Source organism: [Scytonema hofmanni] UTEX 2349, from assembly GCF_000582685.1.
Taxonomy (GTDB): Bacteria; Cyanobacteriota; Cyanobacteriia; order Cyanobacteriales; family Nostocaceae; genus Hassallia; species Hassallia hofmanni.
Window position 1 is genome coordinate 146,230 of the sequence record NZ_KK073765.1, and the last position, 57,671, is coordinate 203,900.

A 57,671-nucleotide genomic window follows, 5' to 3' on the forward strand; every position below is an offset into this window, starting at 1 on the left:
TCCGGAATCAATTAACTTCCACGCATGGTAAATATGTTCAATTAATTGAGAGAAGGGAGGGTTCATAATGATATGAGAGTATAAACCTTCGGCTGTACAACCTAGAAAATCTCTACCTACTAAGTTGAACCCTTTCAATTCGAGGATTCTACGTAGAGTTGGGTTAATCTCTACTACTTCTAAATTGGCTTGAGGATATTTCTTGAGTATGGATTCGGCAATGCAGCCAGAGCCAGCGCTGGGTTCAAGTATGCGAGAGTTTTCATTAATTTCTGCTAACTGAATTAAGCGATCGCAAACAGGAGGTGGGCTGGAGAAAAAGTCTCCTGATTTCATTCCAATGATTTTTAACTCCAGCCGATTTAGCTCTTGTTGAGTAGTATTAACCTTATCAGGTTTAACAACTTTCTGAATTTCAGCTATCGCAGACATAATCTCGCCTGCGGTGCAAATACTTGCGCGGTTGAGAGACTTTATCCTATCTTGATAATACTCATTGGAGAGAATTTCTTCTACCTCTTCGAGAGTTCTTGCTCTTTGAGAGATTTTGTACAGGGCTTCTGCTTGGGACTTTTGGGAGATGCCCCGCAGCACTTCGGGGGTATTTCCCACAAACCACATTTGGGCTATAGCAAGTAACCAAGATTGGATTGTCTGTAGTTCTACTCCTTCGGCGATAATTGATTGAGCAATTGTTTTGCGGCGTTTGGTTGCCCGCTGTTTGTTTATGGCAGGATTGAGCTTATTGTCAATTGATTGTTGCATCGAGGTGGCAAGTTCTTGCAGTTTTGCGGCTTGCTTCGGGTTGGGAGTGTTGAGATTGAAGGTGTATATTTCGCCGGGGGTTGTATGTTCTGGGATTATTTTAAAGAGCGATAGTTGCATTTTCTTGTAGATCCTTGAGCGCGCATTTGACAATGAGTGATTCTTCTGTACCCCAGACTTTTATTTCCCAAGGAGTATTTAGGCGTTCACTTGGGCGAATTACAGCTTTAGTGCATTTGTCCTTACGGGTTATCCATATAAGGAAGCTTTCGGCTTTTTCCTTAGAGTTAAACCCAAAGTAGGTAGTTTTTCTTACTCCCGTAGGGCTGGTAATGGTGGCGACTCGCGGAGATAAAATGTTAAGTGTCCAACCATCGGGGGTAAGTTCAACTTTTTTGACTTTAATTTCTGGGGAGTTCATAATTCAACTTCAGGAATGGCATCTAGATATTCTTTAGTTGTAATTTCCCTATTCATCCACTTGTGATGGGTAATTTCTAAACTTTCTTGCTCAACTTCTTGTTGAATTTCCTCTACCGCAAACTGTGTAATAATAGACAAAAGTCTTTCCTTGAAAGCTATGTGTTTTTCTTCTGAATAGGTGAATTGGTAAACATTGGCTGTGTTGACGAACAAGTAGATTAGATTAACTTTATCCGCTGTAAATTGGTTTTTTTCATAGAGTAAGAATAATCTTAGTTGAGTATGAAATGAATTCTCTAACGACTGAAAATTTGATGGTTTCTGGATAGTCCAGTCTAGTCCAATTACCTGTTGATCCTGATAGATGATTAAGTCATAATTAGCGTGGACTAACTGTGAATTGTAGAGATACTGCGCTTCGGCATTCCATTGTTTGTTACCAGGAATTTCTATAAATGGTAGCAGCACTTCTACCCACTTGCCTAATTGAGGATATGCCTTTAAAAATGGTTCTACAGGTAGTCCTAGCCCAATTTGCTGCATGATGATGTGAAACTCGCCACCAAGTTTTTCACCTTGGCTAATTGGTGATGTACGTATGGTGTTTTTGCCTGAACTTTTACTTTCACATTCAAGCTTTTCTAACAGACTTGGATTAAATCTGTCCATAATAAAAATCTGTCCTAAGAAATACTCAGGACAGATATGTGTTAACTGTTGTGGTTGTTTTCCTTTAGACAATGTGATATTTATCTAAGTTTTTAACTGTGGTTTGGATGCTGCGACAAGACATAGGAATTAGGTTGAAGTAGCTAACAAACTTGGTTATTTTTCCTATTAGGGTTAACTCTAAAAGGTATTGGGATGCAATGGCTGATGTCATGCGGTTTATGAATAGAGTTTGGTGATTAAGTATTTGAATTTCCGCACACGAGAGGTTGTTGCTGCTGAGTTCTTCAGGCTTTGGGATTAGTAATTCGGGATGTACCAGCGCTGGGGATGGTAGGTGTTTCCAGAATGCGGGTTTATCTGGGTTATTGGAGGCGCTTACAATATTGAAATCAGCGTGGGTTCCTAATATAACTTGTCCTGATAGTGAACTGTTACCGCAGTCTAGCCAGAATAAGTCAGCTTGTTCGTCGCGTGGGCTGTTATATTTTAAACACGAGTGAATTTGTGCCCTGGTGGCAGCATTGTCCACACAGCCGATGATAATTGTGAGGGTATTCCACTTGTAATTTTCTACATGGTTAGGGGAAAACCAATCTGAAATTGCTGTTACTTCTACCCCATATTTGGCACTGCACCTGGTGGCTAGACATTGTGCTTTGGGAAAACTTATCTCAGATGGTTGGTAATTTTGGCGTGCGATATTTTTAGGTTCGACGCTATCTCCATCGATGATGGTGAGGTTAGCCTTTTTCTCGTTTTGCTGTAGCTGTACTATCAGGCGGCAAACATCTTCGGCAAGATACCCCCCTGTACCACCAGCCCCTACTAAAATAAAATTTACTTTGCGGTGGGGACGGGGGAGAACGGGTAAGAAAAATTCTGTGTCGATTTGTATCATAACTCAAATATCAAATTAGGGTCAATTTCAAGGAAGTGGTTGTATGCCCCTACGCGGGTGTAGATGGTAGGCTTTTTGTCAACTGTGCCGATAATTCCGAATATGCGGAACTTTCCTGACTCCTCTTGGTTGTCTTGGTTGCTGGGGATTGCTCTCATACAGCCGTGTGAGTGGATTTCAACCAATGTTTGGCTGTATCTGAGGTTTGTATTTTCTAGCGATCGCACATGAGTTGAGGATGCTTCTTGTGCTGGTGTGTGACACCACCATTGGCTATTTGCAACCCCCAAATAAAAAAGGATTTCTTGATGGGGATTAATCCGCGCAGCATTGATGATGTCTGCAATTATGCTTGTTGGCACTTTCGGTACATTTAACTTGAAATAGGGTTGTATTTGTGCCAATCCTGCTATGTGAGTATGGGCGATTTGCAGGCATATTTCTAATTCTGGGCGGTGCGATCGCGCATATATTCCATCAGATGCAAGCCAGTATTCCTGAAGCTTTTGGCTATAGGGGGGAAGGTTGTGACTGACAGCGTAGTTATAGCTGATGAAGAGGTTATTCATGTTGGAATAGATACTTGGGTATATCGTTTGGCGTTTTGATTGTTTGATACTCTCTAACGATTAATTCCTTTGCTGGAAAGGATTTTGTGTTTCGTAGGCTGATCAACAAGTCGCAGACATTGTGGGTGTGTGATTTTGACTTGTTTTGGCTGAAGTCTTGGTTGAAAGGGCTGTTCCAGAACAATTCCCAGGTTTTATTGATTGAGTCGGGATTACAAGCAGGTGGAATGTTCCTACCGAAGCAGATTTTATTTGAGTCGTCCCAAATATTTGGTAACGGCGCTTTGTATAATTGACAATCCTGCTTGAAGGTTCTTCCTTTAACTGCCCATAAGTAGTAGCTACTGTTGCATCCAGCGAATATAAATGCTGGCATGGGAATAGTTATTGTATTGTTTCCTTCTGGGGTTTGTATTGAGACTGAATATTTTTGAGGCGGGTAAAATTGAATAATACCTTCTCCATTTGGTGTTATCTCCCACCACAGCGTATTGCGAGATAACCATCCTGAATTTACAGTTTTGGCTGTAAACGCTTTTTCCACAGCTTCAGGCGATATAAATTTATGCTGTGTTTTATTACCTTCTTTTTCTATCAGTACAAACTGTCCTTTGAGAATGATTAGATGCCCTAAAATTTCCTGTTGTGGAATGTTATCCAGTATGATTTTAGTGTTTAATCCTGTATTTATATGGCAGCTTGATTCCATATTTTGACTACCTTCTTTCGATTGGCTATTGATACTTCTATCCAGTCTGATAACTCTTTAAATTGGTTTAGGATGATGCTGGCTTCTTGCCATTTATCCGCGATAAGTAATACATTTTCTTCGCTCCACTCCCACCAATATCCAGTTTCATAGGTTGTGTCTAACCAAATATTCCCTGTTGAATAGTCGATAACACTCAGGCTAGGTACTAAATATTTGATTGGTGATTTTAACTTGTTACAGATTTTCAAAAGTTTTTGAAAGTCTATATTTTCCGCATCTGCTATATAATCAGGTTTAAACCCAAATTCTTCTTCCCAATATTCAAGGCTATATCCATTACCCACAACAGAGAGTAAGAATTTTTCGTTTGCCTCTAAATCTTCAAAGTTATCATTCCACCATTCAAGTCTTTGTGGTAATATAACTATATTTTCATATTCTTCGTATGTTTCTATTTCATCAATAAATTCAACTGGAAACAACTTTGAATTTACTAGGTGAATAAATTCAATTTCTCTATCTGAATATATGCAATCAGGATGTGTCTTTCTGTTTATAGGTGTTTTTGACTTATCCCATTCTTCTGCAAATAGTTTTTGATATAAACTGAGTAAAGTTGCTTTTTGAGAGAAGTTTTCCAGATAGGTGATTGTTTCTGTACAGGTGATGGGTATTTTAAATAGTTCTAGTGATATCATGATGAACGATAACTGCCGCTAGTGTGGATAGCGGCGTTGCTTAACTACAGTACGGGATAATTGCTGGATGTAGGGGGTTGCTGTCTGAGGGACTTAAAAACCTTATTTGTATATGTTTCCCAGTTTTCTCCCATTTTGATTGTCTGATTTATTTGTGAGCGCATACTAATTAAAACTTCTAAAGTTAGTTTATTTTTTATTTCTAGAAGCTTCAATTCCCAAGCTAATACAAACGCTGGGTTAATTTGTTCGGGTGCTAATTTGAGTTCTGTGATGCAATTTCCCTTGGTTCCAGCGCGTTTAACAAGTCTTATTTCGGTTGTTTCTCCTGTAATTGTACGAGTGATTTCGGCATTGGCATATTCTGGAAAATAAGTGCTGATTGCCAGTCTTAGCTTGTTGTCATCTATTGCTGTATCTGGTGGAATAGGAACTTGCTGCCCTTCGATAATAGCGATATAATTCATGGGGATTAGAATAGTGAAAGTTGTTGTTTATCCGACTCGGTTGGATGAGAATTATTAGATAATTCTCGTTTTTGTACTTGTTTACGCTCCTGGGATTGATTAATATGATTAATAGCAGTTTTTCTTTTTTCGGCGGCTTCAATAATCTTAGGTAAGGCTACCTCTAATTCTTGAATACTTTGTTGAATGATGGTTTGTTGGGTTATTTCCTGATAGCTAGCATTTTTGATAATGGGAGGTGCATTTTTAATACCAATAGAGAAAATAGCCTGTTGCTCGTCTGGATAAATTTGGATGGTTATTAGATAAACTTTAGGGTTTGATATACTGTTGCTGTTATCTTCATAGTCATCTGTTTCATCACTATCTTCTAAGCTATTGTTGTTACTAGAATTCAAATCATTACTGTAACTAGCTTTGGAGTTAGTTACACTTTCTTGCTCTTGATTGTTCATGAGAGGTTGGCAAATTTTGCAAGGGTACGAATGGTAATGCCTGTTCTGCGGAAAGACTGCCATTTGTAGGCACATTCTCCTGGTTTGTATTTGGGTGATAGCTGACTCCATATGTCCCAGGCTTTTAGTAAGGTAGGGCTGACTGATTTAAGTGCCATTCCAACTTGAATCCAAGTTGTATAGTCAGAAGCGAACCTGGGATGTATGACTTCTAAGAATGTAAGTGCAGCTTGAATATTGGTTTCAATGTCGGGGTATAAGTTTACGCATCTGTTTGCCTGATGTGTGCGGTTAGATTTTTCCTGGAGAGAACTCGATGGAGAATGAATTACCCTTTTGTTCTCCTGCTTTAATAGCATTTGGGCTATTACCCAATCTGGTGCGATCGCAACTTGTTTTTCTTGGGGACTGCAACCGGTAACCCACCGATAGTATCTTCCTTCTGGGTGGTAAGAAGGAGGTAAAACTGACGCATGATTTTTACCTCTAAACTCCAGATTTGAGATTTTGCTAGACTTGATTGATGATTTTTCAGTGATTAAGTATAGAAGTTGGCGCTTGTATTCACCTCCAGAGGTGAATGCGACAGTCGCCGGGAGGTATGCAAGTGCGCCTTCGTATAACTTTTGGGGAGAAATTTTGTCTATTTCACCCTCTTCTAGTTTTTTGTTGAGGATTAGAATTTGACCCCAGGCGCGGGGTCCGTCGCAATCGATAGCCACGATGTGTCCTTCGGGTTGGTTATCGCCGCAGACAATAGCAACCCCAGTGGCAGGTGTATACCTCTTCCCCGACCAAATTTTGCATCTAGTACGAATGAGTTCGGCTTGTAGCTGTTTGGGTGAGTAAGTTTTATACTGCCATTCTTTTCCCCCCAGAGGTCGCTTGCCAAATGTGGGTATAACCCTCCATCTGTCGGGTAGTGTTTCCAGGGACGAGATAATTTTACGTGCCTGGGCGTGCATGATTTCATTTGATTCCTACTAGTTAACTTTAGTAACTAGATGCATGAGCTTTTGGTGGTGGTTAGCTGTATTTTGGGCAAGCAGTTATTACTACTTGCCCTATGTTTTAAGCTAATCGTTGACTAAGAGCATTTTCCACTTGATAAGTTCCAAGAGTGCAGTTTGCATCATAGGGGAAAGTGGGAAATTCCGGGAATTTATTTATAGCTTTTGTTACCCTACACATCACCATTGTTCCCTCCCTTCCCTTTTTGTTTAGTAAGTGATGATAGCTGATGACTTCAAATTCATTGTTACCTGCTTCAAATTTGCTTTTTGCGTGTAGGGAAATAGCCTTTTCCCAATTGGGTTGCCATGACATAAGGGTATTGATTGCTTTTTCTCTAAATGTCGTGTTATCCATGTAATTAAGAATATCCGATACACAACTCTCCCTTTTAGCTATAACTTCGCGAGCGTAATTAATTAACCAGTATTCTGCTTCTTGAAGTAGGGTGCGTGATTTTCTATCCAGGCATATTTCGTCATGGCTTTTTGCCATTACATATGCCCGTTGCTCAAAAACCATACCGTTAAGGCGCATTTTTAAATCAGATGGATAAAAGGTCATCAAATCAGCTAATTCATCACTAATTGCAGGTAAGGGATATTTGATCGGGGGATAGATTTTGACTTGATATCCTAAATTTACTGCATGTTCAACTATTAGGTGAATATCGGATGCAGGGATACAATCACCTATTTGGTAATTTTTATCCAGAAGTAAATATGTTGGCGCATGAACAATTTGGAATTTTTGAGGTGATTGTTCGCAGTCAGGAACTAGCTCTACGTACATAATACTAACCAAATTATTTTTTATTTGGTTAGGCGTTAGTTAGTGTCGTGATTTTGCTATTGCAGTGTTGTGTAAAATTTTTTAGTAATGTAATAGACTTCATATAAAAAGTTCTGCTCTATACATTAAGAGCAGAACTTTTTTTAGACGATTCGTACTTCTTGTTGGATTAAATTTTGAAGTATAAGTAATCCAACTTGTTTGGAGATTGCTGTATTGTCATCGGGGCATCTGTAAATAACAGTACAGTTTGAACATCCGTGCTTGCATGGACAATTTTCCACTAAGAACCTTGCCCTCGATACGGCTTTTTCCAGATATTGAAATAGTGTATTGCACATTCCGGTTCCTCCCTCAACTGTATCGAAGAAGTAGCCGAGTAAGTTAGGCTGAGTTGGTTCTTCATAAAGCATAAAGTCAATATCTTTACTACTAGCACCATGTTCAACTAATGGTAATGCTAGTATAAGTTGATGTGCTAGACTGTGGATACAAATGTCGGTTTCTTTATATTCAAATAACTCCCTCTCCTCTTTTGGAATGTACTTCTGATTCTTTATTGTTAACCTAATTTGCTCTACTTTTGACTTGAAGAAATTTCTCGCTTGTCGGTCTATCTCAATTTGCAAACAACTGGTAGAACAGCTAATAGTCAAAGCTTCCTTATATAATACTTCTTCTACTAGTTGGATTATGTCTTTATCTGTGAGTTCGCTGTTGCATATGGAACAGTTTTGTAGTTTACTTGCTAGAGATTGATTGTGGTTTCTGCAATCTTGATTTGGACAAGTCCATTTTGACTCTCGATTGTATAATCTGTATCCGGACACTGACTCAGAGATGTTACATATTTTAGGAGTAAGTTTTATTACTCCCATTGGCAGTTTGATTGACTTTGCTTCCCCAGTAGTTTTAACTTCCTCAAATTTAATTAATCCTTGAGGGCGGGTAAATAAATTTGTTTGTCCAATAGGCTTGAGGAAAGCTTGCCCTTCTTGGATTTTTAACTCTGATGATTTATACCAAACTGGATTACCATCAAAATCCTGGGCTGTATAAATTGCATTAGGGTATACTTCTCTTAAAGCAGTGTTGACCGCACTTTGTTCAAACTCCTCCCCAGTTGAGGTGTTGATATAGTTGATATTATTGCTTCTGCTCCCCCTAATCTTGATATCGCCGTGTACGTAACCTAAATTGCGGGCGCACGCTAGCTTGCTGTTGAAGCTGTACACGAGCTTGTTTTCTTGAAGAAGTTGGTTTGCGATCGCAAGTCCAGTTTGTCCGAAATGCTTGCTGATTTGGTTGATTGTCGGGCGTGACTCTTTGCAGCAGGCTAGAATATGGCACGCGAGTAGATTTTCAAAATTGGGGTTGAAGTTGATCACCTCCGGTGGGTCGGTTAACAACCGTTCGGGATTTTTCGAGTAGTAAGAGTCTAAAATAGACTGTTTGGAAGGTATGAAGACAACTAGCCCTTCTTCCTTTCTGCCAGCACGACCTGCCCTTTGCCGGAAGGATAGGATACTGCCAGGATACTTGCAAATCAGGACGGCATCAATACAGCCGAGGTCTAACCCGGCTTCGAGAGCTGACGTTGACACGATAAATTTGATTTCCCCAGATTTGATATCTGTAATGATTTTCCTCCTTTGGTTGTTTTTCAAATTGGCGTAAAATGCAGAAATACTATTTTTGAGGTGAAATAACCCATTTTCAGTTAATATTTTGCGGATTGTTTGGGTTAGGGTTTTAACCATTTCTCTGCTGTCGCAAAAGCATATTCCCACCACATCTTTACTGACAAGTGAAGCTGCTATTTCGGCGGTTGCGTACAAAGTACTATTCTGGGGTTTGAGACTGATAAATGTGGTTTCAGCTTTTCTTGCACCGCTTTGGCTAATTACTGTAAAATTGCTTTTACGGTTGGAAATCTTTTGGGCTATTTCTTGGCTATTGCTGATAGTAGCTGAGGCAAAGATATATTGTAATTTAAATATATCACTTCCAGCTAGTTTTATCATTAGTTGAGTGCGACGGTTTAGCAAAGCGAAATTGCTACCAAAAATACCACTATAGTAATGAGCCTCATCAACCGTGATTATGGAAATTTTGCGTAGTGTTTCAATGAAGTTATAGTTATCAAATTGGTAGTTGGTAAGCTCGTGATTCCAAACATCGGGCGTGACGCAAATAATCGAGGGTTTATGTGTATAAAGCTTTTTGCGCTCTTGAGATGGAGTATCGCCATTAATATTTAGAATTGCGGGACGGATAGGCTCTGGTAGGAGATTGATAAACTCCTTTATTTTCTGCTCTTGGTCAAATGCAAGAGCTTTGAGGTTGAAGAAGATGATACATGAATTGCCTTTGAGACATTCGTGAATAACTGGAAGTAGGAATGAAATCGATTTTCCACTACTTGTTGGAGTTTCGAGAATGATATCTGATGATTGGTTGTATGCTTCCCATGCTTGAATTTGATGGGAGTATAATTGATTGATTCCTAATTGAGTGAGAGCCTTACTTACTGCTGGATGGACATTTTCTGGTATTGGTTGATGGTTTGCCGCTTGTTCGGGAATTATATCGCAGTGGGCGAGTTTATTTCTACCTTCTAGCTCAGATGCTATTTGTTGATAAATTAAACTTCTTGGAGATAGAGCATTTTGAACCGGGCTAAGATTTCCTTGTTCTATTTCTTCCCTCCAATTGAAGATAACTTGGCTAATATTCCCTTTTATGAAATAGAGATTTTCGCCAATAATTGTGCTAATTTGAATTGTTCCGTACTGTTTAGAGTAAATGCTGCGACTTGGTTGTAACCACTCTGGTCTGTTGTTCATAAAAAACTACCTACTTATTGTTTGTAACAAGTAGGCGTTAGCGATGGCGGTGGTTTTTATGCAAGCAAATTATAGTCATTAATTTGTGGCTTTCAAATTTAGATAAAATTTACCGGAGAATAACCTTTCCGGTAAATCTTTATTGTAATGGGATTGTCTACGCCGCAGTAAACAACGTAATTAATTATACAATATTTCTCAATTGCCAAAAAAATAATCAAAATAATACTAGGAATTACGGTTTGTTAGATGTTTGAGGGTAATAAAACTTCTGATATAGTTACTGATGTAGATATTGTTATTTGAAATTTTTGTATTTCAAATACAAATATGATTTAGCTTCATGATGTTTTTATCTAAGTAAGTGAATTTTTATTAAAGGTAATATAAACTTGACGATTTAAATATATTATTAAAGGTAATATAAACTTGACGATTTAAATATATAGGTTAATTTGGATTATGTATGCGGGTGTTTATTTATGAATTTTGAACAGACATCTCAAGTTAATTTGATAATTGAGCGGGCGAAACAAGAGAAATTTAATGATAACGAGATTGCCCTGTACGACGATTTTTTGATTGAAGGGGGAATAAAAAATCCTGCCAAGATGACGGAGCAAGATGCCACTAATTTTGTGAATTTTCTAGACAGTTGTGATGCTTCTAACGAATTTGTAGCGATGGCTTTGACTAGATTGGCGCAGATTGCCCCTCAGGGTGCGATGGCAAGAATACTGGAAAGTGATTCTGACGGTGATGGTCTAACCCTTGCTGAGGAGCTAAAACTTGGAACCAAAGCTACTGAGTTTGATACACCTGCCGAGATAGCTGCCTCGCAACAACGGCAATTTCAGGCTTTCTCATCCAAAGATTCTGCGGCATTTGAACTTTAGGTAGACCTAAGAAGCATTCCGATGAACGTTGTCAGCATCTCGCTCAAAAATACTAACAACGCATGATGAAACGGCGATCGCTTCTATATTTTTCTTAGAGGAAAAGTTGGACGCTAATCATGGGCGATCGCTCTTCCCTATAAGCAAAGCAATAAGTGCGATCTTCCCCCCATCACTATTGCTTAACTTCAGTTTTGACAGATGGAAGGAGAATTACGAGAAGAGAGAAAATAACTCGACACAAACAGGGCGCTGTTTGTTGCATTTTGAAGTGCGGCTGCGATCGCCGGACTGCGGGCGGGTACTTCAAAAGCACAAGTGAAATCGCGGGTACTTCAAAAGCACCTTTCCCTTAACTCCCTTTCTCAATCCACTCCCGAGAAAGCTTTTTCTGCCGCTTCCGGTGTGTAATAAATCTTGCGCTCTCCAAACACTGCACCGCCAGGACTAACCACCCGAAACTGCCTTTACTTGAGCTTCAGTATAAAACACCACGCTTAGTAACATTCTGGATGCTAGTGACTAGGTGAACTGTGGTTTTAGTCATAGTGCGAGTGTTACAACAGTAGCGTTCTAACTATGGGATTATATTGCGTGAGCGATGGCGCTCCGCGCCCGTCGTAGACGATCGCATAAAAATCTGGGAGATAAGCGGAGTGCGTAAACGCTTTCATACCTATTTCTGGTCATCGTTTCCTTTTTCTGGTATGTAAGTTAGTAATTCCCCAGGTTGACAGTTGAGAGCTTTGCAGTATTTTTCCAATGTCTCTCGCTCCAGTCTTTCTGGCATAACTCTCATATTTTTGTGTTTGCTAACAGTGACGTGGTGCAATCCCGCCATGTCAGCCAATTGCTTGTAATCAACTTCTCTATCAGCCATCAATACTGCTAAACGCCACTTTATTGGCATGGATTCTTCTATAACTCTCAGCATATCTAACTTACACCGCCAATAAAGTGGCGCATTAACGGCTGCGACTATGGTATAAAGCTCTGCGAAGAACCAGTTAGTTGATGATTTGATTTTTTTAATCGTTGCGACTAATATGATAACTACAGCCGCTAATTAAAAAGGCGATCGCAGCTTCTTGGCGGGAGAGGCGATCGCCTTCATGTAGTAAACCCCCACTAACGGGAGACAAACACAATGATGGCACAATCACAAACGCTCGTTATTGACGAGCAAGCACTAGCCCAATTGGAACTTGAGTTGTACATAGCTCAACAAGCTTCTTCGACAGCACTCGAAGAGGGCGGAAATTATGCCGTGCAGCCCACAAAGAAAGGCTTTTTACCTGACGCTGATGCTCAAAACGTACCTATCCTCAGCCAGGGAAGTTCCCAAACAGAGCCAAACCGGGAACCACTTAAACATCTATTAATTGGTACGGCGAGAACTGTAACCAGCACAATTCACTATCTGCAAGTAATTGGTTATGCGGATGTTGGCGATTGGAGTCCACTGATGCCAAGTCCTAATCCAGGCGAGGTCATGAGTATTTTAAGCCGCTCAATTTTGGTGCAGTAGTTATGACAGATAATTCACAAACTGAACTTGATTCGTTAAATCCTCAAACCGAGTATGATTCGCCCTGGAAAGATGTCTTAGAAAGATATTTTGAAGACTTCATGCTATTTTTCTTCCCCCAAGCACATCGAAGGATTGATTGGACTAGAAAGCATGAATTCCTCGATAAAGAACTGCTTTCTGTGGTTGGCGATGCAGAAATTGGTACACGATTTGCCGATAAATTAGTCAAGATTTATCGTATTTCTGGAGAAGAAAATTGGATACTTATTCATGTCGAAATTCAAAGTCAAGAAGAATCTAATTTTGCTTTACGGATGTACACCTACAATTATCGTATTTACGACAAATATCAAAAGTTTGTAGTATCTCTGGCTATTCTCGGTGATGAAAACCCAAATTGGCGACCATCGCAATTTAATTCTCAACTATTTGGTTGTGGGATAAGTTTTCGATTTCCAGTAATAAAACTGCTAGACTACGAACAAAGGTTGTCCGAGCTTGAAGCTAGTCGCAATCCCTTTACTATTGTGGTTATGGCGCATCTACAAGCTAAGGCAACAACCAGCAATCGCACCGAGCGCAAGCAGCAAAAATTAACTTTGGTAAAAAGGTTGTATGACTTAGGATTTGAGCGGGATTCGATAATTATCTTATTCAAGTTCATCGATTGGATGATGACTTTACCCGCCAATTTAGCACGGGAGTTTTGGCAAGAATATAGTATTTTCGAGGAATCTAGACGTATGCAGTATGTAACGAGCGTTGAGCGCATTGGCATTGAGAAAGGTACTCGCAAAGGTTTATTACAAGGAATTGATACCTGTTTGCAATTGAAATTTGGTGCAATGCAGTCAGAACTATTTGAGGAAATTTCCCAAATTCAAGATGTCGAGCAATTGGAAGCAATTTTAACTGCATTAAAAACAGTTAACACGGTGGAGGAATTAAGAGAAATTTACCAACCGATAACTGAGTAAGCCATGAATAGAGAGCAAGCACGCTTGCGATCGCTAACGATGCTAAGAACTTGAGTAATCAAGGCTTACAGCTAATCAGACAAGGAAGATATCGTGAAGGGCATAACTTAATACGTCAGGCGTATTTGTTGCTGGTAGACAGTGCCGACAGTTTCACTCAACAGCCAAAAATAGAACGCGGTTTAGCAATGCTCAAACAAATGCATCAGCCATAATTACCGCGTTACTGCAATTACCAAACACCCCCAACCTGATTGGGGGTTATTTTGTGCCATCCAACATAAGCAACCCTTGTTATTCACATTCACTATGGGATCTGTTATTTTACTCAAGGACGTATTCTCTTAGTTTTTGCCGTTTTCACTCTTAAAAATAGCTCTTAATCTAACGTGAGTTCGATGGAACTAAAAAATGGCAGGAGGTAGAGCAGGCAAATCTTTTGGGTAAATATCAATGGAAGGTTTTTTAGGCAAATAAGTATAAGCGGCTAAACCAGCCATCAAATTTACCAAAAAGTTAAATGGACTACGGTGACGAGAGTGTTCGATTTGACATATATTTTTGAGATGATCATTGACGGACTCGCTTCCCAGCACGTTTGCGTAAAAGAATTTTATCAATCATTTTGACCAAACGATTTTTCATTTTCTTTTTAGATTTCGTGACTAACTGCAACCCTCGTTCATATAACTCCTCAAATAATTTTTGAGAGATGTAACCTCTGTCACCAAAGAGTTTACTTTCTTATGTCTTTAGTCATATCTGGGACTGGTTTTCGGTCATCCACAAATGCTTACGTTAGTGAAAATGCGAGTAATTCTCCACAATCATTAATAATCAAATGCAGTTTAAATCCAAAGTGCCAACGATAGCGAATTTTTGCCCCATTTCACCAACCCTTTAAAAACAAGAGTGAGAATGCGCACGACAGTTGTGACAAACATTAATTGGGGTGGAATCGATAAAACTAATCCCTGTAATTTCTCCTGTCCGTGTATGCAAAAAACAACACAACAACATTAAACACCAGGGCATGAGTTCCACAAATCTTGTGTAACTGACCAAATTTGGAAACGCTCCACGCCAGCTTTGTAGTATGTGCAAGGTGTAGAACTCCTTGAAAGTCTTATAACCACTACCATGAAATGCAATTACGATTGTCATCACTTCTGATAAATGCATTCTTGAGTAACTGCGACACTCACACGAGTGTGGATGGTAACTGTGGTACTTGTTGCCACAAGTTCTCCCACTGGTTACAAAAATCATCTACGTCACAAAAGATTTGTTCGATATCGAGGCGAGATACAATGGTAGACTAAGCCCTGACCCTCATTTTTCTTATATATTTTTAGACGGGCGCGTTTTTTTGTGCCTTTTTTACTCATTCTCAATCAATCAATCAAGCGCGATCGCCAGAGGCAGAGGCGATCGCTTCGCGCCATCGCAACACCTGCTCAGTTTCTCAAATTCCTATCGAGCAAGCTTTTTGGCGTTTTCCAACCGTCGAACTCACGTTCCATTAATCGATTGGCAGGATGGACAACGCCACTCTCTAATAGACAAATCTAGCTTTTCTAGAATGTGCTCACAATTGGAGCAAGTTTTGCTACTGGCATACCACTGATCAATAAATACAACTTGCTTATCTTTCTTTTTGGCAACCCATTCCAATATTTGTCTCCCTTCTTAGAGCCGCCAGCAGCTAACAGGACAAACTTTGGAATCAATTGTCGCATTTTGAACGTTGTTGCCTCCACTTAACAAGAAAGTAAACAGGTATGGCTAGAAGAACTCCAATAACTATGTGAATCAACACTTCAAAAAAACTGTAAGATATATAACTGGGTAGTTCAGGAATATCTGAAGGCTTATTTTTAGTCGGCTGGACAAGAAAAGTTTTAATAGGATTAGGAGCGACTTGAGAAGTAACACCACTGACAGCTAAAGCAGTACCTATAAAGGTAATTAACCGCTCTAATCTTTGTTGTCGTTTTTGAGCAGCCGATTCATTAGTGCGATCGCTCTGTGCTTGTTCCAGTTCCACAGTTCCACGAATCGTATCAATCATCTGACCAAAGAGGTCTTGACCAGGAGAAAGGTAGTCTATATAGATTTGAATTTGGTTTTGCTTCCGTTTACACTCAAGATTCAGAAAATCCTCCCAAAATTGAGGGCGGTCGCCTATTGCGGTGATTTTTCCTAGACAAGTAACGTAGTTTGTAGTATTGGTAGTAATTGCTGTGTGATGCGCTTTCAAGTCTCCCAGACACCGATTGTAATTAACGGCATCTAGGGGTATTTCTTTCAACAATTCCTTAAGCTTTTCCAATCGCGTTTTAGGGTCAGCAATTAGGCTTGGGAACTGCTGCATTTGTTTATCTAGCCTGCTGTAAAGTTTCAATGCTTTGGAATAGCAGTTACAAGCCTCCTGATAGATGTAGCGAATTTTATGACGGGAGATGAGCAAATTTAGCAGCCAGTCGTAAGCTCGTCCCGATAGCGTAAGGGAGTTAGCTTGACTATTATTTAACCAAACCAGAATATTACAGTGATTCGCACTATTATGGGTGTGATTAGGGTCACTTACCTGGTATTCAAATAGGAGACTACCAAACAGTTTATCTTCATTTACCAGAACAGGGTTTAAGTATGTTCCTGCTAGCAACGCCACTGCAAATTTATTCGCAAGTTCTTGACAGTCTTCACTAGCATCTACTTCCCCATAAATCCATAAAGTGTGTCCCAGAGATGCTTGAATCTTAGATGGTAGGAGACAACCTGGCTTAAACAGTTGCAGTTGCTGCACATCAATCGAGATGTTTGGTGATTCTGGTGACAGAGTGAGGTCAATTGCGTAGGTATCATTGAAGCGGAAAGGCTGAAGGTTGGCGTTAATTTTGAAGCCTTCTACTGTGGGAATACTCCCCAAATCCAAGCTACCTGAATCTGTCAACCATTCAGTTTCTCGTCCTTGCTCACGCTTGGGTTCGTATTTGCCATTTTGATAACAAATCAACTTTGACCGTAAATCCCTCAATCCAGGAAATGGCAGTGAGCTTTCACCCAGTTTTACTAAATTCTCCCATAAAAGTTTGGCATCAGCGACAACTTCATCGGGAGCATCGGTGAAAGTTTGCCGTAGATGAAAGGCATAGAGGCTGATGGTGAAATTTTTCACGGCTGCTGCTTGGATGGTTGAGAATCAGGTAAGGAAGAGTTCTTTTTAATGGCATTGTCCAGAAGTTCCCTAGAAGATTCACTAGGCTGATTGGGTGGGGTAGGAGATTTGGTATTACCAGGTCCTAGATTTTTATCCAAGTCAATAGTAGATGAAGAAGTAAGTGCTTTCAGACGTTCTTCATAAGCCTGTAGAATTTGGCTGCGTGATTCTGGTTGCAACCAATTTTCTATTTCCTCAGCAATCTCTTCTACATCCTCCGACAGGCTGCTAGCCAGTTGATTTAATTCAGACCAGTCTTGGGTTGAAAACAAATCAGATTTAGATTCCAGCACATAAATAAACGCTTGGACACTATTTTCATAAATAGACATTTGCTACACTCCTTTTCCGATAGCACAAAACGCTGCCCAATAATAAGGTTGCTCAAAAGGTTTTGCAGTTCCTCCCTGCTCCCCCTTGATTTTATTGAAGTATTGAGATAGTTCAAACTGCCAACCTAGACTAAGTTGCGATCGCAACAGCCAATCTTGAAAACCTTGCACTGTCGTGTCCCGCAACCAGCGTTGGGCTATATTCAGAGCAACAGCTACAGTATTTTGTTGCATTAGCTGTTCATAAAATTTAATCATTAATAAGGCGGTAGCAGTAGCACTGACTGTCCAAAGACTACTCACTACATTGGTACTACCTGCTAAGAGAAAACCATATGGCAAGCTAATATACTCATCACTCAGAGAGACGTTGCTTAAACCTGTTTCGCAAGCAGCAAGCGTGACTAAACGACAATTTTTGAGGTCGAAGTGACCAATGATATCTGCTAAAGTGAGTTTTTCATCTGCCAACTGTAACCAAGAATTTAAAGGAGAAAAAAGATCGAAGTAGCCGTCGAAGTAGCCGTGACAGAAGAAAAAGACGCAGTGAGCTGCGAGAAGTTCTTGATGTGGTGTCACTGTTTTTGTGTTTTCATCAAAGCGCAGGATTTCCGATTTTTTAGCTTGAGATTTTTTCAAAATACAAGATTTGGCAAACTGTTTTTTGATTGTCCCAACAGTTCCTAAATCCTTTTCATATTCTTCATATAAATCTGCTGTAGGGTTTTGAATTGCAAACAAGTGTTGAAATTCAGAATTTTGTTGTTGTTGCAAGCTTTGTAGCAGTTGGCAACTGGGAGTATAGCGAATGCCTTTAGCAAATCTATCAAGTAAGTATAATGTAGAATCACAGGAATTGCTACTGCTGATAGGCAATGCATGAAGTGGGAGCAAATGCAAATACATATGGGGAATTAGTATCAATTGGTCGCAGGTTTTGGGAATGTGAGACAGGATGTGATTAATGTGCAGAATGTCAGCCAGTTCCTGAAGGCGATCACCTATACTTGTTTCCCACTGATGTTGCCATTCATTTGGTTCTACTTGATTCTGCGCCTTTCGGTAGTTATCGTATTCGTTCACATAGTTGGGGAACCAACTGTCCAAATTTTCCAAATCTTGAGATGAAGATGTCCAAATGATTGGTTGTGGAGAATGGCAACTAATGATGAAGACGCGGAAGCAATCTGCAAAGATATACCATTCGATTATTGTGGTTTGATCATCTATGAGATTTTGGATTTGGTCAAAACGGATGGGTTCGTAAGGGTAAAGTTCTTTGTACTGTTGGCGCAGTTGATAGAGGTGGGTATGGTCAGGTGTTGCCTCAGATGCTAAATGAAGCTTTTCTCGATCAATCTCCTGCCGTAGTCTTTGCAGTTCATGTCGCACTGTTTCGGGAATTTTAGCTTTAGGGTATAAGTCACGGGTGGCGAGAAGTTCGATGAGGTTACGTGCTTTGCTGCGCTCAACGTATTCAATGGCTTGAGTATAGTCGTGTAGTTCTAGATGCACTTCCACCATTTGACGATAGAGCTGATTCCATTTTCCAGCGAGCTTTTGTTTGTCTTCTTCTATCCCAGAACCAGAGACTATTTCGCTGCGTAGAGATTCTACTGTGTCAATGGCAGCAGCAAAGGCAGTATGGGCAGAGTCAAACTGTTGGGTAAATTGGTAAACAAGACCAAGACCATATTGAATTTCTGCATATCTTTGAGGAAAAACTTCGCGTGAGCAGACTTCTAAGGCTCGTTGGAAACAGTGGATGGCAGTAGCCAAATTCTCGGCTTTCTCACCTCGGATGCGATCGCGGTAAGCATTTCCCAAATTGATTTGGGCTGCTAGCCATTCTTGAGGCAGAACATTATAGGTATCTCCCTCCAAAGCAGCTTGGAAACAACGGATAGCAGTTTCCAAATTCTCTGCCTTATCTTCCTTGAGGCGCTCATTATAGGCAATACCTAAATTTATTAGGGTAGCAACCCGTAAAGAATGGCGAGTTTCGACATCCAAAGCAGCTTGGAAACAGCGGATGGCGGCTTCCGAATTCTCGGCTTTCTCACCTCGGATGCGATCAATATAGACATTGCCGAGATTGGTTTGAGTTTCTGCCCAATCTTGAGGGGAAGTTTCACGGGTGCGCTTTGTTAAGGCTGCTTGGAAATGAGCGATCGCAGCTTCTATATTCTCGACTCTTCTCCCTCGGATGCGGTTACGGTAGACAATGCCCAGATTATTTTGAGTTTCTGCCCACTGGCGGGGAAATGTTTCTGGGGTGCGTACTGTCAAAGCTTCTTGAAAACAGGCGAGCGCAGCTTCTAAATTCTCGGCTTTTTCTCCCCGAATCCGCTCCAGGTAAACAACGCCGAGAGCATTTTGAGTTTCTGCCCACTCTTGAGGTAAAGCTTCGCGGGTACGTATTGCTAAGGCAGCCTTGAAATAAGCGATCGCTGTTTCTAAATTCTCGGCTCTGTCTCCCAAAATACGATAAAGGTAAGCAATACCAAGACGGTGTTGCATTGCTGCCTTGTTTGGCGGAAAGGTTTGGGGATGGTTGAAAACTTGAGCCGCAATTTGGTAACCTGTAATAGCAATTTCTAGATTATTGGCGCGGTTGCCTAGAGGAAACTCAAAAATCAATCGGCTGAAATTGCCAACATCTACTGCATTGGCTTGCGTTTGTTCTGGCTTTAAGTTGGACAGAGCAGCAGTTACCATTTTTTGGAAAACTTGTGCAAAGTTATGATCCAGTAAGTGCAGGTTTGCTTCTAACAGAGGGTATACAAATTCAGGATTTCCTTTGCTGTCTTGTGTTGCTTGCAGAGCCAACACAACAAGTCCCTCTTGAGATTCGAGGGAAGGCAGTGGAGAAGACTTGGAAGTAGATGATAATCTTTCTAGGGGTGTATTGTCATAAACCCTCATTAGCCGACCTGCAACATTCATGAGAGAATTAGCCGCTTCTAGGTTCCCCTGCATTCTTAGATCGTTTGCGACTTCTAGCATCTTCTGCACTAAACCAGCATCAACCAAGTCCTGGTTGGCATTCAAAATCTGTACTTCCTCACCACTGGCGCAACTGAGTAGCTGATTAATTAGATTTAGGTATGCTTGGAGACGTTGTTCGTTCATTGGTCGAGTGCATATCAGCTAAGATCTTTAAAATTGTAAATTGATGCTGTTAGTAACATCGGCTACTCACCTTTACCGATAGCATAAAATGCTGCCCAGTAAAAAGGCTGCTCAAAAGGCTTGGCAGTTGCTTTTTGTTCTACCTGAATTTGATTGAAGTAGTTACGCCATTCTCTCTGCCAAACTCTATTCAGTGTGGATCGTCCCAACCAATCTTGAAAACCTTGCACTGTAGTGTCACGTAGCCAGCGTTGAGCGTTATTGAGAGCCAATGCTATGTTACTTTGCTGCTTTAGCTCTTCATAAAATTTAATCATCAGTAAGGCTGTAGCAAGGGCACTGACAGACCAAAGACTACTGACCACATTGGTACTACCTGCCAAAAGGAAACTATAGGGCAAGCCTATATAATCATCACTAAGCATTGTAATATTATCTGGCATTGTTAAACCAGTTTCGCAAGCAGAAAGCGTTACTAAGCGACAGTTTTTAAGGTCTAGGTGTGTAACAATGTCTGCCACAGTAAGGTTTTCGTCAGCCAACTGTAACCCAGCAAAAGAATCTATAGTAGACTGAAGACTTAAATATCCGTGACAGAATAAAAACAAGCAGTTAGCAGTTACTAACTTTTCATGTTGTGTCAATATTTTTGTTTTTTCATCAAAGCGTAGAATTTCTGATTTTTTTGCTTTGTCTTTTCTCAAAAAATAAGCATTAGTAAACTGCTTCCTGATAGCTTCGCTAGCTCCTAAATCATATTCATACCCATTAGGATATAAATCTGGTGTAGGCATTGTAATGCCGAATAGGTTTTGGAATTGTGGACGTTGCTGCTTTTGCAATTGTTGTAGCATTTGGCAGCTATTAATGTATCTAACACCTCTTTTGAAGCAATCTAATAAACAAGGATTCGGAGTCTGATCGTGAGCAGATTTAAGAAGCGGAGTTTCTGGATTGACAGGTAAGGCATGAAAGGGTAAACATTGCAGGATAAGATGAGGAATTAAAATTAACTCCTCGAAAGTTTCTGAAATGTTAAAGAGTATGTCAAGGATATTATCGATGTGCAGACTTGCCGCTAATTGCTGAAGGCAAATCCTTGCGTTCTCATCACATTCTTGTTGTTGTTGTAAAGTTTTAGCCTGTTTGCGTGCTTCCCATACTCCCAGCATCAACTCGCCATCACTCACCCAATCTTCTGAAGATTTCCAAACAAGAGGTTTAGAAGTATGACGGGTAATGATGAAGGCATATAAAAGTTCACCTACGATATACCACTCGATAATAGCGGTACGGTCATCTATGAGATTCTTTATTTGGTCAAACTTGATGAGTTCAAAGGAGTAAAGCTCATTGTACTGTTGATATCGTTGATTGAGGCGGGTATAGTCGGTTACTGAAATACTTGTCTCTATTGCATTTCGCTTTGCTTCTGAAATGCTTCCTTGGGAAGAAATATCTCGCAGCATGAGAAGTTCTACTAGGTTACGGGCTTTACTGCGCTCAACATATTCAATGGCAGCAGTGTAATTGTCCATGTCCAAGCATACTTGTATCATGCTTCTATAAAGTAAGCTGTTCCAGTTTGGGTTTCTATTCCATCTTTCTTCATTTAATCTCCATTCTTTAAGGAATAGTTTTTCTAGGTCTGATTCCTGGTTGTGTTTTTCCCGAGCAAAGATATACTGACCTCGCAAAAATTCTACCGTCTCAATTGCCGCATGAAAGTACTTGTAAGCTAATTGGAGTTGGGAAGAATTTCGGTAAATAACTCCCAAATTATACGTTGTGTTAGCATATTCTTCTGGGAACTGTTCACGAGTAGTCACTTGCAAAGCGTTTTTATAAGCAGCGATCGCTCGCTCTAAATACTCAGGTTGTCCTTTGCGGATTTGTCTATAAAAACGTGAATAGGCATTACCTAGAATATTCTGCACACTTGCCCAGTGTTCTGGAAAAGCATCACGGGTAAATACTTGTAATGCATTGGTACAAGCAGTAATTGACCGTTCCCCCCTCTTAACTAGCTCTTCTTCCTTCAAATTTTTATCCCGATCTTCCTGTATTGTTTGACAGTAAAATATTCCTAAATGAAGTTGAACCTTTGCCCAAAGATCAGCATCTTCTTGACAATTTAAAAGAGTTAAAGCAACTTCACAAGCAGTAATAGCAATTTCTAAGTTATTTACTCTGTTTAATCTAAATTTTTCAATTAAACTGACGAAAGGTAAAACAGTATATGTGGCAAAGAATCTTTGTAATTCTTTATCTTGATTTTGCAAAAATTCATTTCCCCAATATCGTAGTATTTGAGGGAAACTATCATCCAGTAAGTTCAAATCTTTTTCTAATAAATCAAATAAAGCTTGTTGATTAAATTTTTCTACTACACCATCTTCTAAGAATTCGTATTTGTGATTTTCTGTTATTGCGTTTCCCACTTGCAGAAAAAATTCAATTTGAGATTTAGGATTGGGAATTTGAGAAGAAGCGAGATTTGATGGTGTAAGTCCCAACTTCTCAGATAAGTAGCGGGAAAGATAGGTTAAAATACTAGCACTGTAAAACTGACCTTTCTCTTCTGCTTCACTTGTTAAATATTCCATTATCGCTACCAACAACAAATCCACTAAATTCTGGTTGGCATCTAAAATTTGCAGTTCCTCACTACTAGAACAAGTCGATAGTGTCTTAATGAGGTTTAGATAGGCGTTGCGACGATTTTCATCTAAGCATGCTATCAAAACCTCTTGGCGATTCTTAGCCTCTTCAAAGTCAGGCTTGATTTCTAGAGCTTTTCTGTAGCAAGCAATTGCTTCTTCGTGGCGGTTCAATTTAAAAATTACATTACCTCGCTGATACCATGCTTCAAAATCATTGGGATTCAATCTTATAATTTCATCAAAGTCAATAAGACCTTGTTCCTCTCGTTCAAGGTTGGCTAACAATAAAGCTCGATTGAAACGGATATCTACAAAATCCGGCTGAATTTCAAGAGCGCGATTGTAATAAACTAGAGCCTCTTCATAACGTTCTAGCGTTTGTAATGAAATTGCCACATGATTTAAGGCTTCAATGTAATCAGACTTAAGCTCTAAAGCTTCTTGAAAACAAGCAATAGCCTCTTCATTTTGGTTGAGATTTTGTTGTAGCAGATATCCTTTACGAAACCAGACATAGGCAGAGTTTGGTTGATACTTTATGGCTTTGTTGTAACAAACAACTGCTTCTTGGTAGTTACCTTGTCTCTCAAAAATAATCCCCAGACTGCACCATGCTTTATGGTAATCAGGTTTTGAAATTAAAACCTGCTCCAGGTCTGCGATCGCTTCTCGTTCGCGCTCAAGCTGTATAAATAAATCAGCTCGATTAAACAGAAATTCTGGATTATCTGACTGAATCTGTATAGCGCGACTATAGTAAGTAAGAGCATCTTCAAGCAACCCTAAATTTCTGAATGATGTGGCTGTCAAATTCCAAATCTCAGGCGAATTAGTCCAATATTCCAAAGCTTTACTGAACCTAATAATCGCTTCTTTATCCCTTCCTTTATACTGTAGAAAAACTCCTTGGTGACACCAAGCACTCCCTAGATTTTCGCGAGTTATTACCCATTGTCTTGGGTATGCCTCATAGGTGTATACTTGCAGTGCAGCTTCATATGCAGCGATCGCCAGTTCTAAGTTTTCCGCCGTATTTCCCAGTATTCTATAACAGTAAGCAACTCCTAAATTATATTGAGTCATTGCCCATTGTTCTGGGTCTGTCTCATAATTGTATACTTGCAGGGCAGCTTCATATGCAGCGATCGCCAGTTCTACGTTTCTCGCCTTATCTCCCTGTATTCTGTTACAGTAAACATTGCCGAGATTATTTTGAGTCAATGCCCAATCTTGAGGAAAAGCATCACGGGTTTGAACTGATAATGCAGCCTGATAAGCAGCAAGTGCCAGTTCGAGGTTTTCCGCCTTGTCTCCTTTGATTCTATTTTTGTAAGCAAGCCCCAGATCGTATTGAGCTTCAGCCCAATGAACAGGAAACGCCTCATGGGTGAGAACTGACAATGCTTTTTGCAGTGCATCTATTGCCATCTCTAAATTTTCTGCTCTGTCTTCCCGTATTCTATTCTGGTAAGTACTTCCCAGATTGTGTTGAATATTTGCCCAATGAACAGGAAACGCCTCATGGGTGTAAACTAACAGTGCTGCTTGATATACAGTAATTGCATGTTCTAGATTCTCCGCTCGCTCTCCCCGGATTCTGTTGAAGTAGGCACGACCCAAATTTTTGTGAGTCATTGCCCATTGTTCTGGGAACGCTTCACGGGTATAAACTTGTAAAGTATCTTTATAAACGGCAATTGCTTGTTCTATATTATCTGCCCTATCCCCTCGGATTCTGTAGAAGTAGGCATTCCCCAAATTATTTGGAGTCATTCCCCAATCAGGTGGGAAAGCCTCATTCTTACAAACTTGCAAAGCATTTGTATAAGCAATAATTGCCCGTTCTAGATTCTCCGGCCGCTCTCCCTGGATTCTGTAGAAGTACGCAGTACCCAGATTATATTGAACTATTGCCCAATCTTGGGGATTTTCTTGGCGGTTCAAAACAGTTAGGGCAACTTCGTAACCAGCGATCGCTATTTCTAAGTTACTCGCCTGATTGCCCAAAGGAAATTTCTGAATCAGTTCACTAAAAATGACAATATCTACAGCGATGTTTTGTGTTTGTTTGGCTTCGGGATTTGGCAAAGTCTTGATTGCCCAATCTCGCAATACTTGAGCAAAGGTATCATCTAGCAGGTTGAGATTTTCTTGCAGCAGAGAATATACTACTTGCGGGTTGTCCCTGTTTTCGTTCGTTGCCTGCAATATTTGCGAGAAGAAGTGAAGTTGGGGAGAAGTAGGCAGAGACGATGACATTTCCAGTACCTCAGCTAGCTAACAACGGGCAAAGGCTAACGAGCAAGTAGATCAAAAAATCAGCTCCATTTTATTATGAGAGATTTTCTGTGTAACTAGTTTTTATCTATACTTAATATTTGATTCATAAAAAACATTTACTATACTCCCCTTCCTATGGTAAAAAAGGCTGCCCAATAATAAGGTTGCTCAAAAGGTTTTGCTGTAGCTCCCTGTTCTGCGAAGATTGCATTAAAATCTAGACCAAGTTTTCTCTGCCAAACTCTGTCCAGTGCTGATCGCACTATCCAATCTTGAAATCCTCGCACTGTAGTATTACGTAGCCAGCTTTGGGCGGTATTGAAGGCTACTGCTATATTCTCCTGTTGCTGTAATTCTTCATAAAATTTAATCATCAATAAGGCAGTAGCAGTAGCACTGACAGTCCAGAGGCTACTGACGACATTAGTATTACCAGCCAATAGAAACCCATACGGCAAACCAACGTACTCATCGCTAATTTTTTGTTTAAGTCCCGATAGTCATTCTGTTATAATTTAATCAAACTATATGTAAATAGAAAGTGGTGATTATATGCCGAAGCTGAAAATGATATTTATTACATCATCTAGAGTAAGTTTGAATTTGCGCGCAATGTTATTTATATTTGCCTCTCCATTCATGTGTTCTTCTAATATTAGGCGAATAGTTGATTCAGATATTTTAGCTTTTTTATCTTGAGCGCTAGTGATATAAAAGTTTTTGATAAACTTGTTTATTTCTGCTCGTTCGAGTTCTTGCCAATATTTTTTACGATTGCTCCAAAAGCAATTGCCGGGTGCGTAATCTCCGGTGGTATCAATACGAGCAATTATTGTATTATTTGGGGCTTTTCCCATATCTAGAAGAAACTGGTTAAAGTTATCTCTCCAGGATGGATGTACTTCGATTCCACACCCTCCATGTTTTTTGTAAAAAGGGTGATTTGTGTTATAGCAGGCTTGTTTGATATAGTTCCAAGAATGGTATTCTCTCCAGTTTTCTGGATTAATTTTGAGCGATAATTCTCTTCTCAGACAACCGCAGCTATTAGTGCTGTTGCTGATTAAACTATGCTTGTACACATATTTTTCAGTCCCGCAGCTACATCTCACCAAGACTTTTGCTAACCTACCTAGTTGTTTTATCTCTTGGTTATCAATTACTGTTAGTCTACCGAAAGTTGTACCTATTTCTAGAATGCTTCCTCTTTTGACGCAACCACAACTTTTTGTCTTGCCGTTTAAAAGATTAAACTTAAATACTTTTCTTTGGATTCCGCAGGCTGTACACTGGCATAGTATTTCCGTCCCTTGGTTTTCAAGTACCTGCCAGTAACCAAACTTTTCTCCAATGTCAATAGTTCGACTACGCATATATAGTAATATTAGGTGATTTTTAATTTTTAGTATTTCTTTTTTAATGATAAAGTAAGTAATGAAAATTCCTCAAGTTTAGCATTTAAACTTGAGGATTCAGGGAACTGCAAAGAGCATTGGATAGGCAATAGGCTTTCTTTTAAGCAGCAAGTCCCATCAAAGCGTATACCTGATCCAAACGGGGTTGATGTTTTTCCTCTGTACTCGACACTAGATTTAACCATTCGCATTTGGTAAGAGTGTAGAGATTGTATGTCTCGTTTGGCTCAACGATAAATTTATCGCCAAAAGCGGCGATGAACGAGTATGACTTTTTGGTGAGGGTATTTTTGACAGATACCTGTACCCTGCCGGAGATAATTATAAACAGTTCGCTTTCATCTTTTTGAGAGTAGCTACCGTGAGTTTTGCGTTCTTGGAGGCATTGATAATTTACTTTTACCCAGGAGCCTTCTGTGTGGCTGAAAGAGAAATTATTTTCCTCGGTAATTGAAACTGAGGATGTTAGTATTTGCATGATTGTTTACCTGTTTTCAATTGAATGAGATGGATTTATGCAGCAAAGAGAATTTGGTCGCAAGTTTCAGCTTCGTTCAAGTCATTATTTTTATTTATGGCATCTATAAGGTTATTTATTTCTATTAAATTCATTCCTTCTGCAAGAGCTAATGCTTCATTTAGGTTATCGCTATATTCCCCTGTTCGATGATTTAAATTTTTGAAGATAGCATTATAGTTACCTGCCATTTCTACTGCTATTGCCCAAACGCATAATTTTGCTTGAAATTCTACTTTCTCATGTGACTCTAGTTTTTCTAAATGATTGCCGAATTTTGTAAACAAATTATTTGGTTTGGTGGTGAATGCTCTTACTTTTGAAAACATCTTTCAAGCTGAGGTTGATTTATATATTCATAATTTATCAGTATTTTTACTATTATTGGTGTCTTATTTTTAAGCTTTTGATGAAGATTTTTAAGTTTGAATTACCTCATCTTTTTAAAGATATTATTTATAGATGAGAAATAATCTTCAAAATCTTTATATTTTTATAAAGCAAAATACTAAGTATTCTTACTTTTGTAATTTTTCGTAATTAACAATATTTTCAAAGCCGTATTTACGCGGTTTTGTTGTAAATAATCTCAAAGTTCTAATCCTCCTCCCACCGCTTTGCGTCCGGGTGCAGCGGCGGCGACTTTTTGTTTTTTGTAGTCCCTAACAACTTGGGTGGGAGTAAACTGCTGTTTGATTTCTTCAGCCCGCCACTGTTGTAAATCCTGCATGATGTCTTTTAGTGGGGTAAATTCTATGGTGCTTTCCCCTTGTTTTTGCGCCTCGTTTGTTTTGTGAGTCATAATTTTGAGGTACATTTCTCGTTGATCGGCGATAGGGAGCTTGCCATTATTATCTTTAAGCTTTTGCAGGATTTCTTCATTGCCTTGATTCATTGCCCCTCCCCAAGCAGGACCGCCTTTTTTTGTCATCTCTGCCCACTCTTGGGCGATGTAGGGGTGAACCTGGACAGGGATATCACCTGCACTTTGGATTTGTTGAGGTTGGGGAGCCTGCTGGGTGCCGAGCTCTCCTTGGTTAGGTGGTTGTTGCGTCTGTGCTGTTTGCCCCCCTTCAAATATCTGTTCAAGATTAAGCTTGTTGGCGTTTTGGGCAATAAACTTCACTTGGTTGATGTCATAGTCGCTGATATTCATCTTGGCGACCTCTTTTTTTATGCCCTCCTCAGTTTTGGTTAAGTCAAATTTGACTAATTCCTGAGTACCCCTTTCCTCAGTCGTTTTAAACAGTTGCAGGCTGGCTTTTTTCCCTTTAGGGTCGCGGGTGCGTTTAATCGTAAATTCTCCTACGGCAAGTTCATCTTTAAGCGCTGTCAGGAGTATGTTGTTGAGAGTGTCCAACATTTCGTTTTGTTTGAATACCTCCAAGGTTTTGATAGTACCAGCAGGAGCGAGACTGCCGAGGCTATTTGCCACATCCCGGATGTCTGAAGAACTTAGATCGGGTAGTTTGCCTTTATCCTGAAGGTGTTCGCTTATTATCAGGAATTCCTGACGTTCTACCCCTAACATTTTAGTGGGCTGTTTGGTGATTTTGGGTTCTTTATCTCCTTTACCGGGTTTGAACTTCATCAAGGAATTACTCCATCCCTGGAGTTCATCACTGCGGCGATGGATGCTGACGGTATCCCCTTCTTGCCGAATTACAAAGGCATCACTTCTGTAAATACGAGAACCATCTTGCTCAATGGTGCCGTATTTCTTCAACATTTCGGTTGCAGCTTGGGCAATATCTTTGTTCTCGCCGTTGTAGCGTTCCTTTTCTGCTTGTTTGTTTTTTATCTCGTATATTGGTACTTCTACTTGACGCGCCCATTGTTGCGCTTGTGGTTCTACCCCCTCAGAGTTGGCTGCTTGTTGGTAAGTGTATTGAGCGGCGTATTGTTCCTCTTCTTCTAAATTTTCTTTTTTGGGAGTTACGCTTGGATTTTCTGAATCAACAGGTTTCTTTTTATTGGTAACTGTTATTTCATTTGAGGTATAATTCTCCTGATTTTCTACCTCTTCCTGAAGATTATTGATGATAACTTCTTCAAAGTTATCTTCGGCTGACTCTGCTACAGTTGATAGTGTGGACTCAGAATTTTCAACATTTAAAGGTTGGTTATCTATCTGATTGCTGGGTTCTAGTATAGTTTTGTCTGTTAATTCAGCTTGCTCATGATTTTGAGCGATCGCAGTAATTTGCTCATCTTCATCTGGTGGATAATCAAAATCTGGAGGATTGCTAATATCTATATTTTCTAGAAAGTCAATTGTCTCTTCATCTGGGGGTATATCTTCTACTGTAATAAATTCTCCTGACTGAATTTTATCTCTACTAGCAATTATCTCTGTTGGATTTTCTTCCAAATTAGTATTATTTAATACTTTTGAAAGCATATCATTTGCTGCTGCTGATATATTGTCAAATTGGCTGCTTTCAATATCAGATGGCTGGCTGTTCACGTTAGTTTCAGGTTGAAAATTCTCACTCTTTTCTATAAAACTTTTAGTATCTTGGTAATTTTTAACGATATCAGATGAAGGAGGTAGTAGTTTTATGAGTGGCTCGTAAGCCACATCCATAATTTCATCTTGGGAGAGATTTTCTGTAATTAAATTTGTTCGACATTTGCCTTCCGAATCTTGCTCGTAAATGACAGTTTTATTGCCTAATTCAGTGTAGGCAGTTATCCTGATAGCTGGTTCATAATCGCTGCTTGAATTTTCACCTAAATCGGGTACATCTTGTACAATTCGGGCGGCGAGAGTTTGTGCTTGATAATCGCTAGGTTCGTTGTGTGTCTCAAACTCTATGGTGTACCGTACATTATCCATGTACATATCTGGCATGAGGATAACTGTGTCTCTACCATCTATCCCCTGGTTTAAATCTACTTTTTCCCATTTGTAAGCCCCAGGGGTAGATTTATCGGGTACGAGGTTGTAGGTATCTTTGCCAACTTCAATTGCTATTTTATCTGTTTCTTCCCTCTCTTTAAGTATTTCTCGAACTTTTTTAAAAGTGTCAATCAGGATTTTGGCTAATTCTAAGGCTGCTTTACCAGTAGTATCAGCCAGTTGAAGATAGTTATCTGCTATTCGTTGTTGCTGAGGGTCAAACATGGTGGTGTTGGAAACCTATCGATAAGTATTGAATTTTGATATTTAACGAACACTAATTGATTATCAAATCTGATGATTAGTAATGATGGTTTAGCACCATTTTGGTATAACTTATCGCAAAAAATATTATTTGGGCTATTGCGGTCGTAATGGTAAACTAGGATATTGTCGAAATAATGAGCTTCCACATAAGGTGGAAATTGATAATTCCATTTCGAGAAAATTTGATATTTATTAATTTCTTTTATTATCTCTTTATTCATCATGTTTATTATTTAAAAAAATCGGCATAACTGTCTACAGGTAATGGTGAATTACCAGCTTGTACGGGCGCTTGGGGAATGGGGAAACGCTTATCTACTTCTTTTACTCTGAAATCTAAATCTTCTTGAGTAGGTCGTTTTTGGGTGCTTTTCCGTGCTAGCTGCTTGATAAGCTTGTCCCAATTATTTCCGTTTTCTTCCTCCAAGCCAATAAGATATTTTGATACTTTAATAGTCTTTAATAAGGGTACAGAACCTTCCTTTTTATTATCATAAGCAGGGTTAATAAATACACATTTACCAGGTGGCAATTTGAGGAATTGGGCAGGTTCAAAAAGCTTGCGAGTTTTTTCCTGGTCGGAGATAGATGTTGAAGCTTTGCCCCCTCCAGTTGACCGGGATTTTTGTTTGTAGCTGATTTCCTCTTCACCTAAATAAGCACTAAAAAGCCTTGCAGATTCCTCTTCCCCAGGATTAAATACAAACTTGGTACCGCACGCACCAAGGATTGCTTTTGAGATTTCCTTGCCGTAAATTTTCTCCAACTGACCCATGTTTTGCCATCCGAGGATTCCACAGAATCCTTCAGAACGCGACTCGTTAAGCCATTTAAACAAGTCTGGTAAAAAAATTGACGGTAGTTCGTCAACGCTAACCACAAGTGGACCAGAATATTTCCTCTTTTTGGCAATACTGCGAGCGACGGTCATGTGTAAAATAGAAGTCATGAGTGGACCTACTGCGTCGCGGCGTTCGCGGTCGAGTCCAAAGATAATCATCTGTTTTTTACCTACCTCTAGTGGTAAAGTGGTCTGACCGATAAAACAGCCTAAAGTGTTCTTAGCCATGAATCTTGTAAACATGAGCGATGCGGTACCGGCGATACCTGCGATGGTTTTCTCCGATCCGCTAGAGCTAAACAATTGACCAAAAGCTATTCTTATCCAGGGGTTGAGGCTCGCAGCCATCAAACGTTCGACCATCTTTTCACTCGATAGAACTGCTGCTGCGGTCATGATATCGGCGAACTCGCCAAACTCCTTGGTGAGCATGAGGATTGCCTGGGTGAGTTGATCCCCCGCAGGTCCAAAAAATGCGTCCTCATTGGCGCCTCCCAACATCCGGAAGTTTTTATTTATCACAGTTGCAAGCTGACGTGCGGTTTCAGCATCGCTACTGTCGCGCAAGAAATCAATGGGGTTGCATACCTCCGATTCGGGGAATCCTGGCGCAAAGACGTGTACTTCATACCCCTTTGATTTAGCATAAGAAGCGATTTTGGCTTGTGAGGGGTATTTAAAATCGTATAGTACGATACCAAACCCTTGGTCAATTGCTGAATATAGCATGGGGTTGATTGCCGAAAAAGATTTACCGCTACCGGGTGCCCCAATGACGGCTGTACCTCTTTGAACATCAGGCACGTACATGGGTGTTCCCCCACTCCCCTTTGGTAGTTTTTGTTTTTTGTATCTGTGTACTCCAATATACAAACTAGCCGAATCGCATTTGGGGGAAGTGACTTGCTTGATAGCCTTTTTCTTGGCGCGGTTTGTTTCTTGACTCCCACCCCAATAGCTAGTGGCAAGTTTGCCTTTTTTACCTCCAGAAAACATCTGTAAGAGAAATAGTCCTAATATCCCCCCGGCGAGTGCTAGTCCTTGGGGAGACATCAGTTGGTTGGTATATTTGCTGAAGTCATAGCCAGACGAAGGTAAGGATTCTGTAGCAGTTTTAACTTTAGTGCTTGGGGTTTGAGCCAGGTATAAATTATTCATATTTACTAAAAATTGGTATGAAGAAATATACTTTTGGATTGCATATTTATCCTTGTGGTGTTAATTGAGGAAAACTTGAGATTGACCCTAAGGGAGAGTCTGCCCTTCTTCGGCTTAGGTACAAAGCACTTCCCAGAAATGCGATCGCCGCATCGTTTTTACTGATAGTACTGGTTTCTAGCGAACGAGTCGCACACGTCCTTATAGGACGGCTTTTTATGCTAAAATTAAATCGGCACTGCGATCAAACGCCTAGATAGCCAATATTGGGTACTCCCCAGCTACAATGCTCAGCTAGCCTTCGGCAACGCCAAGGGCGAACGTGCGACATAGTGTAGGAAAGAGGAAAAAAGATTCAGTAAATCATTCCAAACGCGGTCGGGCAGTCCGTGTACGCTTGTGGACGTATCCAAACGGGGATATTTAAATGCTTGCATTTGGGTATCTAGGGAGGACGGATGAAGCAAGAATCCTCATGCATTACAGCTGAGGAGTGTCAAAGAGTTGGTTTTTTAGGCACTGTCAGGGGTGTGCCTAAGATAATTGAGTCCATCTCGCTATAGTTTAAGAATGGAACAGGACCGATAAAGTAGGGCGTGCAGGTGCGACCAACGAAGGGGATTGTTTTGCAGAAACGGAAGAACATCGCAGTAGTTATACTTCCGTCAGCTTCGTTGACATCCCAGATAACTTGTTTGAATGATTTACCGAAGGGATGTCTTCCGGTTGGTTCTTTCCCGCCGTTAACACCACCGAGAATACCGAACCCACCCTTGACTTTTTGGAACTTGCCTGACATCCATGCCGCACCAGTTAGGTTATCGTTTCCAGCTACTTCGATGTGGGCGCATTTTTTGTTGTAGCAGGGGACGTTAAATCCTTCTTGCTCGCTACCCGATATTGATTTCCACCTGCCGTTTTCTACCTCTTTAAGTACCACATCCACCTTACCGATAAAGCTGGTATCGGGTACGGGTACTCCAGGTAACTGGTCAAATGGTACTTTTCCCAATCCCGGAACCTTGCCGATAATAGTATTTTCCCAGTTGTTAAACTTTTTGAGGGCGGCTTTTTCGATACCGGGAATGCTGGTGAGTTTGTATTTATCAAGTTTGAGGTATTTGCCAAGTTCGGCGGTTTCAAGTTTGGGGTAACTTTCGAGTGCTTCTCCTACAGTCAAGCTGCTTGTTGCATCCCCTGTCACTTTACTAACTAAATCATCAATTGCGGGAATATCGGCAACTTCTAATTTGGATAATCCTGGGATAGCTGAAGCTAAATCGCCGAGTGACTGCCACTTGAGTGTCTCAAAGTCTGATAGTTTGAGATTTTTGAGGCTGGTATCCGTTATTTTTGAGATTTGACTGAGGTTAAGATTTTCGATTTTGAATTCTGTTGCCTCAAAATCTCCCAACTGCATTACCTCAGCAAGTGACTGTCCCGCGCTCCAAACACGCTTTCCTTTAAGTTTTAAGTCTTTAATGTTAGGAAATTCAACTTCCCCTGCACTTGAAAACTTCATGCTATCAAAGTTAATCTTGCTCCAGTCAGGGACAGGCATCCCATTGATATACTTGACCGCAAGGAGTTGTTTTTTCGGTGTTTTAGCTTGTTTGCTCGAATGATTCAAATTTGAATCATTCGGGGAGAGGTTTACCGAAGTGTTCCCGAAGTACCCTGCTCTAAGCCGCTTTGCGTCTAGTGCTGGAGGGAGTATAGAACTAGTAACTTCTCTCAAATTTGAAACATTCGTTGGTGTAGCTGCGACAGCTTTATTCTCAAATACGAGACTGCCGATATTGTAGCTACCCCCGAATCTAATTAACCCGTGGAGGGCGAGTCCTGCCACCATACCAGCAGCCATGAGGTAGCGCCATACATTCATCTTTGTAGTGCGCCATTGATACCCCTTACTTGGTTCATTTTTAGGAGGGTTGTAATTCGTGGTTGTAACTGGAACAATGGCGACTATCTCCGAGTTAACTTGGATGGCGCTAGTCTGCGGGTGGATTGCTTCTGTTGTAATATTTATTACTTGAAATGTGTGATTATCTGTTAAAAAATCTTTGGTTTCCATAATCTTTACTACTTTTCAACAACTAGGTTTTCTGGTGTAGGTTGGGATTTGTTGAGTATTATTTGTTTCTACTGGTTTGGGAGGGGCATCTCAAAATAAGCGTTTTCCACCCATAAGCATGAGCTTTTCAACTAATTTCATCGATACCCCGGTGTTGGTTGCAGCGATGGTGAGTTCTTCACCTGTGCGTCGCAACTCGACTAGTTTGGTTAATCTTTCCCACAGTGGGGTATTGCTGCTTATCCACTGTTTGTCAAGTGCAACCTGCATTCCTTTGGCAATATATTTGCTATCAGATACGGCAATGTAATCAGATGAAGGTTTTTCTGGTTCCCGGTTATTGCTTGAGTCACCTATAATTTCTAGTTGGCTGTATTCGGGTTTTCCACTGCCTGGTATGATTTGGAAATGATAAGATTTTTTATTACCTCCAGATTCAGTAATTACTGTGAGGTGCGAACCATAACTAGCTTGTGGCAATCCGGGTATTTTGACTGTTTCGATACGGCGGAGATGAATAAGTCCTGCTCCACTTTCCTCGGACGAACATTTTCCCAATCCTTCCAGACAGCCATCTACGTCAATTACAAATTTGGAGGGGTCATCCAACCAGATTTTTTTAATAACTTCCCCGGTGCGGTAAAACGAAATTGATACTCCATGTCCGTTCCAAACCTTGACGGTTTGTAGTTGGGCGGTTTCTCCCGATACCATGTATGCTTCTATTTGACGGACAATACCTGCTGTCGCACTTTGTATAGGTAGTGCAGGCAGCGCGATCGCCGAAGATAAAAGTAAGCTTAAACTGAATAAATATTTAGCTACCATGACGGTTTGTTACAGTTTGATGGAGCGATTGACGAGAATAGAGATTTTGGTGTATGCAGGTACATACCAGATGTTTGGACGGCTGGTAATTTCACTAGTAGCTTGTTGGGTGCGGCTTGTAATGGTTTCCGATAGCTTGCCAAAAGCGCCTTCTAAAAATGCACCTGTGATATCGCGATTATTTCCTGTGGTGCGCGTGCGGCTGCCACCGAAGGGGAGGTCTTCTGTGGTTTGGTCTTGTCTGTTGATTATTTCTCCTACTTTTGCAAGTCCCGCGATAGTGCCAAGAGTGGTATCAAAAAGAGCGATTTCTCCTCCCTTATCTTTGTAGGGACGGGCGATGAGGGGGTTATTACCTTTACCTAGAATTGAGATTGCGCCGGGGGAGATGGGATATTCAGTACCATCTTTAAGTATTGCAATTACTTCAGCAGTGATATTAAATCCACTATCAACAGAGATAAGTGCGATCGCAACTTGCGTACCAGCACTCAGGGCTATTCCACCTGTGTTGCTTTTGATTGGTTCATCCAAGCGGGCTACAAATCTGAGATTGCTGTTTGTGCTGCCTTGAGTGAGTATTAAAGGAGTAACTAAGGTAGCGCTTGTGGAAGAACCTACTACTAAATATTGGGTTTGTCTTTCCTCTAAAATTTGGGCTTCTTCAGTTAGGTAATTAATAGAACTAAGTTGGGCTTGCTTGCTTTTAGAAGTAGTAAACTCGACAGCGTTAGTTGGTTCCCATCGGGGGCGCAGTTCTTCAACTTCCCCTGTGTTGTTGGGTGTACTGTTAGGTGTAATATCGACTGTATTTTCACCGCGACGGTTGCGGCGGCGGGGTGTTTCATTATCAGAAGGAACTTCCTCTTCTGTTCTACTGCTAGCAATAGTAGTGCTGTCGGTATTGTTACCATATTCAACTCGACCGACATTACCCAGACTGCGGAGGCGTTCGAGTTCGGCTATGGGGTCTTTCTGTGTTTCTGTACGACTCTCGCTGGATGATGGTGCTGCTTTTGTGGTTTTACTACTTACCGGAAGAGTTATTTTTGGTAAAGTTGCAGTGGGGCGTAAGGGTTCGATGGGACGGGACGCAAGGACTGCACTGCGTCTTGGTCTGTTGTATTCAGTTTCAGGATTTGCTTCCCGGTATACACGGTAGCTGCGCGGAGGGGGAGGTGTTTCTTGAGATGTGACCCTAGCTTGAGTTGTGGTAGACAAAGCGGGAGTGTTGGCGTTAGGAATTTGTTTTTTACTGTTTTTACCGTCTGGAGTTTCTTCACCTTCAGTATTATTTTTTTTGGTTTCTTTCTCTTTACCGTTGAGTGCTTCAAGTTCTTGCTGTTGCTTTTGGAGAGCTAGTTTTGCATAAGCATCCCCGTCCTTCTCTTCAAATGGTGCGGATGTAGGAGTGTTGTTGGAAGTAGCAACTGGAGTTTGAGCAGTGTTGCTGCCACCGTTGATCATGCTGTTGAGGACGACAAACATAAGTAAAAAACCTACTCCAAATGCACCTCCAATAATGCCGAGTCTCGACCAGGGAGAGGTTACAAAATCATGTTTGGTTTGAACGGCTGCGGGATTTTCCTCCTCATCATCATCTTCTGTTGATTCTTTTTCTAATTCATTTTCACATTCAGTTGGTTTAACTCTATCTTCATCGAGTGGTAAAAGTGCATCAACAGAGTTATTTTGATTTAAATTATCGTTATTACTAATAATAGTTTCTTGATTTTCGTCGTCAAAATTTAGTGTCATATATTACAAGTTAATTGCTACAATGTTTAACTAAATTATTATTTTCTCTTTTTACCAAGTTCGTAATCTACGATTTGGGTTATTTCTAAACCAGACATTTTAGCTTTATAAATTTTTTTGGCTATCTCGCTAGTTTCGGGTGGGTTTTGGGGGCTATCTATTGCTGCTACGGTAATTGTTTTGTTGAAAGTAATGCCTTTACTTAGATTTCTTTCACCGTTGAATGTGACTAAATTACCGATAACATCAACTTCCCATTTCCCATGTTCGATTTTACGTGGTTTGGAGACAAAGTTGGTTACAAGAGTGACTGTACCTTTTCCGGAAAGTATACCTTCAGGGATTGTTTCTGCTAGTTTTTTGAGGAAGCTGGCGCGGAAATCTTGATTTTCAGATAGTGTGAAAGCCCCTTCCCAAACATCGGTGGGGATTTTTCTTCTAGCGCCATTTACAGTTTCAATTTCTATTCCTTTATCTACTTTTTGGACTAAATTTCCATTATCATCTTCATTGATAACTCCATCCCAGTTGAATAATTTAATTAAGCTATTAGTAACAAAATCGTTGATAACTTTGTCAGTTCTTTCTCCAGGAGCAACACTTTTGATAGTTTTGGTACTTCCATTTTCTAACTGGACAAATGTCATAGCTTTCATGTATCTGTTATTAGCAGAAGTTGCCCCAAAATTGATAAATTGTAATAGAAGAGAGAGGATGCCAGAGAAGGCGCCTACTGTAGTTGCGATTGCGACTGGTGCTGATGTAGATTGTCCGTAACTGAGTAGGCGAAGCGGTTGTGATTTTGGTTTAAATTTGAGCATTGTTGATTATTTTTTTCTTACTTTTGCAGCGACAAATTTTGTGGCATTTACGCCTACTGTTGCTGCTGTGCTTGCTCCGGCTGTAGCGATGGGAGCTGCAACTTGAGATCCAAACGATGCGGCTTTACCCAATCCTGACCAAACAGCAAGTCCGCCGCCAGCCGCCAGAGATGATGCCAGGATAGGAGAAACCAACCCAACGAAAAGAAGAAATATCATTGGCTGGTTTTGCTCGGAATTTGCAATTAGTTGTCCGCACAAACCGATAATGATGTTGAAGCAAAGTTTTGCGATGCCGACTGAAAAATAGCCAGTTAACCAGGCAAAGATTGGTTTAGCGCCAAACGGGAGTAATGAACCACCAACTGCAAGCGGACCGAGAAGGGCGGTTAACAGCATCGTAAATTCAATGCCCCACTGGTAGGCATTATTTAGGGCAAGTAATATGACGGCGACAAAACCAGTTATCATTGAGCCGATGGTACTGGTGATTGTGTTACCGACTTTTTCTATCACTTGACCGGGAGAAAGATTTGAGAGTGCGTCTTTAGCGTCGGATAGGGACTTAAGGGGGTTAAATTCCCAACTTCCTTCGCTAGGTGCTTCTCCCTTGAATAAGCCTGGTGCAGACTTTTTGATTTCAAGTTCGGCTTGTTGGAGACAGGCGATCGCATCACCAGTACCACCCGGAATCGACCGACATCTTTCCATCGCGCCTCCGACTTGCTGTTGAAGGGCGATATTTCCAACTGCGCGGTTGAATGCTACCTCAAGGTTTGCTCCTGCGGCTGTAAAATTGAGTACATCGTTGTTGACATTATTGATATACCCTCTGACTGTAAGGGTTCCGCTTCTAAGTAAAGTGCCGTTGTTTGCTAGCAATCCAATGACTATGATGGGCCATATCCAACTTGATAACGCCTTCATGTCTTCTTGGTTGATGAAGTTTTTACCAAGTTCCACCATATATAGAGTGAGGGTGGCGAGGGCGAAAAACTGACCGACCTTACACATTGCACCATATAAATTTCCGTTGAGGGTTTCTTGCCAGAGTTCGTTAAACCCCTCAGCTACTAGTTGCGCTCCCCCGGCGGCGTTTTGGAGGATGTCTTGTCCAAAATATGGGTCAGTGGCAATTATTAGATGGTCTAACATGGGCACTTGTGTTATACGTTTGTAGGGAGTCATCTCTGCAATCAGAGATGACTAATTGATTAAAGCAAATTACTTACCAGCAGTAGTTTTGAGAGAGCTAAACCCGCTAATTTCTATGTACTGGGAGGTAATACCGTCCATCATCAGATTTTGACGGCGGCGATCGCTTGCACCTTGTTCGGCGATTTGAGATAGCATCAAGTTAGTTTGTTGTGAGTCATGCCGCTGTTGCAGTCCGTCAGTGCGCGATTGTCCCAACATTGAGACAACCTGGGCGTTTTGAGCAGCAATCACCTTGAGGATGTTTTGTGAAGCATCCATTCCTTGCGCTTCGTTAGCCAAATCTTGCGCCGAGGCTACTGTTTGTTGGGTTGCTTCAATTTCCTTTTTGGTACGTTCTTGCCCTTTTTCCCCCAGGACACTTTCAACTGTGGCGCGGGTGGTTTCCCGTTCCAGTTCGTTGCCTGCACCTACAGCACCTTCAACTGTGTTACTTTCGTTCCAGTTACCCTTGCCCAAGAGTTGCTCTTTCAACTTATCGGCTGAGTTTACTGGGTCTGGCATATCCATACTGCCAGTCTTAATAGCAGTTTTGGCTTCGCCTTTCATCCCACCCCAACTTTGATTAATGGCAGCGGTGAGTTCGCCTTTAGTTTCTTCAAAGTAGCTATTGAGTTCGCCCAATAATTCATTAAAGAAACTATTAACATCTAGTGAGAGGGCTAGTACAGGTTCTGTTCCAAGAAAAATACATACCCCAATTACCGAGCCGATTATTAGTCGTTTTTTGGGTTTAAACTTGAATGGTTGTTTCATAATTTACTCGTGTATTTGTCCATGTGGCAGTGATAACTCAGTCTTAAATTTGGTTACTTTTAGCCACTTTTTTAGGGATTTATTCTGTTAGTTTTTCTTCTATCGCTTGTACATTTAGTACGGGATTTTTATCACCGAAATTTAATGCTTCTTGGTTATTTTCTGTTGGTTGTTCTATAGGTTGTACGTTTATTACGAATTTTTTATTAGTTGAATTTAATAGCTCTTTGGTTTCTTCTGTTGGTTCTTCTTGGCGAATCATCCCTACGTATGCTTCAGAGAATTTAACCATTCCCAACATGGGATTTTGTTTATATTTGGTGAGATATAGGGTACGTAATTCTTGCTCGTTGGGGTTGTTAGCAACAGCAGCAAGCAGGCAATAAGCTGGATAATATCTACAAAAAGTTAGTTTGCCATTATCGTCAAGCAACCACTGCGAGTAAATACTTTCGCGTTTGGGGAAGAAAGCTTCTGTGCTGTTACGAGAAATAATTTCTGATGGATATTTAAATCTGGCGATAAATGGGTCTACTGCTGATGTTTGAATCCGTCCTATAAGGCGGGTTGTAAGGTTGGCGAATATTTTAGGAGCAGATTTACTTTGGAAGATACTTTCCGGTTCTTGGGCTGATAAAATAACTCTGATACCAGCTTTTGCACCGTTAGCGCAGAGTCTGCCGATTAGTTCGGCTATACTTTCAAAGTTGAAGAGAATCGGCGCTTCATCTAGGAAAAAAATCGATGCTTTACTCGACAATGCTCGACGTAGGGCGGCTGCATATGCTGAGAGTGCAAGTATTGCTGCGTCTGTTTCGCTCCCTAGCGATCGCAAGGCAAATACTAATAGCCGAGCATCTGTTCTAAAACTAGATGGTTTAGCAACTGACTGACCTACTCTTGAATTTAGCCAGAATTTTATCCGCAGTCTAATTTGGTCAAGTGCATCTAAAATATCCTTACTGTTATTGGCAATTGAATCTAATTTGATATATCCAGGCGAACAGAAATTATAGAAATCTTGGAGAGTTGGAATATCATTCCACTCAGGTGTTCCTACACCTGATTCAAAAGCAAGTTTATATCGTAATTTGATATCATCGTCGTTAAAGAAAGTTTCAATCCCAAGGGTCAGAATACTTTCAATATTTGATATCATCGTGGGACTAACGTTAGCTCGGTTAGTACCAAGCACCATTGTCATAAGCGTTGATTTCAAGAACTCCTTGAAATCAGTCATTCGCTCTTTGATCAGCTCAGGTTCGTATCCCCTCAAATCGGGAAGTTCAAATAAGTTATTTGCCTCCTTAGTGATGTCAAAGTAAGCACCTTCTTCACCCATCAACTGCGTATAATCTGTGAAAGTAGAACTACCGTCTGGTTTGGGATAGTCCAGGGCGATGACGGGGATACCTTGAGCTAAAGCTGGTGTTAATAACCCGGCTACTAGTACAGATTTACCAGCCCTAGTTGTACCGAAGACTGCAAGATTTTTGTGCTGGGTGTACAAGTCGAGATGTACGGGGGTTCCTCCTTCTTCGGCTATAAGCTCAAACCCAGATTTATCGCCTGTGGAGGTACGTACTAGGGGCATAATTCCCGGTACTTCAGAAGAGAAATAGGGGAGACGGCGATTAAACGGTTTTGTTAGTAAATTTTCCCAAATAATAGGTACTGTTTGCGACCAGGTTTTCCATGCGTATTCTATTTCTCTATCAACTACTGCCGGTCGTAGGAAACAACTGGAGATATATCTGTAAGCTTCATCAAGTTTTTGACGGCTGCTACGATAAATACAGAAGACAACCGCCGTGTGGATAGGTATAGAACCTAATAGGATAGTTTCTTGTGCCCGCACAGCCTCCTCGATGTTCATGTTTGCCTTGACATCAATAGAGCCTTTATCAGCAGACATGGCGCTGGAGGTGATTGACTGTTTGGTTATGCGCTGAAGGGCAGTTTTAGCTAGTCCTTGGTTAGCTTTGGATAACTGGCAGATAATTTCGGTATCAGAGATTTTCTCTTTAGAAATTACCTCCCAGAGGTATCGTAGTTGGTCGTACTCATCAACCCAGCCTTGAGGTTTTTCGCTAAATTGTAGGACACCGATATACTTGTTTTGGAGTTTGACCCAGCTGCGGTCGAGGAAGGGAACCGATTGTTCGTTTTCCAGGACTAAGTGTTTGATATGGAAATCGCTTGTTTGTTCTTCTTTGAGTCCTGTTTCATCAAGGATAAGGCGATTGGGGATGGGGGGTACTTCACTACGGTTAAATTGATTCCAGATAACTTCCCAGATATCGCTTGCTGTAAGTACTTTGGCGCTTAACCCCATTGTGTTGGAGATAATTTGCTCCCACATTTGAAATCCAGATGTGAAGCTATCTTTTAAAATAGTTTCAATGCGCTGGTGCCTGACAGCATGAATTTCTCCAGTAAATCCTTGCCAGTATGTTTGCAGTTGCTTGATAGTTTTTTCAATGGGGTCGTTGCTTTTGCTGTTTTCAGCTGCAAGTACGGTATAAGTACACCAGAAGCGGAGGAATTTATTTTTACGTACCCCTGCGAGTGTGAGTTCCCTTGCCCGTAGCCGTTCTGACCTCATTAGTAGAGTTAGCTGTTCGAGATCGCACTGTTTTTCGACTTTCTTTAGCTCTTGTTGCCGAAAGGTATCATCGGTAAACGAACCAATGTGGATTGTTAGGGTTTCGCGTTCGGGTAGTTCCTTGAGTCCACCCTCGATATTTTCAAATATAGGTAGGATTTGTTCTTCTGGAAGGGATGGGTGAATCCCTTGGATATCAAAGCAAAACCTAATTTGAATATCTTCCTTTTTCTTGAGAATGATTGCGCCAACATTCTTACGACCGCCAAGTGAGATACTTGCAATTCCTGCTAAGTGGGTAATATCCTCAAATGGCGTGAGACCTTTTACTACCCCAAGTTGTTCGGTTTCGAGGGATTGTCTGCCAAGTTTATCTTTTGGCTTCTTGGGTTTGGTTGAAGTCATGACGATAACTCTCTGCGTTAATATTTATTGACAATTGAAGATTATTTGCGCTTTTTGCGTTTGGGTTTTCTTGTTGGTGAGGAAGGTGGATTCACCAGTGAGACGAAGGGTTTATATCCGCGAGTGATGCGGGGAGTACCGACAAACTTACCTAAGAAGGCTTTATTTGATGTGACCGTCCACCAGGTTGCCCATCCCCAGGTGATTGATATTCCCGTTGCCAGCCATCCTGCTTGAAGAAATCCCTTCACTACGAAATACATAATGAGTGCGATCGCACTCCAAGGAACAATTTGGTCGGCAGGAAATGGACCGAGCCGAGGTTGGTCGCCTAAGACTTGGTTGACGGTACGGAATTCTCTGTCTCTAGGCATTGCTTTTTGGGTTGGGAGTGGTTTTTTACCACTCCTCTCATGATTTGATTAGCCTCCTGCGCCACCGCCACCAACGACGAGTCCTGAAAGAATGTCCCCAACAACTACGGTGATGGCGATGATAATTGGGGTACGGGCAATGGTCTGCCAATCTTCGTCATTTCTTGCTGCTTGCACCACCCGAATAAGACCGATAGCAAGATAGATAAGGAACAGACCGCGCAGTACTGCGAAGATGAATCCAGTTACTTTTTGATCTATACCGGGGAAGTAATTGGCATCTTTGAAGAATTTTTCAGCGTTGTTCATGAATTGGGCGCTGGCGGGTGCAACTGACATATCCAGTAGAAATACCGCACCCACTAAGCAAAACATGATTGTGTAAATGTTTACGCCGTACTTGCGCTGCCATTTTTCAAAGTTGGAAAGCAGGCTGTTTGCTTCTTTGGGCATTAATGCGACACCGGCAGTAGCGAACGCTAATGATGCCATAAGCATGTTGTGGATTGAAATATCCACAAGCATCAATCCGGTACCAACAACCATCAAACCGGCGATTGTGCCATTTTCTTTCCAATTGCGGCGGCGACGTACTGGTGCGGGATATCCGTATTCTTGTTCGTATGATGTGTAGTTGTTATTGTAATCTGGGTCGTAGTTTGTTCTCATGTGCGCGTAATTATGAATTTATGAGAGCTAATTTCAACAAAAAGAACGACGTTGGGTATTTTAGTCCCGGCAAAGTACCCTACGAGAAGAGCAAAGCCTAATGGAGAATTGGTATTTTTTAAAACTCTTAAAAGCTTTGCGGCTTATGTGTTTATTCTATGGGTGGTAGTAATTCGGATACATCCGATTAATTGTTTAAGTTTTGACGTTATCTTTGCCTATAAAGTGTTGCAGCAAATTTCAAATATAGTTGGATTGACAAAGTTAATAATGTATCTCAACCCTATTTTGAAGCAAAGTAAAATCCCTAAAAGCAACTTTGCTTTTAGGGATTGAATACCTGATTATTGCTAATACATTAAGGCAAAAAAAGTGACTAGTACCGCAAGGCGGAAGTCAAAAGTCAAAAGTCAAAAAGCTTATAGGGCAGAATTTTTGGCGATTTGGAATGGGTGGTTTATTTCCGCCATGCTGTACTAGCCTTGTTTTCTAGATCCTCTCCCAAAGGGAGACCTAGGCGCGAACGATACAAGAGCGACTTTTTACTCCGGAAGGCTGGTCACTTTTTTCCGACTTCCTCCACTAATATGTTCTTTGATGATGAATTGAGACTATTTAATATTTAGTTTTATAAATTTCCCGTTATTTAACCCTAGAGAATCTACGCTATTTGCGGGCAATTCGATTACTTGATTTACAGGATGAACTGAATTGTATTTAGGACATTCCCTCGTTGTACAGGGTGGTGCATTCCTGACGATATGTTTAATTTCTCCATCTTTGAGAAATATCATATCTAGGGGGATGTGAGTATCCTTCATCCACAAGCTAATTGCTTCGGGTTTGTTGATAACAAATAGCATCCCTTGGTTGTTAGGTAAGTATGAGCGGAATTTGAGTCCTTTGGATAGTTCCTTATTTTCTCTTGCTACCTCTAGTTGGAAGGTTTGATTGTTGGTAGTAAAGCTTGCACCAATCGGTAGATACTGGGGCTGACAAGTCCAAAAGTAGAGTGCTAGGGGTGAGAGAGCAGCAGTAAAGCCAGCAATTGGTCCAGCGAAATTCAGAATTTTGAAGAATAGGCTTTTTTCTGGAGTTTGCGATCGCTTAGTTTGATTGGTTTGTTTTGTGAATTCCATAATTTTAGATAAATCAAGTGGTAAAGTGGTTAGATTTCTATCATTCAATTGGAGATCTAATGCAGTTAAAACTGCATGAGTTGCTTTCCTTCCAGGTCGTGCTAACACGCTCGTTTCCCGCATACCAAGAGGTTTATTATGAGCTGGTATGCTTGCATTGATTCCCAAACATTTCTGGAAACTTTGAACTAATTTATAATGTTTGCTATCCGAAAATATCAATGTTACCAACAGCAAATTTAGACTCATCGAGGGGGCTAGATGGTAAAGCTTGTTGGTCTGCCTTATTCCGCATCGACTCAACTTTATCAGCTTCTCGAATGGCAAGAGGGTTCATCTGGCGGCGTTCTTCTAACAGTGCTTCGATGGTTAGTTCGAGTGGAGGAAGTTCGCTTGGATTATGCGTATTTTCTGCTACTGTCTCATAGAATATTGTACTGGCGGCGCGTTCGACAATTGTCTGGATTTCAGCACCTACACACCTATTGGTAGCTTTAAGTATTCTGCGCCACTGTTCTGAGTCCCAAGGGTCGCCGCCATTACGGAATCGCTTGTCAAATCGAGCGGCGTGCAGTTTGAAGATAGTATACCTTTCCCCATTGTTCGGCAGGTCTATCTTGAATAGGTAGTCAAACCGTCCAGCGCGGGTTAACTCTGGCGGCAACCACTCCATACGGTTAACGGACGCTATAATTAATACATCTGACTGTCTTTCTTGCATCCATGTTAATAGCTTACCCGCTAATCGTTTAGCTAGGTCATCATCACCGGCAAAACCTTTATCAAAATCGTCAAAATAAAGTATTATTTGTGACAATTTATCGGCTAATTTGAGCAATCGTTCGAGTTTGATTTCAGCGAGAGAGCCGAAACTGCGGAAGTTGCCCCAATCGACCATTATCAAGGGTATGCCCATATTCTGGGAGCAGGTTTTTGCCGAATGGGATTTACCCGTCCCTGGTGGTCCTACTAGCATAATACCTTTGGGTACTTTGAGGTTATATTGCTTGGCGCGGGGGGTAAGCAGCCTTTTGAATTTTTTGAATGACTCCTGCATAAGTTCTAACCCACCGAGTTGGACTTTGGGTGGGGGTAGGAACTCAATATCATAGAGGCGGTTGAGGAGTTGAATTTTCTGTTTGAGGAGGGATTGCGCTACAGATCCTGAATTACTGAAATCTGTGGTTTTTCTAATACATGCCAGCAGGTTAAGTATATCTGATATATACAACCCCATTCCGGCGATCGCTACTGTGAGGTAGTCTGTGTCTGCATATTCTGGGGGTAGTACACAGCCTTGAGTGAGTGATTTGATAATTTCTCCGACATCAGGTAAATCTTGTTTCCAGATAGGAATTTCGGCGGCGATATCGCTACTAATATCAGCAGTTGCTCCGAGAAGTAGGGCAACTTTACCAGTATTTTGGTTATAAAGTTTAATATTAATCAGTGAAGATTTAATCCACTCTGATATTAATAAAAATTCAGCTTCTGGGAAACTATTTTCTTGAATCCAGGGGTATATATTCTCGACGATTAATACCCCATTTTCCTGATATTCTTTCCAAAAATTGAGTAGATGAAAATAATCTTCTTTATTATGTTTTGGTTTGGGAATGTAGCCTTTAAATTCTCCAATCGCTAATTTTGAATTTTTTACTGTCAATTCTTTGATACTCTCTTCTCCCAGGTTCCAAAGGTAGCATTTATTTCCAGTGGTTTGGCAGAACTGGCTGATATGGGTGAGCAGGCGCAGTCTTTCCTGGAGGGGAGATTCGCAGGCGATTAAGGGATATTCTTCTTGAATCAGTCCTTCGAGTATCTGGAAGCTGTACATACTTTGTCCGGAGTGTTTTTGGTACATTGTCTTCCATCTGACTCTTAATCTGCATCCAATTTTAGTTGTAAAAAATATCCAACATTTATTGGTTTAAATTACTTCTGCATAGCTGTAAAACTGAGTGTAACACTATTTCTTATTTGAGGAATATGTAAAGTTGCAGCCTATTATTTAAAGTTTTGATTAACAAGCATGACTAAATCGTCATTACCAGTTCCGTCTTTTCCCCAAATATTTGTCCCCCAATTGGTTAGAGATAATAAATTTGCTCCCGTGACTGCACCTTCGGGTACGGGTGATGCTCCTATAGGTGCAAGTGAGAAATTATTTGAGAATGTTTTGAAGCATTACTTTGGTGAGGGACTTGTTTTACCCCAACAGAAGATGTTACCGACGGGGCACGATTTACATTACACGGCTGACTTTTTGATTGTTGAACCTACTACTGGGCTACACCTAGATGTTGAAGTTGATGAGCCGATATCGTTTGCGACGGGAAAACCTACCCACTGTGTTGGGGAGGATGATTATCGCAACAAGTGCTTTGTCGAAGCTAACTGGGTGGTGGTGCGGTTTGCAGAAGAACAGGTTTCCAGCCAGCCGGAGCGTTGCGCGCTTGTTATAGCTACTGCGATCGCAAAACTGACGGGCAATACTATCTATGAAGAGAAGTTGCGCCACGCGGGTAGGGTAGATGCTATCAAGCAGTGGACACCTCGTCAGGCTACGAAGCTGAAGAAGGGCAATTACCGTCAGGGTTATTTGGCAAAGAGGAACTAGTACAGTTTTTCAGGTATTTAGCCGAGAGCGCTGGGCTACTGAGTAGGTGGTATTTTCGAGAAAAAATTAGGGAGTTTATCAAGATGAGCAAGTGCGTTACATATTATATCCAGACGAATCCAATTGACCAACTTGTCGAGTATTTCGGCACGACGCTAGAGAAACTTACCCTAGCTGATAAGCTGGCATTGCGGGTAATATTAACATATTGGTTATTCCACCGCGAAGTCGCTGATTTAGGTGAGTATACTTTAAATCATGCTATGGAAGATACGATGCAAGGATATTCAGAAGACTGTCAAATTAACCTGAAAGAAGCGATTGCCATTTTAGAAGATATTGGCAAGAATGAAGCAGAAGGGTTAATTGAATCACTTACGGCTCAACTGCGCTGTTTGTAAAAAATATTGAACTAACGGCTTTGGGCTTTGGCGCTAAATAGGAAAGCACAAATAAACACAACTATGTGAATAAAGATTAAGGTATTAAAATCTTTTTCCCTTTAGCATAACTGCCTTGTCTCAACGACAAATATTTCTGCTGACCTACTTATCATACGGGAATTAGTTTAAGTTCTTTTAATCGTTCCTGAATACCTACTACCTCAACTTCCCAGAATTTTTCAATTGCCAGGTAGAGTTTTTCAAACTCTTCTGGCTGTTTTTCTAAGAAATTATTTAATTTAAGAGCTAAAGTATCTTCATCTATTGAATGATTGCTGTAAAAAGCTACTATTATCTCGTCTTTTGAACCTTCACGGTCAAATGTAATGCCACACTTAATCTCTTGAATAAATATTTTGGGCGTGGGAAATTTGTTTTTTCTATCTTTGAAACTGAGGGCTATACTTTTGAGTTCTTCTATTGAAAAATTTTCCATGTTTCTCATACCTATATACTATTTTATATTTGTATCTTCATTAAATAAATTTGTCAAATCTAAAAAAATAGAAGCAGTATTTAAATACTACCTCTATAAAGGAGTAGTTTCACTCCTTGCACCACTTAATTTAAGCACTAGCTTATGCCGTAGTATTACTACAGTTCACATTTAATTTGTGTTAGTTTAATTGTTCACGACTCCACTACTTATCCAAAGGGTTTATATGTGCTAGTTGTTTAACCTCCTGTTTGGCTTAAGGTTTAGGTCTCACTTTTCCCGTACTTACCGTGGCAGACTTCGCGCCGTGCTGCTATTTTATTCATCCTGATTGGAGTTACTTGGTTGATTGATAAGTGTAATAACTGTGTTTGGAGTAAGGGGAGTCCACCGAGGACGCGAGAATTTTACGCCATCGAAATTGAATTGTACTAAGCAGAATGTTTCTTTTGCATCCCGCCAATTTTGATTGTACCGAGGATAATGTTCGATAAAGACAAATCCAGGATTGTTACCCAATATTTCCTCTTTATATTGTTTCCAGATGAGAGTCGCTACTCTTTCACATGAGTTAGTTATTGAGGTTCCTGTATCTGATTTATCCAAGTCCGAGCAGATAACAATTACGGGCATTGAATACATTCTGTAAATTTTCAGAGCGCACTTGGATGTCCAAATCTTGGGATTCAATTGTTCGTAGTCGTTAGAAAGCTCCTTTCCACTCGAAGATTGTGTTGATAACCATACTAGGAGTGTTAAGGTCGATATTTTTGGGTTTTACTTTCATTCTTTCTCACCAATTCCCTAACTTTTTGTAATTTTTGTCAACCCAGTTATAAATTATGATTCGGCGGTTTAATTTTGTTGCATCAGCAATACAATTAGCTGTTCCTCCAGGTTGTCCATCCCAGATTACAATTATCATGTCGTGGGCATTTTTTATTTGATTAACCATCCAACGGTTGCGAGCATTTAAATATTTAATGCCACCTGCTTCTTGATAGGTCAGGTTAGAAACAAACTTGATACTGTCGCATTGGGATAACAACTGGTAGTACTTCTCTTGGTCGGATTTATTCCATGCAAGTTCAAGATTGGTGCAGGGTACGGCAGCAGTTAGGTTTATTTCAATGGGGTATTTGCCCTTTAGCCCCAAGACTATTTCTGTGGCAGCGGTATCGATTCCTAGTGCCATACCCGAATAAAACTGGATGCGTTTGTATCCCCATTCAAGTGCGCGAACGCAAGCACGAACAATCATGCCTTCAAGTCGGCTATGTACCTGCTTCCATCCCGACTCATCAAATTTTTGATGCCTGTTTCCTGTAAATGCCACTTTTAGGGTTGGTTTATCTTCGATAAGGCAATCAACAAACTCCTGGGGCAGCCAGATATTGGGAGGAAGATTGAAATTTGCAATCAGGGAAGCTATCTCTAAGTCGGTGTATCCAGCAAGGTTGCATCCAATCCTGGTTGTTAGGAATTCTAGTTCAGGATGAGTATTTGCATATTCGACTAGTTTCTCAATTTGGGATTTGATTTGGGGAAGGGGAATTGACCGGATACCCTTATTTAGGTCTTTGGTTGCGATCGCCCAGGATTGTCCTTGCCGTCCTTGGGGATTGCCGTATTCTGCATTGCAGTACTGTCGCGCAAATAAAGCACTTCCAGCGCCATGTCTTCCTTCTGTGTTGCTGCCAAAGACAAAAATCTGGTCTTTTAGTAGTTTGGTAATTCTGTCAGGAATAATTTTGTAGGGATGATTATTTGCCATTTCGTTCTTTTACCCAAAAGATGCATATTGGGGTATCTGTGGTTAAATTTCTTTAATTCTGCTTGAGCAGCAGTTAGGTTGTTCCACAATTCCATCTCTCCATAAACACCTCTTATCATTGCTTATTGTCTATAATTTGGATGAGTGAAAATTAAGGGTGATGCGTCCTTACTATAATTTTTTATTAGCCAAAAAATACAGTACTTGTCCATTTTATATAAACTGATAGTAGAATGAATTACTATCAGTTTATATTTTTATTATGCTGACTGTTTAATCTGGGTTAAGGCTATTAACATTTCTTCTCGATTGAGATGTCGTTTCTTATCTGTTTTAGATTCTTGGATAGCGTAACTCCATTTTATTCCAGCTTGTGAGCATTTTTTTCTCAACTGTTGAACAGTTATCGGTTTGGTTGTAGATAGTTGATTTTTGTTGTTGTTAGATATCCTAATTTGGGATTTTTCAGTTAAGATTTCGCTTTTGCTTACAGTGTGTTTTATAAATGTATTACGGCGACAGTCCTTTTCAAAGGCGACAGATATTTCTAGTATGAATTGGAAAATAAAGAGAGTAGAAAATCCGTAGATGAGGATGTAGAGGATTGCTGTTAGGATAAACTGTGCTAATTCCATTGTTTTAACTTTTGTTGATATAACTTTAACTGGTTGTTTATGAAGCGATATACCAGTTGTTGCTTATATCAAGCGTCAGCTTTTGTGGTGTTTTCAAAAAAAAGAGGACAATATTGCTCTATTGGATTTGATATTACATCAAAACCAAAATTTTTTATATTACAAGATGTAGTTATAGGGGTTTGTCCCGATCGCATGGGTAGTACCTCTGGTTTGACTAAACTTTTGGTTCAAGCAGTCGAAGACAATTTGCTGGTTGTGTCCTTTTTTGGGGATGAATTCTTAGTGTTAGCACGGTAGAAAGATATCAAAACATTCATGACACTGTTGCAAAATAATATAGCTAATAGACTGGCTAATAAATGGGAAAACGAACTTGAGTTATAGCCTTTAAAAAAAATAAAAATGGTTAAGACTTTACTCTTAACCATCTTTTTAAAAATCTTATAAGTGAAAATGAAAGTCTAATCTGTTTATTTTTGATGCATTATTGTGGGTAGCCACTAGTTGTGGTTTTTCTTACTGCGGGCTTTTCCACCTGATTGCATTTTAAATCGTACTTGCTTTCCGACAGCCATTTCAGCAATGTTGCTCACATCTCTACCAGATTTATGTGCCTCTAGAATTGCCTTGTTATTAGCTTGGTACTTAATAACTCTAAATTCATCAGGAAAATCTTCATCATCTACCTCTACTAGTAAGTTAGCTACTTTGGTTGGGTTATCCCTGATTTCAATTACCCTTTCCTTGCCGAGGTTTCTGTCGTTGATTAGCCCAATTTTGTGGAGGTGGATGAGAGTGCGTTTGATTTGTTCAAGTTGGGTCTTCCGGCGTAAAATCACCTTATCGTGGAGTTCGATTGCCCGTGCTTTTCTTTCCTCCCATACTTCCAGATCAAGATTTAGCTGATCGACAACCCAGGCGATCGCATCAATTTTGGTTTCCATGCCATCCTGGATTGCTATGAGGTTCTGGAGAAGTTCCTCAACTTTGCCCTCTTCCCCTAACTCAGAAGCGGATTCGATTTTTCCCCAGAGTTTGGCGGCATCGAGGGATAGCTCTTTGAGGGTGAGTTGGTTGATTGAACGTTCTATTGCTTGAGTCATGATTTGTTCCTACTGATATGAAAAACCACTGCCGACAAGGTTGACAACTGGTGGAGGAGGGGTTTCACAAACGCTCTTTCACTCATTGGACAGCAACCGAAGTGAAATATTCATGGAGCGTCTCGTAGAGACGCTCCGCGAACACAGACAGTCTATGTAGAAGGCTGTCCAATGAGTGTCCAGGTTCAGCCCAAGGGTGAAAGTCGGCTTGTGAGGGTAGATTTGGCTTAATAGTTGTACTGCATGTGGAAATAGTCCGACTTTAAGAGCGCCATCTCTGCAATTGTGTCGTAGTAATCCGCTTCGTCTTTTACTGTGCTGACTTGCTGTTGTTGTGGTGCAGGTTTTGCGCTTGTTTGGTTGGCTTTTAGTCTAGAATTAGTGGTAGTTTTCATTTTTGGTGCAACTTCAATTCGCTCAAATTGAATTGCACGTCAGTGCTTGCCGTGGTTTGGGACGTTTGAAGGGGAGAACTAATTTTTGCAAGGACTTCAGTAATTTGCTCGCTTGCTAGATAATTTAGAATTCCAGTTGTCGGGTTCCTCAAATAGTAACGAGACTTCATCAACTAAACGTATATATGATTTAGAGCAAAAAATCGATTCGATAAATAATCGGTTGACTCAGTTTACCGAGGCAATTATGCAGCTTCAAAGTAATATTAATAATAAACCTCGGCGAGGAAAATCATACAACAGCAATTACTATTATCAAGGTCAATCTGTTAAAGTTCAGCCAATACCGGAAGAAAGTTTAGCCTCAAGGTTGGGGGTAACTCCAGAAAGTTTACGCAACGAAAGAGAAAGTCAACCAGCAGCACTTTTTTTGCTTGGTGTAAGCGTAAAGATACTTCTGGTATTGGCTGGGAATTTAATGAGAAAACAAATTTGTATCATCCAGTTACTTAACTTTAATAAAACACTGTTTGCTCAAATTATCTATCAATTAAGCAATTAATAGATAATTTTATCTGCGGTCAAATATAATTTTATTGAAAATATATTTATTAATTGTGCAGAGCCTGCCTGAATCCGTTCTAAACCCCGTCCATTTTGAAACCTGGAGTTTTTAAGGAGAGTGTATTATTCTGTCGTGGCTTGAGTTCTGAACTTTACTCTAATTCCAAAAAACTATGGTTTTCAAGGTAGACGCGGTTTAATATAGATATTATCTTATTATTATTTTTTAAGTCACACCATGACCGAAGCTAAACATACCCGTGTTGCCCGTCGGGGACGAATATTCCCCGAAATCCAATGGACAGAAGAACAATTTGCCCAATGGAAAGCAAAACAAGATGAGTTTTACCAGCGCTGCAAACCCATTTTCGATCTCGTCCAACCCGAACTAATTAAAACTCACTACAACTGGTACATGGCAGTCGAACCAGAAAGCGGTGAGTATTTTGTTGCATTAGATGAGATGACTGCTATTAAAATGTCATCTCAAAAGCACCCAAAATGTCCCGTTTTTATATTTAAAATTAACGAGACTGGAGTTGCTGGGACAATATGATATCAGGAAGGTTTGGTGATGGAGAGGAGTTAATTTTTGAAATTGAATTGATTGCATTTGATGGATTTGAATTACCAATTGATGCAGTTTTAGATACGGGGTTTTCTGATTGGTTAGCTCTTGACAAGCAGGATTTGGAGGGATTTGATTGGGAATATTTAGGCGAAAGAAGTATGCTGATGGCAAGAGGTGTATCTAACTTTGATATTTATGCTGGAAAAGTCAGAATTGATGGTGAGGTGTTTGATATTCCTGTTTATGCAGGTAATGGAGTACCTGAAGTTTTACTCGGTCGTCAATGGTTAAAAAATAAGCGTTTGCTTGTTGATATGCCATTACTGTTATTGACTTTAGGATATTGATACAAAAACGATCCCTTTTCTCCCCCTTAAAATGATTGTCATTCTTTAATTCATCCTGCCTCTTGTTTTTCTTGGAATAATTTATTCTTTGGAAGCCCCTTATGCAGAAAGTTTTTCGGAAAAATTTACCTGCGACATAACTTGTGTGCGTATTGAATTAGCAGCCTTATCGGCAATTTCTTCTCTATCAGAATCAGTAAGAAGTACTGCAAGTAGTGATTTGAGGGCTTCGCGGTTAGATATAAACTCTTCACCGTATAAATCATTTTGTAACAAAGTAGCTTTTAAGCGAGGTACCAATTCAGGCGTAGGAGATAGCAACCGCTCTTTAATGCGTGCCCTTGCAGTCTCTGTTGCAGAAGTTGTACCTATACCTAAATCCCATGTTTCAATTATTAGCCTAACTTCGCGGTTGAGAGATACACGCAGCGTTGATAGACGACCAAATAAAGGAAGATTGAGCATTAAAGGTGCTAATGCACTACCCCAATCCAAACCAGCGCCGATAGTGCAATTTGCTTCATCTTCGATGCAAACAGCCTCATCAAGCCATCCTTCACCAAAAAGTAAATCTACAGCTTCTTGGGTTGTTATTGACTCGTTTGCCTCAAAATTATTATTTTGCTGTTGGTGATTCATAAATTTTTACCTGATCTTCGTCTCAATGCACCATACTCAAAATAAACTAAATTATCATAGTCTTCTTCAGATCCGCAGTTCAACATGTTTTGTTTTTCGTAAAATCCTTCAGACCTTGGTAAGGAATGCAACCCAACTCTACCTTCATACCCTAACTCAACACTTCTAATTCTTGCGAAATTTAATAGTGCTTGACCAACACCTTTGAATTGAGGCGGGCGTTGAATCTCAATTCGATTAGTTGGGGCAGTAGTAATGCCATCAACATAAACTAGCCTCTTACCAATATTTAACCGAGAACCGTGCATTTGCGTTTCTATTATCATTAATCCTTGGGTTTTGTTCTCGCACTCGACTGCGTAACCTTCAATATTTTCTTGATTGGCAATATATCTTAATTTGAATACCCAGTCCCAGTATTTATCTTCTTGACTAAATAACCTTAAGTTTTCCACCCAATAATTAACATAATCATCAACGTGTCTTTGTCCTAAATCTATCAAATAGGCTTCAACATATGTATTGTCAACACCCCTTTTTAATTCAATTTTTCGTTGCACCATTAGCTCCTAATTGTCATCTGCTTCTATTACCTCAATAATTCCAGCCTTATATCAGGGCGATCGCATCTAAATTAGTCCCGATCAAAACTGTGCTTTTACCCCCTGGATGATCAAATGATGAACCATAACCTGACCAAAAGTTAACGTCATCTCAAGGGTTATAGCCAAAACGGAAGATAAAACTTTGCATCAATCTGATTTTACTTGAGTGGGTGATACAGTTCGTCAAGAGCATTCCATTCCCAAGCCGTACTCATCGGATCGCGGTTTCGAGACCAACTCAAAAATTCTTTGGTGCTGAGTTTTTCTCTTTCTGCAATCAGGCTTTGGGGGGTGATGCCGAGTCTTGGGGCAAGGCTTTCATTTGTCCTTGGTTGCAGTTCAACTTGTGTTTGTTGGTACGGGTACGCCGTTTGTCTTCGCCCTTTGCTGTTGCTCAATCTCCCAGAGGCGATTGCCCGTTCGATAAGATCCAGCTTCTTGGCGATTCCTTCTAGTTTTGTTTCCACTGAGGAGCTTTGATCGGCAAGATGGGATTCCAGTTTATCCAGCTTTTTCTCTAGCTGTTTAATTGATTTACTGCCTGCTGTTATATCGATATCATTTTTGCTATCAAATTTTCCTAGTAATTCCTCTAAGGCTTGCAGCAAGGCAATTGTATGCCCTTGTCTGTGTAGTTTTGATAATCGCCGAACCACCCCAATTAGTGGAACGGGCACGCGGATCATCTCGCTGGGTGGGGACTTTTGGTCAGGCATTTGATATCATTTTTGATATCGACAAGCTGATTATAAAAGGTTTAGTGGAATGCTGTAATTCACTGAGTATTAATTGTGTCGATGTTTTTCATAATTGTCATATATCGATACAATTTGCGACAGGAGCGATAGGCTTCGCTATATCTACGCCAAGTAAAGTGTTTAACAGTTGGGAATCGGGTAGGATCTAAACCGACCTCCGAAATAATGGTTTGCACTGTTAAGATACCAAGACCATCAATCTGACTTTTCCCGTTAAGTCTCTCTAGCAAGCTGCCAACCTTCACTCTTGTTGTGCAATTTTAACCAGCCCCTCCACAGTACCTGGATCCCAATCGGAGTTTTATGTCGATGTTCATGCGGAGCCACCAAGACGAGCGATGGCAACCAAGCGCCCAAGCAACTGTTAATACCTTGGGGAGTTTGGGTGATTTGGCGCTCATTACCTTGATCTCAAGGGGATTGAGCAGTTCAGTAGCGTTGGTATCAGGCTGGGTGCGGTGTAAATAAGTCAGCTGCAACAGTTCAACAGCAATTATACTCAAAAACCCAAGTAAAGCCTTCATACCATCGGCAGCAAGTCTGTATCGTTCAACTTGACACCCCGATTTTAAAATTTTATGATATTCCTCTACTCGCCAACGGTAAGAATACCAACGCAGAATTGTAGCAGCCATAGAAGCATCGGTGACTGCTTCTGTTGTCAATAACATCCATTCTACAGGAGTTTCACCTTCTGGACAATCTATTTCTATGGCATAAACAGCATAAACTTTAAGTGGATCTCGATTATCAAAACGGTAAGGAGTACGGAGATTAACTTGGCAAAATCGCACCTCTAATTTAGCTTTGCGAGGAGAACGCTTACTAGTTTCTGGGAGTTGAATTTCTTGCCGTAATGAAATGGGTTGAGCTTCTAATTTGGCCCACAAGCGCTCACTGTTAGGGTCTAAACTCCGGTTTTGAGCAGCACGAACCACAACCCCTGTATGCTGAAGTTCACGAACTTTATCAAAGACCTCTGCTATATCACCTTCACGATCAAAAACATGGATCACGCGAGTAGATTTGCTAACACTGCTTTCTATCGTAGTCAGTGCTTCTACCCAACGATAAGATTCTTTCTCCTCAAAGGGGCGTTTTCGGGCTTCATACCTAGCTTGCGCTTGGCGTTTTTTCTTCTGTTCTGGTGTCTCATATGAGTGGTGGCTTCTGTTTTGGCTCTCGATGCCAAACTTTTTGCCATAACATACCGAGTGATTGGCCAATTTCTGGATCTATTGCTAAAGCACTGTGCAATATTAAACCATTACCCCCTTTGCCAATTGGACCATAACCTTCTTTTTTAGCCACAATGTTGTCATAATCAAGAAAGGTAGTGTCTCCGACGCACAGCACTACGGGAGCATTCCGCAACAGTTTCCGCCGTCATTTGACAGTGCGGCTCAATTATCTTGGAAAATTCCACTTTAGCGTTCCCAAAAACTCATAAGCCCTCTTGAGTACGGTTCCAAGGAGTGAATATTTCCGACAGTGCTTTGCCAAATCCTTGACTTATAGCGTAGCCAAAAGACAAAAGCACGCTCATTCAAACGAATGTCGCCGTTCTTCACAAGTAGCAAAATTTTTCTCCCACCAGTCCAACATGATTTGTCACCTTTAGCACCCAATTTCAATTACTGTACCCTATGTGCTGTCCTTTATCTAAAATCCTTTGTGAGCAAGCCTTTT

At 40.6% G+C, this 57,671-nt stretch carries 56 protein-coding genes and 4 pseudogenes (1 of these 60 running past the window's edge); 12 read left to right on the plus strand and 48 right to left on the minus strand.

Translation table 11 applies throughout. The features are described from left to right. The 12 genes from TOL9009_RS0103435 to TOL9009_RS42940 form a co-directional block, all read right to left on the minus strand. A protein-coding gene (locus tag TOL9009_RS0103435; protein WP_029631176.1) for a DNA methyltransferase family protein crosses the window boundary here: on the minus strand, positions 1–885 show its 5' portion. It extends 177 nt beyond the left edge of the window; the window shows 885 of its 1,062 coding nt (coding positions 1–885); the start codon lies at positions 883–885; its stop codon lies off the left edge, out of view. Beyond that, entirely contained in the window at positions 866–1,186 is a 321-nt protein-coding gene (locus TOL9009_RS0103440) for a hypothetical protein (protein WP_029631178.1), read from the minus strand. Before TOL9009_RS0103440 ends, TOL9009_RS0103435 begins: the two co-directional genes overlap by 20 nt. After that, on the minus strand, positions 1,183–1,929 hold the full coding sequence (locus tag TOL9009_RS0103445; protein ID WP_242055160.1) for a hypothetical protein: 747 nt from the start codon (positions 1,927–1,929) through the stop codon (positions 1,183–1,185). The genes TOL9009_RS0103440 and TOL9009_RS0103445 overlap by 4 nt, the downstream gene beginning before the upstream one ends. Further along, positions 1,922–2,758, minus strand: coding sequence for a ThiF family adenylyltransferase (locus tag TOL9009_RS0103450; protein ID WP_029631182.1), 837 nt, complete (start codon positions 2,756–2,758; stop codon positions 1,922–1,924). The genes TOL9009_RS0103445 and TOL9009_RS0103450 overlap by 8 nt, the downstream gene beginning before the upstream one ends. Continuing rightward, positions 2,755–3,327 carry a Mov34/MPN/PAD-1 family protein gene (locus TOL9009_RS0103455; protein ID WP_029631183.1) on the minus strand — a complete coding sequence of 191 codons (573 nt, stop codon included), beginning with the start codon at positions 3,325–3,327 and terminating at the stop codon, positions 2,755–2,757. Before TOL9009_RS0103455 ends, TOL9009_RS0103450 begins: the two co-directional genes overlap by 4 nt. Further along, positions 3,320–4,036 carry a hypothetical protein gene (locus tag TOL9009_RS0103460; protein ID WP_199341280.1) on the minus strand — a complete coding sequence of 239 codons (717 nt, stop codon included), beginning with the start codon at positions 4,034–4,036 and terminating at the stop codon, positions 3,320–3,322. Before TOL9009_RS0103460 ends, TOL9009_RS0103455 begins: the two co-directional genes overlap by 8 nt. Next, positions 4,015–4,737 carry a hypothetical protein gene (locus tag TOL9009_RS0103465; RefSeq protein WP_038295917.1) on the minus strand — a complete coding sequence of 241 codons (723 nt, stop codon included), beginning with the start codon at positions 4,735–4,737 and terminating at the stop codon, positions 4,015–4,017. The genes TOL9009_RS0103460 and TOL9009_RS0103465 overlap by 22 nt, the downstream gene beginning before the upstream one ends. A 44-nt stretch (positions 4,738–4,781) precedes the next feature. Continuing rightward, entirely contained in the window at positions 4,782–5,204 is a 423-nt protein-coding gene (locus TOL9009_RS0103470; protein WP_029631188.1) for a hypothetical protein, read from the minus strand. Positions 5,205–5,209: 5 nt separating this feature from the next. Beyond that, a complete protein-coding gene (locus TOL9009_RS0103475) occupies positions 5,210–5,659 on the minus strand; it encodes a hypothetical protein (protein WP_029631190.1) in 450 nt (149 codons plus the stop codon). Next, positions 5,656–6,624 (minus strand): bifunctional DNA primase/polymerase, encoded by a 969-nt coding sequence (locus TOL9009_RS0103480; protein WP_029631192.1) that lies wholly within the window; start codon positions 6,622–6,624, stop codon positions 5,656–5,658. The genes TOL9009_RS0103475 and TOL9009_RS0103480 overlap by 4 nt, the downstream gene beginning before the upstream one ends. A 106-nt stretch (positions 6,625–6,730) precedes the next feature. Further along, entirely contained in the window at positions 6,731–7,474 is a 744-nt protein-coding gene (locus TOL9009_RS0103485) for a hypothetical protein (RefSeq protein WP_242055158.1), read from the minus strand. A 131-nt stretch (positions 7,475–7,605) separates the two neighbouring features. Continuing rightward, a complete protein-coding gene (locus TOL9009_RS42940; RefSeq protein ID WP_029631195.1) occupies positions 7,606–10,308 on the minus strand; it encodes a DEAD/DEAH box helicase in 2,703 nt (900 codons plus the stop codon). Between the two features lie 482 nt (positions 10,309–10,790). On the opposite strand from TOL9009_RS42940, the gene TOL9009_RS46830 reads away from it, so the two are divergent. Further along, entirely contained in the window at positions 10,791–11,204 is a 414-nt protein-coding gene (locus tag TOL9009_RS46830; protein WP_029631197.1) for a hypothetical protein, read from the plus strand. Between the two features lie 28 nt (positions 11,205–11,232). Further along, positions 11,233–11,526, plus strand: coding sequence for a hypothetical protein (locus TOL9009_RS45055; protein ID WP_144238136.1), 294 nt, complete (start codon positions 11,233–11,235; stop codon positions 11,524–11,526). A gap of 30 nt (positions 11,527–11,556) precedes the next feature. On the opposite strand, the pseudogene TOL9009_RS50290 reads toward TOL9009_RS45055, so the two are convergent. The 3 genes and pseudogenes from TOL9009_RS50290 to TOL9009_RS48775 all read right to left on the minus strand — a co-directional run bounded on the left by TOL9009_RS50290 (position 11,557) and on the right by TOL9009_RS48775 (position 12,361). Continuing rightward, a pseudogene (locus tag TOL9009_RS50290) lies at positions 11,557–11,751 on the minus strand (hypothetical protein). A gap of 129 nt (positions 11,752–11,880) precedes the next feature. Then, positions 11,881–12,138, minus strand: a complete 258-nt coding sequence (locus TOL9009_RS0103505) for a helix-turn-helix domain-containing protein (protein ID WP_029631199.1) — start codon at positions 12,136–12,138, stop codon at positions 11,881–11,883. Positions 12,139–12,232: 94 nt separating this feature from the next. Continuing rightward, positions 12,233–12,361: a hypothetical protein gene (locus TOL9009_RS48775; protein WP_260675825.1), complete on the minus strand. Its 129-nt coding sequence runs from the start codon at positions 12,359–12,361 to the stop codon at positions 12,233–12,235. A gap of 164 nt (positions 12,362–12,525) precedes the next feature. Between TOL9009_RS48775 and TOL9009_RS0103510 the strand changes: the two genes are divergently transcribed. The 3 genes from TOL9009_RS0103510 to TOL9009_RS46835 are packed head-to-tail and all read left to right on the plus strand — an operon-like array spanning position 12,526 to position 13,927. Next, positions 12,526–12,732 (plus strand): hypothetical protein, encoded by a 207-nt coding sequence (locus TOL9009_RS0103510; RefSeq protein ID WP_051502784.1) that lies wholly within the window; start codon positions 12,526–12,528, stop codon positions 12,730–12,732. Positions 12,733–12,734: 2 nt separating this feature from the next. After that, the gene (locus tag TOL9009_RS0103515) at positions 12,735–13,712 is read left to right on the plus strand and encodes an RpnC/YadD family protein (protein ID WP_029631202.1); all 978 of its coding nucleotides are present in this window, start codon (positions 12,735–12,737) and stop codon (positions 13,710–13,712) included. Positions 13,713–13,762: 50 nt separating this feature from the next. Then, positions 13,763–13,927, plus strand: coding sequence for a hypothetical protein (locus tag TOL9009_RS46835; protein ID WP_163519111.1), 165 nt, complete (start codon positions 13,763–13,765; stop codon positions 13,925–13,927). Between the two features lie 189 nt (positions 13,928–14,116). Here TOL9009_RS46835 and TOL9009_RS50295 read toward each other — a convergent pair. After that, a pseudogene (locus tag TOL9009_RS50295) lies at positions 14,117–15,024 on the minus strand (IS982 family transposase). 59 nt (positions 15,025–15,083) lie between these two features. On the opposite strand from TOL9009_RS50295, the gene TOL9009_RS45060 reads away from it, so the two are divergent. Beyond that, the gene (locus TOL9009_RS45060) at positions 15,084–15,284 is read left to right on the plus strand and encodes a hypothetical protein (protein WP_144238137.1); all 201 of its coding nucleotides are present in this window, start codon (positions 15,084–15,086) and stop codon (positions 15,282–15,284) included. Here TOL9009_RS45060 and TOL9009_RS42950 read toward each other — a convergent pair. The 22 genes and pseudogenes from TOL9009_RS42950 to TOL9009_RS0103640 form a co-directional block, all read right to left on the minus strand. After that, positions 15,231–15,392: pseudogene (locus TOL9009_RS42950) on the minus strand (zinc ribbon domain-containing protein); the annotation flags it as partial. The gene TOL9009_RS45060 and the pseudogene TOL9009_RS42950 overlap by 54 nt on opposite strands. A 46-nt stretch (positions 15,393–15,438) precedes the next feature. Beyond that, positions 15,439–16,893, minus strand: coding sequence for a hypothetical protein (locus tag TOL9009_RS0103530; RefSeq protein ID WP_029631204.1), 1,455 nt, complete (start codon positions 16,891–16,893; stop codon positions 15,439–15,441). After that, on the minus strand, positions 16,890–17,267 hold the full coding sequence (locus tag TOL9009_RS0103535; protein WP_029631205.1) for a hypothetical protein: 378 nt from the start codon (positions 17,265–17,267) through the stop codon (positions 16,890–16,892). Before TOL9009_RS0103535 ends, TOL9009_RS0103530 begins: the two co-directional genes overlap by 4 nt. Positions 17,268–17,270: 3 nt before the next feature. Beyond that, entirely contained in the window at positions 17,271–20,399 is a 3,129-nt protein-coding gene (locus TOL9009_RS0103540; RefSeq protein WP_029631207.1) for a CHAT domain-containing protein, read from the minus strand. 62 nt (positions 20,400–20,461) lie between these two features. Then, on the minus strand, positions 20,462–25,321 hold the full coding sequence (locus tag TOL9009_RS41990) for a CHAT domain-containing protein (RefSeq protein ID WP_051502774.1): 4,860 nt from the start codon (positions 25,319–25,321) through the stop codon (positions 20,462–20,464). Between the two features lie 140 nt (positions 25,322–25,461). Beyond that, positions 25,462–25,800 (minus strand): CHAT domain-containing protein, encoded by a 339-nt coding sequence (locus TOL9009_RS37870; protein WP_072022084.1) that lies wholly within the window; start codon positions 25,798–25,800, stop codon positions 25,462–25,464. Between the two features lie 90 nt (positions 25,801–25,890). Further along, complete coding sequence (locus TOL9009_RS0103560; protein ID WP_029631209.1) at positions 25,891–26,715, minus strand: hypothetical protein; 825 nt, start codon at positions 26,713–26,715, stop codon at positions 25,891–25,893. 142 nt (positions 26,716–26,857) lie between these two features. Continuing rightward, the gene (locus tag TOL9009_RS0103565) at positions 26,858–27,235 is read right to left on the minus strand and encodes a hypothetical protein (RefSeq protein ID WP_029631211.1); all 378 of its coding nucleotides are present in this window, start codon (positions 27,233–27,235) and stop codon (positions 26,858–26,860) included. A 35-nt stretch (positions 27,236–27,270) separates the two neighbouring features. Continuing rightward, on the minus strand, positions 27,271–27,603 hold the full coding sequence (locus TOL9009_RS0103570; RefSeq protein WP_029631213.1) for a hypothetical protein: 333 nt from the start codon (positions 27,601–27,603) through the stop codon (positions 27,271–27,273). A gap of 260 nt (positions 27,604–27,863) precedes the next feature. Beyond that, complete coding sequence (locus tag TOL9009_RS0103575) at positions 27,864–30,401, minus strand: hypothetical protein (protein WP_029631215.1); 2,538 nt, start codon at positions 30,399–30,401, stop codon at positions 27,864–27,866. Positions 30,402–30,672: 271 nt separating this feature from the next. Then, positions 30,673–32,442: a type IV secretory system conjugative DNA transfer family protein gene (locus tag TOL9009_RS0103580; RefSeq protein WP_029631217.1), complete on the minus strand. Its 1,770-nt coding sequence runs from the start codon at positions 32,440–32,442 to the stop codon at positions 30,673–30,675. 496 nt (positions 32,443–32,938) lie between these two features. Next, a complete protein-coding gene (locus TOL9009_RS0103585) occupies positions 32,939–34,519 on the minus strand; it encodes a hypothetical protein (protein ID WP_029631218.1) in 1,581 nt (526 codons plus the stop codon). 90 nt (positions 34,520–34,609) lie between these two features. After that, on the minus strand, positions 34,610–35,347 hold the full coding sequence (locus tag TOL9009_RS37875; RefSeq protein WP_242055156.1) for a hypothetical protein: 738 nt from the start codon (positions 35,345–35,347) through the stop codon (positions 34,610–34,612). Positions 35,348–35,356: 9 nt separating this feature from the next. Beyond that, complete coding sequence (locus TOL9009_RS0103595) at positions 35,357–37,105, minus strand: TrbI/VirB10 family protein (RefSeq protein ID WP_051502776.1); 1,749 nt, start codon at positions 37,103–37,105, stop codon at positions 35,357–35,359. Positions 37,106–37,143: 38 nt separating this feature from the next. Beyond that, a complete protein-coding gene (locus TOL9009_RS0103600) occupies positions 37,144–37,926 on the minus strand; it encodes a hypothetical protein (protein ID WP_029631222.1) in 783 nt (260 codons plus the stop codon). A gap of 6 nt (positions 37,927–37,932) precedes the next feature. Next, positions 37,933–39,081: a hypothetical protein gene (locus TOL9009_RS0103605; RefSeq protein ID WP_029631224.1), complete on the minus strand. Its 1,149-nt coding sequence runs from the start codon at positions 39,079–39,081 to the stop codon at positions 37,933–37,935. 69 nt (positions 39,082–39,150) lie between these two features. Then, entirely contained in the window at positions 39,151–39,897 is a 747-nt protein-coding gene (locus tag TOL9009_RS0103610) for a hypothetical protein (protein WP_029631226.1), read from the minus strand. 79 nt (positions 39,898–39,976) lie between these two features. Then, a complete protein-coding gene (locus TOL9009_RS37880; protein ID WP_051502777.1) occupies positions 39,977–42,907 on the minus strand; it encodes a hypothetical protein in 2,931 nt (976 codons plus the stop codon). Between the two features lie 41 nt (positions 42,908–42,948). After that, complete coding sequence (locus TOL9009_RS0103620) at positions 42,949–43,281, minus strand: hypothetical protein (protein WP_029631228.1); 333 nt, start codon at positions 43,279–43,281, stop codon at positions 42,949–42,951. 48 nt (positions 43,282–43,329) lie between these two features. Beyond that, complete coding sequence (locus TOL9009_RS0103625; protein WP_029631230.1) at positions 43,330–43,950, minus strand: hypothetical protein; 621 nt, start codon at positions 43,948–43,950, stop codon at positions 43,330–43,332. A gap of 611 nt (positions 43,951–44,561) precedes the next feature. Then, positions 44,562–45,089, minus strand: a complete 528-nt coding sequence (locus TOL9009_RS0103635; RefSeq protein ID WP_029631233.1) for a DUF192 domain-containing protein — start codon at positions 45,087–45,089, stop codon at positions 44,562–44,564. A gap of 205 nt (positions 45,090–45,294) precedes the next feature. Beyond that, positions 45,295–46,953 (minus strand): ATP-binding protein, encoded by a 1,659-nt coding sequence (locus TOL9009_RS0103640; protein WP_398344001.1) that lies wholly within the window; start codon positions 46,951–46,953, stop codon positions 45,295–45,297. A gap of 168 nt (positions 46,954–47,121) precedes the next feature. Between TOL9009_RS0103640 and TOL9009_RS0103645 the strand changes: the two genes are divergently transcribed. Both TOL9009_RS0103645 and TOL9009_RS0103650 read left to right on the plus strand, forming a co-directional pair. Further along, the gene (locus TOL9009_RS0103645; protein ID WP_029631237.1) at positions 47,122–47,709 is read left to right on the plus strand and encodes a hypothetical protein; all 588 of its coding nucleotides are present in this window, start codon (positions 47,122–47,124) and stop codon (positions 47,707–47,709) included. Between the two features lie 83 nt (positions 47,710–47,792). Next, positions 47,793–48,110, plus strand: a complete 318-nt coding sequence (locus tag TOL9009_RS0103650; RefSeq protein ID WP_029631239.1) for a hypothetical protein — start codon at positions 47,793–47,795, stop codon at positions 48,108–48,110. A gap of 151 nt (positions 48,111–48,261) precedes the next feature. Here TOL9009_RS0103650 and TOL9009_RS0103655 read toward each other — a convergent pair whose 3' ends face one another. From TOL9009_RS0103655 to TOL9009_RS0103670, 4 genes are all read right to left on the minus strand, one after another. Continuing rightward, the gene (locus tag TOL9009_RS0103655; RefSeq protein WP_029631241.1) at positions 48,262–48,588 is read right to left on the minus strand and encodes a hypothetical protein; all 327 of its coding nucleotides are present in this window, start codon (positions 48,586–48,588) and stop codon (positions 48,262–48,264) included. A 318-nt stretch (positions 48,589–48,906) separates the two neighbouring features. After that, positions 48,907–49,221 carry a hypothetical protein gene (locus tag TOL9009_RS48800; protein ID WP_242055154.1) on the minus strand — a complete coding sequence of 105 codons (315 nt, stop codon included), beginning with the start codon at positions 49,219–49,221 and terminating at the stop codon, positions 48,907–48,909. Positions 49,222–49,381: 160 nt separating this feature from the next. Beyond that, complete coding sequence (locus TOL9009_RS41995; RefSeq protein WP_051502778.1) at positions 49,382–50,362, minus strand: A1S_2505 family phage non-structural protein; 981 nt, start codon at positions 50,360–50,362, stop codon at positions 49,382–49,384. A 260-nt stretch (positions 50,363–50,622) separates the two neighbouring features. Then, positions 50,623–50,997, minus strand: a complete 375-nt coding sequence (locus TOL9009_RS0103670; RefSeq protein ID WP_029631243.1) for a hypothetical protein — start codon at positions 50,995–50,997, stop codon at positions 50,623–50,625. Between the two features lie 39 nt (positions 50,998–51,036). On the opposite strand from TOL9009_RS0103670, the gene TOL9009_RS0103675 reads away from it, so the two are divergent. Further along, positions 51,037–51,297: a hypothetical protein gene (locus tag TOL9009_RS0103675; protein ID WP_029631244.1), complete on the plus strand. Its 261-nt coding sequence runs from the start codon at positions 51,037–51,039 to the stop codon at positions 51,295–51,297. 203 nt (positions 51,298–51,500) lie between these two features. Here TOL9009_RS0103675 and TOL9009_RS0103680 read toward each other — a convergent pair whose 3' ends face one another. Both TOL9009_RS0103680 and TOL9009_RS46840 read right to left on the minus strand, forming a co-directional pair. Beyond that, positions 51,501–52,103 carry a hypothetical protein gene (locus TOL9009_RS0103680; protein WP_029631246.1) on the minus strand — a complete coding sequence of 201 codons (603 nt, stop codon included), beginning with the start codon at positions 52,101–52,103 and terminating at the stop codon, positions 51,501–51,503. A 227-nt stretch (positions 52,104–52,330) separates the two neighbouring features. Further along, positions 52,331–52,498, minus strand: coding sequence for a hypothetical protein (locus tag TOL9009_RS46840; protein ID WP_186227466.1), 168 nt, complete (start codon positions 52,496–52,498; stop codon positions 52,331–52,333). Between the two features lie 112 nt (positions 52,499–52,610). Between TOL9009_RS46840 and TOL9009_RS37895 the strand changes: the two genes are divergently transcribed. From TOL9009_RS37895 to TOL9009_RS0103700, 3 genes are all read left to right on the plus strand, one after another. Beyond that, positions 52,611–53,060 carry a hypothetical protein gene (locus tag TOL9009_RS37895; protein WP_242055153.1) on the plus strand — a complete coding sequence of 150 codons (450 nt, stop codon included), beginning with the start codon at positions 52,611–52,613 and terminating at the stop codon, positions 53,058–53,060. 240 nt (positions 53,061–53,300) lie between these two features. Next, on the plus strand, positions 53,301–53,618 hold the full coding sequence (locus TOL9009_RS0103695) for a hypothetical protein (RefSeq protein WP_029631248.1): 318 nt from the start codon (positions 53,301–53,303) through the stop codon (positions 53,616–53,618). Then, the gene (locus TOL9009_RS0103700) at positions 53,615–53,980 is read left to right on the plus strand and encodes an aspartyl protease (protein WP_029631251.1); all 366 of its coding nucleotides are present in this window, start codon (positions 53,615–53,617) and stop codon (positions 53,978–53,980) included. Before TOL9009_RS0103695 ends, TOL9009_RS0103700 begins: the two co-directional genes overlap by 4 nt. A gap of 99 nt (positions 53,981–54,079) precedes the next feature. Here the strand turns inward: TOL9009_RS0103700 and TOL9009_RS0103705 are convergent, their stop codons facing one another. From TOL9009_RS0103705 to TOL9009_RS37900, 4 genes and pseudogenes are all read right to left on the minus strand, one after another. Next, positions 54,080–54,619, minus strand: coding sequence for a hypothetical protein (locus TOL9009_RS0103705; protein WP_029631252.1), 540 nt, complete (start codon positions 54,617–54,619; stop codon positions 54,080–54,082). Then, positions 54,616–55,179, minus strand: coding sequence for a GNAT family N-acetyltransferase (locus tag TOL9009_RS0103710; protein ID WP_029631254.1), 564 nt, complete (start codon positions 55,177–55,179; stop codon positions 54,616–54,618). Before TOL9009_RS0103710 ends, TOL9009_RS0103705 begins: the two co-directional genes overlap by 4 nt. Before the next feature lie 203 nt (positions 55,180–55,382). After that, the gene (locus TOL9009_RS0103715) at positions 55,383–55,940 is read right to left on the minus strand and encodes a hypothetical protein (protein ID WP_029631256.1); all 558 of its coding nucleotides are present in this window, start codon (positions 55,938–55,940) and stop codon (positions 55,383–55,385) included. A 255-nt stretch (positions 55,941–56,195) separates the two neighbouring features. Further along, a pseudogene (locus TOL9009_RS37900) lies at positions 56,196–57,587 on the minus strand (IS4 family transposase). Positions 57,588–57,671: the final 84 nt, after the last annotated feature.

Excerpts from the sequence above, each read along its gene's own strand:
- TOL9009_RS0103440 (WP_029631178.1), bottom strand. The coding sequence starts at position 1,186 with ATGAACTCCCCAGAAATTAAAGTCAAAAAAGTTGAACTTACCCCCGAT.
- TOL9009_RS0103450 (WP_029631182.1), bottom strand. The coding sequence starts at position 2,758 with ATGATACAAATCGACACAGAATTTTTCTTACCCGTTCTCCCCCGTCCC.
- TOL9009_RS0103455 (WP_029631183.1), bottom strand. The coding sequence starts at position 3,327 with ATGAATAACCTCTTCATCAGCTATAACTACGCTGTCAGTCACAACCTT.
- TOL9009_RS0103460 (WP_199341280.1), bottom strand. The coding sequence starts at position 4,036 with ATGGAATCAAGCTGCCATATAAATACAGGATTAAACACTAAAATCATA.
- TOL9009_RS0103465 (WP_038295917.1), bottom strand. The coding sequence starts at position 4,737 with ATGATATCACTAGAACTATTTAAAATACCCATCACCTGTACAGAAACA.
- TOL9009_RS0103470 (WP_029631188.1), bottom strand. The coding sequence starts at position 5,204 with ATGAATTATATCGCTATTATCGAAGGGCAGCAAGTTCCTATTCCACCA.
- TOL9009_RS0103475 (WP_029631190.1), bottom strand. The coding sequence starts at position 5,659 with ATGAACAATCAAGAGCAAGAAAGTGTAACTAACTCCAAAGCTAGTTAC.
- TOL9009_RS0103480 (WP_029631192.1), bottom strand. The coding sequence starts at position 6,624 with ATGCACGCCCAGGCACGTAAAATTATCTCGTCCCTGGAAACACTACCC.
- TOL9009_RS42940 (WP_029631195.1), bottom strand. The coding sequence starts at position 10,308 with ATGAACAACAGACCAGAGTGGTTACAACCAAGTCGCAGCATTTACTCT.
- TOL9009_RS46830 (WP_029631197.1), top strand. The coding sequence starts at position 10,791 with ATGAATTTTGAACAGACATCTCAAGTTAATTTGATAATTGAGCGGGCG.
- TOL9009_RS0103505 (WP_029631199.1), bottom strand. The coding sequence starts at position 12,138 with ATGCTGAGAGTTATAGAAGAATCCATGCCAATAAAGTGGCGTTTAGCA.
- TOL9009_RS0103515 (WP_029631202.1), top strand. The coding sequence starts at position 12,735 with ATGACAGATAATTCACAAACTGAACTTGATTCGTTAAATCCTCAAACC.
- TOL9009_RS0103535 (WP_029631205.1), bottom strand. The coding sequence starts at position 17,267 with ATGTCTATTTATGAAAATAGTGTCCAAGCGTTTATTTATGTGCTGGAA.
- TOL9009_RS0103540 (WP_029631207.1), bottom strand. The coding sequence starts at position 20,399 with ATGAACGAACAACGTCTCCAAGCATACCTAAATCTAATTAATCAGCTA.
- TOL9009_RS41990 (WP_051502774.1), bottom strand. The coding sequence starts at position 25,321 with ATGTCATCGTCTCTGCCTACTTCTCCCCAACTTCACTTCTTCTCGCAA.
- TOL9009_RS0103560 (WP_029631209.1), bottom strand. The coding sequence starts at position 26,715 with ATGCGTAGTCGAACTATTGACATTGGAGAAAAGTTTGGTTACTGGCAG.
- TOL9009_RS0103565 (WP_029631211.1), bottom strand. The coding sequence starts at position 27,235 with ATGCAAATACTAACATCCTCAGTTTCAATTACCGAGGAAAATAATTTC.
- TOL9009_RS0103570 (WP_029631213.1), bottom strand. The coding sequence starts at position 27,603 with ATGTTTTCAAAAGTAAGAGCATTCACCACCAAACCAAATAATTTGTTT.
- TOL9009_RS0103575 (WP_029631215.1), bottom strand. The coding sequence starts at position 30,401 with ATGTTTGACCCTCAGCAACAACGAATAGCAGATAACTATCTTCAACTG.
- TOL9009_RS0103580 (WP_029631217.1), bottom strand. The coding sequence starts at position 32,442 with ATGAATAATTTATACCTGGCTCAAACCCCAAGCACTAAAGTTAAAACT.
- TOL9009_RS0103585 (WP_029631218.1), bottom strand. The coding sequence starts at position 34,519 with ATGGAAACCAAAGATTTTTTAACAGATAATCACACATTTCAAGTAATA.
- TOL9009_RS37875 (WP_242055156.1), bottom strand. The coding sequence starts at position 35,347 with ATGGTAGCTAAATATTTATTCAGTTTAAGCTTACTTTTATCTTCGGCG.
- TOL9009_RS0103595 (WP_051502776.1), bottom strand. The coding sequence starts at position 37,105 with ATGACACTAAATTTTGACGACGAAAATCAAGAAACTATTATTAGTAAT.
- TOL9009_RS0103600 (WP_029631222.1), bottom strand. The coding sequence starts at position 37,926 with ATGCTCAAATTTAAACCAAAATCACAACCGCTTCGCCTACTCAGTTAC.
- TOL9009_RS0103605 (WP_029631224.1), bottom strand. The coding sequence starts at position 39,081 with ATGTTAGACCATCTAATAATTGCCACTGACCCATATTTTGGACAAGAC.
- TOL9009_RS0103610 (WP_029631226.1), bottom strand. The coding sequence starts at position 39,897 with ATGAAACAACCATTCAAGTTTAAACCCAAAAAACGACTAATAATCGGC.
- TOL9009_RS37880 (WP_051502777.1), bottom strand. The coding sequence starts at position 42,907 with ATGACTTCAACCAAACCCAAGAAGCCAAAAGATAAACTTGGCAGACAA.
- TOL9009_RS0103620 (WP_029631228.1), bottom strand. The coding sequence starts at position 43,281 with ATGCCTAGAGACAGAGAATTCCGTACCGTCAACCAAGTCTTAGGCGAC.
- TOL9009_RS0103625 (WP_029631230.1), bottom strand. The coding sequence starts at position 43,950 with ATGAGAACAAACTACGACCCAGATTACAATAACAACTACACATCATAC.
- TOL9009_RS0103635 (WP_029631233.1), bottom strand. The coding sequence starts at position 45,089 with ATGGAATTCACAAAACAAACCAATCAAACTAAGCGATCGCAAACTCCA.
- TOL9009_RS0103640 (WP_398344001.1), bottom strand. The coding sequence starts at position 46,953 with ATGTACCAAAAACACTCCGGACAAAGTATGTACAGCTTCCAGATACTC.
- TOL9009_RS0103645 (WP_029631237.1), top strand. The coding sequence starts at position 47,122 with ATGACTAAATCGTCATTACCAGTTCCGTCTTTTCCCCAAATATTTGTC.
- TOL9009_RS0103650 (WP_029631239.1), top strand. The coding sequence starts at position 47,793 with ATGAGCAAGTGCGTTACATATTATATCCAGACGAATCCAATTGACCAA.
- TOL9009_RS0103655 (WP_029631241.1), bottom strand. The coding sequence starts at position 48,588 with ATGGAAAATTTTTCAATAGAAGAACTCAAAAGTATAGCCCTCAGTTTC.
- TOL9009_RS48800 (WP_242055154.1), bottom strand. The coding sequence starts at position 49,221 with ATGCCCGTAATTGTTATCTGCTCGGACTTGGATAAATCAGATACAGGA.
- TOL9009_RS41995 (WP_051502778.1), bottom strand. The coding sequence starts at position 50,362 with ATGGCAAATAATCATCCCTACAAAATTATTCCTGACAGAATTACCAAA.
- TOL9009_RS0103670 (WP_029631243.1), bottom strand. The coding sequence starts at position 50,997 with ATGGAATTAGCACAGTTTATCCTAACAGCAATCCTCTACATCCTCATC.
- TOL9009_RS0103675 (WP_029631244.1), top strand. The coding sequence starts at position 51,037 with ATGAAGCGATATACCAGTTGTTGCTTATATCAAGCGTCAGCTTTTGTG.
- TOL9009_RS0103680 (WP_029631246.1), bottom strand. The coding sequence starts at position 52,103 with ATGACTCAAGCAATAGAACGTTCAATCAACCAACTCACCCTCAAAGAG.
- TOL9009_RS46840 (WP_186227466.1), bottom strand. The coding sequence starts at position 52,498 with ATGAAAACTACCACTAATTCTAGACTAAAAGCCAACCAAACAAGCGCA.
- TOL9009_RS0103695 (WP_029631248.1), top strand. The coding sequence starts at position 53,301 with ATGACCGAAGCTAAACATACCCGTGTTGCCCGTCGGGGACGAATATTC.
- TOL9009_RS0103700 (WP_029631251.1), top strand. The coding sequence starts at position 53,615 with ATGATATCAGGAAGGTTTGGTGATGGAGAGGAGTTAATTTTTGAAATT.
- TOL9009_RS0103705 (WP_029631252.1), bottom strand. The coding sequence starts at position 54,619 with ATGAATCACCAACAGCAAAATAATAATTTTGAGGCAAACGAGTCAATA.
- TOL9009_RS0103715 (WP_029631256.1), bottom strand. The coding sequence starts at position 55,940 with ATGCCTGACCAAAAGTCCCCACCCAGCGAGATGATCCGCGTGCCCGTT.